54 protein-coding genes and 2 pseudogenes (1 of these 56 only partly in view) are annotated in these 55935 nt (G+C 64.9%); 30 read left to right on the top strand and 26 right to left on the bottom strand.

Annotated features, from left to right (window positions below; genetic code table 11):
* Window positions 1-312 carry the 3' portion of a tetratricopeptide repeat protein gene (locus AC1RNP_RS05970; protein ID WP_493050348.1) on the top strand. The gene continues 708 nt to the left of window position 1, outside the view, so 312 of the gene's 1020 nt are visible here — the last part of the coding sequence; the start codon falls outside the window, past its left edge; its stop codon occupies window positions 310-312.
* A 58-nt stretch (window positions 313-370) separates the two neighbouring features.
* Here AC1RNP_RS05970 and AC1RNP_RS05965 read toward each other — a convergent pair whose 3' ends face one another.
* From AC1RNP_RS05965 to AC1RNP_RS05945, 5 genes are all read right to left on the bottom strand, one after another.
* A complete protein-coding gene (locus AC1RNP_RS05965; RefSeq protein WP_493050347.1) occupies window positions 371-1957 on the bottom strand; it encodes an alkaline phosphatase D family protein in 1587 nt (528 codons plus the stop codon).
* Window positions 1958-2062: 105 nt separating this feature from the next.
* Window positions 2063-2779 (bottom strand): lipoprotein-releasing ABC transporter ATP-binding protein LolD, encoded by a 717-nt coding sequence (gene lolD / locus AC1RNP_RS05960; protein WP_493050346.1) that lies wholly within the window; start codon window positions 2777-2779, stop codon window positions 2063-2065.
* Window positions 2772-4025, bottom strand: coding sequence for a lipoprotein-releasing ABC transporter permease subunit (locus tag AC1RNP_RS05955; protein ID WP_493050345.1), 1254 nt, complete (start codon window positions 4023-4025; stop codon window positions 2772-2774). The genes lolD and AC1RNP_RS05955 overlap by 8 nt, the downstream gene beginning before the upstream one ends.
* Window positions 4026-4049: 24 nt before the next feature.
* The gene (locus AC1RNP_RS05950; RefSeq protein ID WP_493050344.1) at window positions 4050-4457 is read right to left on the bottom strand and encodes a hypothetical protein; all 408 of its coding nucleotides are present in this window, start codon (window positions 4455-4457) and stop codon (window positions 4050-4052) included.
* A gap of 13 nt (window positions 4458-4470) precedes the next feature.
* Window positions 4471-4725 (bottom strand): FAD assembly factor SdhE, encoded by a 255-nt coding sequence (locus AC1RNP_RS05945; protein ID WP_493050343.1) that lies wholly within the window; start codon window positions 4723-4725, stop codon window positions 4471-4473.
* Window positions 4726-4927: 202 nt separating this feature from the next.
* Between AC1RNP_RS05945 and AC1RNP_RS05940 the strand changes: the two genes are divergently transcribed.
* The 3 genes from AC1RNP_RS05940 (at window position 4928) to AC1RNP_RS05930 (ending at window position 9053) form a co-directional block, all read left to right on the top strand.
* Complete coding sequence (locus tag AC1RNP_RS05940) at window positions 4928-5527, top strand: hypothetical protein (protein WP_493050342.1); 600 nt, start codon at window positions 4928-4930, stop codon at window positions 5525-5527.
* 70 nt (window positions 5528-5597) lie between these two features.
* Complete coding sequence (locus tag AC1RNP_RS05935) at window positions 5598-6173, top strand: lysozyme inhibitor LprI family protein (RefSeq protein ID WP_493050341.1); 576 nt, start codon at window positions 5598-5600, stop codon at window positions 6171-6173.
* Window positions 6174-6221: 48 nt separating this feature from the next.
* Window positions 6222-9053: a peptidoglycan-binding protein gene (locus AC1RNP_RS05930; protein ID WP_493050340.1), complete on the top strand. Its 2832-nt coding sequence runs from the start codon at window positions 6222-6224 to the stop codon at window positions 9051-9053.
* A 149-nt stretch (window positions 9054-9202) separates the two neighbouring features.
* Here AC1RNP_RS05930 and AC1RNP_RS05925 read toward each other — a convergent pair whose 3' ends face one another.
* The 5 genes from AC1RNP_RS05925 to AC1RNP_RS05905 form a co-directional block, all read right to left on the bottom strand.
* Window positions 9203-9994: a succinate dehydrogenase iron-sulfur subunit gene (locus AC1RNP_RS05925; RefSeq protein ID WP_493050339.1), complete on the bottom strand. Its 792-nt coding sequence runs from the start codon at window positions 9992-9994 to the stop codon at window positions 9203-9205.
* Between the two features lie 68 nt (window positions 9995-10062).
* On the bottom strand, window positions 10063-11856 hold the full coding sequence (gene sdhA / locus AC1RNP_RS05920; protein ID WP_493050338.1) for a succinate dehydrogenase flavoprotein subunit: 1794 nt from the start codon (window positions 11854-11856) through the stop codon (window positions 10063-10065).
* Window positions 11857-11876: 20 nt separating this feature from the next.
* Window positions 11877-12299: a succinate dehydrogenase, hydrophobic membrane anchor protein gene (gene sdhD, locus AC1RNP_RS05915; RefSeq protein WP_493050337.1), complete on the bottom strand. Its 423-nt coding sequence runs from the start codon at window positions 12297-12299 to the stop codon at window positions 11877-11879.
* Entirely contained in the window at window positions 12296-12736 is a 441-nt protein-coding gene (gene sdhC / locus AC1RNP_RS05910; protein WP_493050336.1) for a succinate dehydrogenase, cytochrome b556 subunit, read from the bottom strand. The genes sdhD and sdhC overlap by 4 nt, the downstream gene beginning before the upstream one ends.
* 41 nt (window positions 12737-12777) lie before the next feature.
* A complete protein-coding gene (locus AC1RNP_RS05905; protein WP_493050335.1) occupies window positions 12778-12885 on the bottom strand; it encodes a DUF1674 domain-containing protein in 108 nt (35 codons plus the stop codon).
* A gap of 88 nt (window positions 12886-12973) precedes the next feature.
* Here AC1RNP_RS05905 and ygfZ point away from each other — a divergent pair, with 88 nt between their 5' ends.
* Together ygfZ and AC1RNP_RS05895 are read left to right on the top strand one after the other, a co-directional pair.
* Complete coding sequence (ygfZ, locus tag AC1RNP_RS05900) at window positions 12974-13849, top strand: CAF17-like 4Fe-4S cluster assembly/insertion protein YgfZ (RefSeq protein WP_493050334.1); 876 nt, start codon at window positions 12974-12976, stop codon at window positions 13847-13849.
* A gap of 207 nt (window positions 13850-14056) precedes the next feature.
* Window positions 14057-14566: an OmpA family protein gene (locus AC1RNP_RS05895; RefSeq protein ID WP_493050333.1), complete on the top strand. Its 510-nt coding sequence runs from the start codon at window positions 14057-14059 to the stop codon at window positions 14564-14566.
* Between the two features lie 118 nt (window positions 14567-14684).
* On the opposite strand, the gene AC1RNP_RS05890 is transcribed toward AC1RNP_RS05895, so the two are convergent.
* Together AC1RNP_RS05890 and AC1RNP_RS05885 are read right to left on the bottom strand one after the other, a co-directional pair.
* A complete protein-coding gene (locus AC1RNP_RS05890) occupies window positions 14685-14882 on the bottom strand; it encodes a hypothetical protein (protein ID WP_493050332.1) in 198 nt (65 codons plus the stop codon).
* Between the two features lie 79 nt (window positions 14883-14961).
* Window positions 14962-16038 carry a substrate-binding domain-containing protein gene (locus AC1RNP_RS05885; RefSeq protein ID WP_493050331.1) on the bottom strand — a complete coding sequence of 359 codons (1077 nt, stop codon included), beginning with the start codon at window positions 16036-16038 and terminating at the stop codon, window positions 14962-14964.
* Window positions 16039-16271: 233 nt separating this feature from the next.
* Between AC1RNP_RS05885 and AC1RNP_RS05880 the strand changes: the two are divergent.
* From AC1RNP_RS05880 to AC1RNP_RS05850, 7 genes and pseudogenes are all read left to right on the top strand, one after another.
* Window positions 16272-17786 (top strand): annotated as a pseudogene (locus tag AC1RNP_RS05880) (OFA family MFS transporter); the annotation flags it as partial.
* A 48-nt stretch (window positions 17787-17834) separates the two neighbouring features.
* A pseudogene (locus tag AC1RNP_RS05875) lies at window positions 17835-17939 on the top strand (MFS transporter small subunit); the annotation flags it as partial.
* A 21-nt stretch (window positions 17940-17960) separates the two neighbouring features.
* Window positions 17961-18491, top strand: a complete 531-nt coding sequence (locus AC1RNP_RS05870) for a formate dehydrogenase subunit gamma (protein ID WP_493050330.1) — start codon at window positions 17961-17963, stop codon at window positions 18489-18491.
* Window positions 18488-20050: a formate dehydrogenase beta subunit gene (locus AC1RNP_RS05865; protein WP_493050329.1), complete on the top strand. Its 1563-nt coding sequence runs from the start codon at window positions 18488-18490 to the stop codon at window positions 20048-20050. Before AC1RNP_RS05870 ends, AC1RNP_RS05865 begins: the two co-directional genes overlap by 4 nt.
* Before the next feature lie 18 nt (window positions 20051-20068).
* On the top strand, window positions 20069-23023 hold the full coding sequence (gene fdhF / locus AC1RNP_RS05860) for a formate dehydrogenase subunit alpha (protein ID WP_493050328.1): 2955 nt from the start codon (window positions 20069-20071) through the stop codon (window positions 23021-23023).
* 18 nt (window positions 23024-23041) lie between these two features.
* The gene (gene fdhD, locus AC1RNP_RS05855) at window positions 23042-23875 is read left to right on the top strand and encodes a formate dehydrogenase accessory sulfurtransferase FdhD (protein WP_493050327.1); all 834 of its coding nucleotides are present in this window, start codon (window positions 23042-23044) and stop codon (window positions 23873-23875) included.
* Between the two features lie 7 nt (window positions 23876-23882).
* Window positions 23883-24119 (top strand): formate dehydrogenase subunit delta, encoded by a 237-nt coding sequence (locus AC1RNP_RS05850; protein WP_493050326.1) that lies wholly within the window; start codon window positions 23883-23885, stop codon window positions 24117-24119.
* A gap of 22 nt (window positions 24120-24141) precedes the next feature.
* On the opposite strand, the gene AC1RNP_RS05845 is transcribed toward AC1RNP_RS05850, so the two are convergent.
* The 7 genes from AC1RNP_RS05845 to AC1RNP_RS05815 all read right to left on the bottom strand — a co-directional run bounded on the left by AC1RNP_RS05845 (window position 24142) and on the right by AC1RNP_RS05815 (window position 31259).
* Entirely contained in the window at window positions 24142-24699 is a 558-nt protein-coding gene (locus tag AC1RNP_RS05845) for an NADPH-dependent FMN reductase (protein ID WP_493050325.1), read from the bottom strand.
* A gap of 107 nt (window positions 24700-24806) precedes the next feature.
* Window positions 24807-27074 carry a thiamine pyrophosphate-dependent enzyme gene (locus AC1RNP_RS05840; RefSeq protein ID WP_493050324.1) on the bottom strand — a complete coding sequence of 756 codons (2268 nt, stop codon included), beginning with the start codon at window positions 27072-27074 and terminating at the stop codon, window positions 24807-24809.
* A gap of 46 nt (window positions 27075-27120) precedes the next feature.
* Window positions 27121-27771 carry a glutathione S-transferase family protein gene (locus tag AC1RNP_RS05835; protein WP_493050323.1) on the bottom strand — a complete coding sequence of 217 codons (651 nt, stop codon included), beginning with the start codon at window positions 27769-27771 and terminating at the stop codon, window positions 27121-27123.
* Window positions 27768-28373: a GNAT family N-acetyltransferase gene (locus AC1RNP_RS05830; protein ID WP_493050322.1), complete on the bottom strand. Its 606-nt coding sequence runs from the start codon at window positions 28371-28373 to the stop codon at window positions 27768-27770. The genes AC1RNP_RS05835 and AC1RNP_RS05830 overlap by 4 nt, the downstream gene beginning before the upstream one ends.
* Before the next feature lie 10 nt (window positions 28374-28383).
* Window positions 28384-28941 (bottom strand): GNAT family N-acetyltransferase, encoded by a 558-nt coding sequence (locus AC1RNP_RS05825; protein WP_493050321.1) that lies wholly within the window; start codon window positions 28939-28941, stop codon window positions 28384-28386.
* A 153-nt stretch (window positions 28942-29094) separates the two neighbouring features.
* Window positions 29095-30258, bottom strand: coding sequence for an acyl-CoA dehydrogenase family protein (locus tag AC1RNP_RS05820; protein WP_493050320.1), 1164 nt, complete (start codon window positions 30256-30258; stop codon window positions 29095-29097).
* A 176-nt stretch (window positions 30259-30434) separates the two neighbouring features.
* The gene (locus AC1RNP_RS05815) at window positions 30435-31259 is read right to left on the bottom strand and encodes a glycine zipper 2TM domain-containing protein (protein WP_493050319.1); all 825 of its coding nucleotides are present in this window, start codon (window positions 31257-31259) and stop codon (window positions 30435-30437) included.
* A 196-nt stretch (window positions 31260-31455) separates the two neighbouring features.
* On the opposite strand from AC1RNP_RS05815, the gene AC1RNP_RS05810 reads away from it, so the two are divergent.
* The 3 genes from AC1RNP_RS05810 (at window position 31456) to AC1RNP_RS05800 (ending at window position 36241) form a co-directional block, all read left to right on the top strand.
* A complete protein-coding gene (locus AC1RNP_RS05810; protein WP_493050318.1) occupies window positions 31456-31686 on the top strand; it encodes a DUF6116 family protein in 231 nt (76 codons plus the stop codon).
* A 13-nt stretch (window positions 31687-31699) separates the two neighbouring features.
* Window positions 31700-32479 (top strand): TatD family hydrolase, encoded by a 780-nt coding sequence (locus AC1RNP_RS05805; RefSeq protein ID WP_493050317.1) that lies wholly within the window; start codon window positions 31700-31702, stop codon window positions 32477-32479.
* 291 nt (window positions 32480-32770) lie between these two features.
* Complete coding sequence (locus AC1RNP_RS05800) at window positions 32771-36241, top strand: beta-propeller fold lactonase family protein (RefSeq protein ID WP_493050316.1); 3471 nt, start codon at window positions 32771-32773, stop codon at window positions 36239-36241.
* 86 nt (window positions 36242-36327) lie between these two features.
* Here AC1RNP_RS05800 and AC1RNP_RS05795 read toward each other — a convergent pair whose 3' ends face one another.
* Entirely contained in the window at window positions 36328-37293 is a 966-nt protein-coding gene (locus tag AC1RNP_RS05795) for a tRNA threonylcarbamoyladenosine dehydratase (RefSeq protein WP_493050315.1), read from the bottom strand.
* Window positions 37294-37350: 57 nt separating this feature from the next.
* Here AC1RNP_RS05795 and AC1RNP_RS05790 point away from each other — a divergent pair, with 57 nt between their 5' ends.
* Together AC1RNP_RS05790 and AC1RNP_RS05785 are read left to right on the top strand one after the other, a co-directional pair.
* Window positions 37351-37794, top strand: coding sequence for a hypothetical protein (locus AC1RNP_RS05790; RefSeq protein WP_493050314.1), 444 nt, complete (start codon window positions 37351-37353; stop codon window positions 37792-37794).
* Window positions 37795-37939: 145 nt separating this feature from the next.
* Window positions 37940-38422: a glycine zipper 2TM domain-containing protein gene (locus tag AC1RNP_RS05785; protein WP_493050313.1), complete on the top strand. Its 483-nt coding sequence runs from the start codon at window positions 37940-37942 to the stop codon at window positions 38420-38422.
* Between the two features lie 116 nt (window positions 38423-38538).
* On the opposite strand, the gene AC1RNP_RS05780 is transcribed toward AC1RNP_RS05785, so the two are convergent.
* Window positions 38539-39312: a sterol desaturase family protein gene (locus AC1RNP_RS05780; RefSeq protein ID WP_493050312.1), complete on the bottom strand. Its 774-nt coding sequence runs from the start codon at window positions 39310-39312 to the stop codon at window positions 38539-38541.
* Window positions 39313-39697: 385 nt separating this feature from the next.
* Between AC1RNP_RS05780 and AC1RNP_RS05775 the strand changes: the two genes are divergently transcribed.
* Window positions 39698-40798: a M35 family metalloendopeptidase gene (locus AC1RNP_RS05775; protein WP_493050311.1), complete on the top strand. Its 1101-nt coding sequence runs from the start codon at window positions 39698-39700 to the stop codon at window positions 40796-40798.
* An 85-nt stretch (window positions 40799-40883) separates the two neighbouring features.
* Here the strand turns inward: AC1RNP_RS05775 and AC1RNP_RS05770 are convergent, their stop codons facing one another.
* Window positions 40884-41099, bottom strand: a complete 216-nt coding sequence (locus tag AC1RNP_RS05770; protein WP_226468500.1) for a cold-shock protein — start codon at window positions 41097-41099, stop codon at window positions 40884-40886.
* Window positions 41100-41455: 356 nt separating this feature from the next.
* Here AC1RNP_RS05770 and AC1RNP_RS05765 point away from each other — a divergent pair, with 356 nt between their 5' ends.
* The 4 genes from AC1RNP_RS05765 to AC1RNP_RS05750 all read left to right on the top strand — a co-directional run bounded on the left by AC1RNP_RS05765 (window position 41456) and on the right by AC1RNP_RS05750 (window position 45786).
* Complete coding sequence (locus AC1RNP_RS05765; protein WP_493050310.1) at window positions 41456-41956, top strand: DUF456 domain-containing protein; 501 nt, start codon at window positions 41456-41458, stop codon at window positions 41954-41956.
* Window positions 41957-42066: 110 nt separating this feature from the next.
* On the top strand, window positions 42067-43374 hold the full coding sequence (locus AC1RNP_RS05760) for a mechanosensitive ion channel domain-containing protein (protein ID WP_493050309.1): 1308 nt from the start codon (window positions 42067-42069) through the stop codon (window positions 43372-43374).
* An 11-nt stretch (window positions 43375-43385) separates the two neighbouring features.
* A complete protein-coding gene (locus AC1RNP_RS05755) occupies window positions 43386-44537 on the top strand; it encodes a phospholipase A (protein WP_493050308.1) in 1152 nt (383 codons plus the stop codon).
* A gap of 127 nt (window positions 44538-44664) precedes the next feature.
* Window positions 44665-45786, top strand: coding sequence for a sterol desaturase family protein (locus AC1RNP_RS05750; protein ID WP_493050307.1), 1122 nt, complete (start codon window positions 44665-44667; stop codon window positions 45784-45786).
* Between the two features lie 16 nt (window positions 45787-45802).
* On the opposite strand, the gene AC1RNP_RS05745 is transcribed toward AC1RNP_RS05750, so the two are convergent.
* Window positions 45803-46141 (bottom strand): winged helix-turn-helix transcriptional regulator, encoded by a 339-nt coding sequence (locus AC1RNP_RS05745; protein WP_493050306.1) that lies wholly within the window; start codon window positions 46139-46141, stop codon window positions 45803-45805.
* A 122-nt stretch (window positions 46142-46263) separates the two neighbouring features.
* Here AC1RNP_RS05745 and AC1RNP_RS05740 point away from each other — a divergent pair, with 122 nt between their 5' ends.
* A complete protein-coding gene (locus tag AC1RNP_RS05740) occupies window positions 46264-47148 on the top strand; it encodes an N-acyl homoserine lactonase family protein (protein WP_493050305.1) in 885 nt (294 codons plus the stop codon).
* Window positions 47149-47190: 42 nt separating this feature from the next.
* Here AC1RNP_RS05740 and AC1RNP_RS05735 read toward each other — a convergent pair whose 3' ends face one another.
* Both AC1RNP_RS05735 and AC1RNP_RS05730 read right to left on the bottom strand, forming a co-directional pair.
* A complete protein-coding gene (locus AC1RNP_RS05735; RefSeq protein ID WP_493050304.1) occupies window positions 47191-47640 on the bottom strand; it encodes a CoA-binding protein in 450 nt (149 codons plus the stop codon).
* A 68-nt stretch (window positions 47641-47708) separates the two neighbouring features.
* Window positions 47709-49220, bottom strand: a complete 1512-nt coding sequence (locus AC1RNP_RS05730) for a fumarate hydratase (protein WP_493050668.1) — start codon at window positions 49218-49220, stop codon at window positions 47709-47711.
* A 164-nt stretch (window positions 49221-49384) separates the two neighbouring features.
* Between AC1RNP_RS05730 and AC1RNP_RS05725 the strand changes: the two genes are divergently transcribed.
* Window positions 49385-51259 carry an ABC transporter ATP-binding protein gene (locus AC1RNP_RS05725; protein ID WP_493050303.1) on the top strand — a complete coding sequence of 625 codons (1875 nt, stop codon included), beginning with the start codon at window positions 49385-49387 and terminating at the stop codon, window positions 51257-51259.
* Window positions 51260-51446: 187 nt separating this feature from the next.
* On the opposite strand, the gene AC1RNP_RS05720 is transcribed toward AC1RNP_RS05725, so the two are convergent.
* Entirely contained in the window at window positions 51447-52004 is a 558-nt protein-coding gene (locus tag AC1RNP_RS05720) for a DUF488 domain-containing protein (RefSeq protein ID WP_493050302.1), read from the bottom strand.
* 139 nt (window positions 52005-52143) lie between these two features.
* Between AC1RNP_RS05720 and AC1RNP_RS05715 the strand changes: the two genes are divergently transcribed.
* The 5 genes from AC1RNP_RS05715 to AC1RNP_RS05695 all read left to right on the top strand — a co-directional run bounded on the left by AC1RNP_RS05715 (window position 52144) and on the right by AC1RNP_RS05695 (window position 55599).
* Window positions 52144-52728, top strand: coding sequence for an RNA polymerase sigma factor (locus tag AC1RNP_RS05715; RefSeq protein ID WP_493050301.1), 585 nt, complete (start codon window positions 52144-52146; stop codon window positions 52726-52728).
* Complete coding sequence (locus tag AC1RNP_RS05710; RefSeq protein ID WP_493050300.1) at window positions 52725-53291, top strand: hypothetical protein; 567 nt, start codon at window positions 52725-52727, stop codon at window positions 53289-53291. The genes AC1RNP_RS05715 and AC1RNP_RS05710 overlap by 4 nt, the downstream gene beginning before the upstream one ends.
* A gap of 48 nt (window positions 53292-53339) precedes the next feature.
* Window positions 53340-54224, top strand: coding sequence for a DUF4097 family beta strand repeat-containing protein (locus AC1RNP_RS05705; RefSeq protein WP_493050299.1), 885 nt, complete (start codon window positions 53340-53342; stop codon window positions 54222-54224).
* Window positions 54225-54358: 134 nt separating this feature from the next.
* Window positions 54359-54751 carry a LamG domain-containing protein gene (locus tag AC1RNP_RS05700; protein WP_493050298.1) on the top strand — a complete coding sequence of 131 codons (393 nt, stop codon included), beginning with the start codon at window positions 54359-54361 and terminating at the stop codon, window positions 54749-54751.
* 38 nt (window positions 54752-54789) lie between these two features.
* Window positions 54790-55599 (top strand): ferredoxin--NADP reductase, encoded by an 810-nt coding sequence (locus AC1RNP_RS05695; RefSeq protein ID WP_493050297.1) that lies wholly within the window; start codon window positions 54790-54792, stop codon window positions 55597-55599.
* Window positions 55600-55935: the final 336 nt, after the last annotated feature.

The following is a 55935-nucleotide window of genomic DNA, read 5'->3' as shown; positions in this document are numbered from 1 at the left end:
CCAAATTTCGCCTCGCGCGTGCGCCTGCGCGGCGACACCAGCGTGTTCGTGATCGCACGCGTTCCTGGCGGGCCGCCGATGCCGGTGGCGGTCGAGAAACATCGTCTGCAGGATCTGCCGCTCACGATCACGCTCGACGACGGCGACAGCCCCATGCCAACGCAGAAGCTATCCGCGTTGAAGGACGTGGAAATCTTCGCGCGCCTGTCCGAGAGCGGCCAGGCGATGCGCCAGGACGGCGATATCGAATCGAAGCCCGTGCAGATCAGCCTGCCGGCGAAAGCACCGGTCGAACTCGTCATCGGGCACTAGATGCTCGTCTTCCCGCGAAGGCGGGAATGACGAACTTAAACACCGTCCGCACTACGCGTCACGCAACTTGCAGGATGCGCTCGAACACGCTTTCGCCGCGGATGTCGCGCAGGTTCACGCGCAGCGCTCGCGTATCCGGATCGATGTCGACCTCGCCGAAGAACTGATAACCGGCCAGCGGCGAAGCATTCGGCGCCGGCGGCGCCTTCTGGAAGACCACCTGCGGTCCGAACGTGCCGTCGAGCGCGTTCGGGCCGAACGCACCGGCATTCAGGGGGCCTGCGACGAATTCCCAGAACGGCGAGAAATCCTGGAACGCCGCGTGGTTCGGATCGTAGTAATGCGCGGCGCAGTAATGCACGTCGGCCGTCAGCCAGACCACGTTGTCCACATGGCGGATGTCGTGCAGCAGCTTGGCGAATTCCAGCTCGCGACCGCGCGGCAATCCGTTCTCGCCGTTGGCGACCGCTTCCCAGCGCGGCCTGCCTTGCGCATCGACGCCATCGGGCACATGCAATCCGAGCGGCATGTCGGCGGCGACGATCTTCCAGACCGCGCGTGAGCGGCGCAGTCCTTCCGCCAGTTCACGCAACTGGCGCCACCCGAGGAATGCAGTCTCCGGCCCGGAAACGGGCTGCAGATTGTCGGTATTCGGGCCTCGATAGCTGCGCATGTCGAGCATGAACACGTCCAGCAACGGGCCGTAGTGGACGACGCGATCGATGCGCGTCGACTGCGGATCGCGGCTGCGGCGTTGCGGCGAGTATTCGAGGAAGGCCTGCCGCGAACGCCGGACCAGGACATCGATGTCCTTGACGGTATAACGCGAATCGGCACTGAGATCCTTGGACGGCGACCAGTTGTTGACGGTCTCGTGATCGTCCCACTGCCACAGCTGCGGCACCTGCGCGGCGAAGCGGCGCACGTTCTCGTCACGCAGGTTGTAGCGATAGCGGCCGCGGAATTCGTCCAGGCTCTCGGCAACCTTGTGCACGCCCTCGGCGACGAGATTGCGCCAGATGCGGCCGCCTTCCGCGGTGACTTGCTCCGCGATCGGTCCATCCGCGTAGATCACATCGCCCGAATGCAGGAAGAAATCCGGATCGCGCTGACGCATGGCCTCGAAGATGCGCATGCCGCCGAATTCGGGGTTGATGCCCCAGCCTTGTCCGGCGACATCGCCACCCCAGACGAAACGCACCGGCCGCAGCCGCGTGGAGGCCGCGGGTGCCGGGCGCAGCAAGCCCTGTGTCCAGTCGCTGAAGACGCCGCTGTGCGCGTCCTCGAATCCCACGCGCACCAGGCGCCGGGACGATGACGGCGGCAACATCACATCCAGGCGCGCGGTGAAGTCGCTGGCTTGCGTCGCCAGCGGGCCGCACAGGCGACGCGCGCGACGGAAGCCGTCTTCGTCGCCGATCTCCACCCACATTCGCGCCGCGCGATCCGCGCGCGCCCAGACAGTGGCAACGCCCGGCTCCACATCGCCGAACTGGATGCCGTAGGGCAACTTCGGTCGCGCCGATTCCGCCGCCAGCACCGCCGGCGCGGCGACGGCCGGCAGTGCGCAGTGCAATGCGCCCAGGCCGAGTGCGGCTCCGGAATGACGCAGGAAACGGCGGCGCGAAAGATCGGATTCGGACATGTCGGCGGCCAGTGTGACGTTCAGCCGAAACTATCCGATCCACATTGCAGGCCGGTTGCATGTCGAGGTATCGCAACACGCGCCAGCAAAACAAGTTGAAAAGCGTCACACGTCCGCGGGCGCCACTTCCCTCAACTTGCCTTCATGCAGCTCCAGCACGCGATCCAGGCGGCGCGCCAGACGGCGGTCGTGCGTCACCATCACCAGGCTGGTGCGCTGGGCACGATTCAATTCCAGCATCAGATCGAACACGGTGGCCGCGGTCTTCTCGTCGAGATTGCCCGTCGGCTCGTCCCCCAGCACACAGGCCGGCTTGTTGACCAGCGCGCGCGCCACGGCGGCACGCTGGCGTTCGCCGCCCGACAGCTCGCCCGGCTTGTGTTCGAGTCGATGGCCGAGGCCCACCGATTCCAGCAACCCGCGCGCGCGCTGCGAAGCCTCGCGGACGTCGGTGCCGTTCAACAGCACCGGCAGCATCACGTTCTCCAGCGCGGTGAATTCCGGAAGCAGATGATGGAACTGGTACACGAAACCCAGCGCCTTGTTGCGCAGCTGGCCGCGCGCGGCATCGGAAAGCGCGCTCATCTTCTGGCCGGCGACGAATACCTCGCCCGCGGTCGGCGTGTCGAGGCCGCCAAGCAGGTGCAGCAACGTGCTTTTGCCGGCGCCTGACGGTCCCAGGATCGCCACGGTCTCGCCCGCGTCGACATGGAAGTCGAGCTGGTCGAACACGTGCGTGCGCAAACTGCCCTCGGCATAGGTCTTGCCGAGTTTCTCGGCCTGCAGCACATGGCCAGCCGCGTCTTTCAGATGATCATTCATAACGCAGCGCCTCCGCCGGCGCCGTGCGCGCCGCGCGCCATGCCGGATAGATGGTGGCGAGGAAGGCCATCACCAGCGCGACCATGGCGATGGTGACGACGTCGCTGGTTTCCAGCTGCGTCGGCAAGCCGGTGATGTAGTACACGTCCTCCGGCATCAGCTGCACACCAATGACTTTTTCGATCGCGCGCAGGATGTGTTCGAGGTTGAGCGTGAGCAGGATGCCGCCGACCACACCGATGACCGTTCCCATCAGGCCGATCAGCGAGCCTTGCACCATGAACACCTGCATCACCCCGCGCGGCGTCAGGCCGAGCGTGCGCAGGATGGCGATATCGGCCTGCTTGTCGGTCACCAGCATCACCTGCGAGGACACCAGATTGAACGCGCCCATGGCGATGATCAGCGACAGCAGGATCGCCATCATCGTCTTCTCCAGCTTGAGCGCGCGGAACATGTTGGCGTTGTCGGTGCTCCAGTCGGTGATGCGGTAAGGCTGCTTCAGTTCATGGAGGAGCTTTTGTGCGAGGTCTTCCGCCACATCCCAGGCCAGATCCATGTCGTGCAGTTTCAGGCGCACACCACTGACGCCGTCGCCCATGCGCAGCACGCGTTGCGCATCGCGCAGGTTGACGACCGCCAAGCCCCGATCGAAATCCTGATAACCCGCCTCGAAGATGCCGCTCACCGTGTAGCGCTTGAGCTGCTGCATCGCGCCCATTGGCGTGGCGCGGATGTCGGTGAGCACCACGACCTTGTCGCCGATGGTCACGCCCATCCAGGTCGCCAGTTCGCGGCCGAGCACGATATTGAAGGAACCGGGCGTGAGGTCGGACAGCTTGCCCTGGATCATCTTGTCGGCGATCACCGAGACCTTGCTTTCCGCCTCGGGATCGACACCACGGATGATGGCCGGCTGCTTGCGGACGCCGGTCAGCAGCGCCTGGGTCTCGATGAACGGTGCGGCGCCGGCCACGCGCGGATCGCGGTAGGCCTCGGCCACGGCACGTTGCCAACCCTTCATCACATCGCCGTCGGCGGTGATGGTGGCGTGCGCGGCCATCTGCAGCATGCGATCGCGAATTTCGCGCTGGAACCCGCTCATCACCGCCAAGGTGGTGATCAGCGCGGCGACGCCCAGGGCGATGCCGAGGATCGAGGCCAGCGAGATGAAGGAGATGAAGCCGTTGCGGCGCTTGGCGCGCAGGTAGCGCAGGCCGATGGCGACGGGGATGGGTTTGAACATGAGATGCGGCTGCCAAAACAGCCGCTATGGTGCCACCGAAGCCCTCGACCGCGTAATTTCCTGGCTGGAGGCGGCCAGCCGCAGTTCACGCCGCGGTCCGGCCGGCAACGTGTCCGGCCAGAAGGCGAGCCGCCGGGTACGGTCGTCCTCATCGCGCCAACGCAGGAAGGCAAGCGGCCCCCGCCAGGTGACGATCAGATCGCGGGCAGCCCGCCCGTCGATCGTGGATGCGGCGTCACCGGCCGCGATCACGATGTCGCATGCCGGTCTTGCCGCTTCCCGATATGCCTTGCACAGCCCGGACACGAAGGCCAACAACGCCAGCGGCCACGCCGCCACGCGTGGCATCTCCGAAGCCAGCACGGCCAGCGGCGCCAGCAACGCGAACGAGACGAGGATCGCGATCAGGAGGCGCGAAGGCCGCCACGCCACCCTGCCCCCTGGCTTAGCCCGCGGGCGGGAGGGCGCGAATCGCTTGGACGAGCGCGTCGAGTTCGGCATCTGCGGGACGTTCATGACCGAGGAACCACTTCCACAGCCTATCGTCTTCGCAGTCCAGCAACAGTCGGAAAACCCCGCGCTCGGCCTCGGACGCCTGCGCATAGCGCTGGTCGAGCCAGCGATTGAACAGCTGATCGAGTTCACGCATGCCGCGGCGACTGCGCCAGCGCAGGCGCCGGAGCTCCGCTTCCTGATCCACGTTCGTCTCCTCTTTACATTGCGCTGCGACCCCGGATGATCCGGACCCGCCAGTCAGGGGTCCGGCCTGCCCGACAGGCGGGCACTGTTGCAACACGGACATGGAACCTGGATATTATCGCGACGAGGCAGATGCCATGGACAGGCATTAGGCTACCGATGCAACCTACATCGGCGACCTCATCTCTCAAATGGACTCTTGCATGACCGCCTTTCGTTCTGGCCCGCGCGCTGCCTCGACCCGCTACCTGTTCGGTCTCGCCGCCACGGCGCTGTTCGTGCTTTCTGCCTGCGATTCCTCCAAGCCGGCGCCCGCATCGGCACCGGTGCCCGTGTCGGCTCCGGCATCTGCATCGCCTCCGGAAACCGAACCGACTCCGACGGCCGCCACGACCGATCAACAATCTCCCACCAGCATCGCCTGCCCCTCGCAGGAACTGAAAGCCTTCATCGTCGCCTTCGCCGAGGACCCTGCCCTGCAAAAGGCATTCACGGCCGATGTCGTCGACACTGCTTTCATCGACTGGAATGCACAACCCGAGCCAGCCGAATCCAGCGAACCGCTGCCTCGCGAAAAGCTCCACTTCCCCGTGATGCCCAATCGCGCGCAACAGTCCAAGGAAGGATTGCAGTACCGGGAGATCCCGGCGGACGACAAATCCGCCATCGTCGTGCTGGAAGTGCCGGACACCGATGCGCAGCTTCGCTATACCTTCCGCCACGACCAGTGCTGGACCCTCGTCAAGATCGTCGATCCGGCGTTCGGGAAGGCGTTTCCGGGCGAGGCGCCGCCTCCTGGATAGACGAAGCATCCTGCTATCGTGCAATAGGAATCCAACGCCAATCGGTCGTCTGTAGGGAGCATACGAAAGAATGAATCACCGAAATCTTCTACTGCCAACGCTGCTTCTGGGCTTTTGCGTCGCAGCCTGCGCGAAGGCCGGCGGCGAAGCCGCCGCTGACGGCAACAAAGTCCCGGCCACAGCTTCGACGCTGGTGGCCGCGAGCACGCCGGCCGCCAATGCCGCTGGCGATTCGACGGCATCCGCGACTGAAAAGAAACCCTCCTCCGACGACGAGGATCCGGGTGCGCTGCCAAAAACGAAGGGCATCACGCAAACCTTCACCGCCTGCATGGAACGCGCGGATACGGATTCGATCGCCCAAGCGGACTGCCTCACCGACGAACGTGATCGCCAGGACAAGAGACTGAATCAGGTCTACAAGGCGCTCCTCGCCGAGCTCAAGGGCAGCCAGCGCGAGCAGATGGTGGAAGCACAGCGCGCCTGGGTGCAGCTTCAGCAGAAGGACGGCGCGTTCGAGGCCTCGATCTTCGACAATCTGGGTCAGCTGGGGAACCTCCAGGGCGTCGAGAATCAGATGCTGCGCCTGGCCGAACGCGCCAATCGTCTCGAAAACTACACGGAGTTGGCGAAGAGCCAGCCATAGCCCGACTTCAAAAACGGAATTCCAGGAACTCATACAAGGGAGTGATGCATGACGAACATCGATACCAGAAATCTCGATGCCACGGCCGGAGCGGTGTATTTCACCGTCGGCCGCGGCACGGAGGGCGGCAGCGCGTCGTACCGGCTGTCGGTCGCCGGCGTGAGAAACAGCGAATGGGGACAGGTCGGCGCCGTGGCCGACAACAGCGGCTACAGCATCGGCACGATCCAGGTTGACCTGGGGCAGCGCGGTACCTGGCCGCTCGGCGCGATCCGCGAACGCCCGCTCAGTGCCGGCGAGACCACCTATGTGGATGCCATCATCGGACAGGCCTCGACCTATGCCCGGCAACACGGCTTGCCATTCACCAACAACACGGCTCAGCTGCGCACCGATCTGCTCAGCCACGGCGACGGCGGGCTGAGGTCGAACGGCACGCGCCGCGATTCGATCACCTTCATCGACGCCAACACGCGCGACAGCATCAATGCCTGGGCCTCTTCCGACGAAGGCAGGCGCTGGATCCACGCCAACATCGACTACCCGCAGGTCAGGAACGCGACGCAGACCGCGATGTCGATCCTCGACCGGCATGGACAGAACATTCCGGAAGACCGCCGCTTCGAAGCCATCAACGTCCTCGCCAAGACGGCCAACCAGCTTCCCGGCACGCTGGGCAGGCTGGAAAACGTGCTCAGGAACGGCGGGGATTACGACGCGCTGATGGAGGAAGCCAGGAACATCCAACGCACGGTTTCGCGCCATTACGCCGGACCGCGTGCGGGCAATCTGGCGGAAGGCTACGAGGCCAACTACGCCGACCCGGCCCGGCGGCCCGCGATGGACCGCGCCCACGCGCAGGTCAGTCGGCCGGATTACGATCCCGCCAACGAGCGCAACAATCCGGACGTGCGGCAGGCGCTGTCCGCGCTGCCCGGCCGGACGCCGGGCAGGTCGGCCGCCAACACCGTGCTCGAACAGGGCGAAAGCGGCCGCGAAGTCCGCAAGCTCGAGTCCAATCTGGCAGGTCTGGGCATCACAGACGCCCAGGGCCGGGCGTTGCAGGTGGACGGCCAGTTCACCGCCGAGACCAAGCAAGCCGTGGAAGCCTATCAGCGCGGTGCGCGCCTGGAGCCGGTCGACGGCAAGGCCGGCCCGGCCACCCTCGGCGCAATCGACCGGGAAGTCCGTGGATTGCAGAACAACCTGAGGACGCTCGGCGCCACCGAGCGCAACGGCCAGCCGCTCACCGCCGACGGCTACTACGGCGACGGCACCCGTGACGCGGTGCGGACCTTCCAGCAGACCCACGGAATCAATCCCACCGGTGCCGCCGATCCGGCCACGCTCCGCGCGATCGAGACCGCCGCACGCGAACGCACGCAAGCCGCGCCGCAGCCGGGCACACAGACGCCCGCGCCTGCTCCGGTCCAGCCGGGTGCGCAGACGCCTGCTCCGGCCCCTGCTCAACCGGCTGCGCAGACGCCAACTCCCGCGCCGGCCCAGCCAGGCACGCAGACGCCACCGGCAAATCCCGCATCTGCCGCACAAGGCCCGCAGTCGTTCAACGACGTGATGCGGATCATGCTGCCGCCGCAGAACGGCGTCGCTCCGCACATCACCAGCGACTTCGGCGACCGCATCATCAACGGCCGGCACGATGATCACGGTGGCGTCGACTTCAACTACGTCGGCGGACAATCCGGCGCCAACCTGCGCCATCCGACCGTGCGTTCGCCGGTCAGCGGCGAAGTCGTGTTCTCGGGCGGCAGCTACGGCACCGTGAAGATCCGCGACGACCAGGGCAACATGCACGAAATCCTGCACATGGATTCGCGCTCGGTGCAGGTGACCAATCCGCCGACCCGCGTCCAGGCGGGCGATCCGATCGGCACGATGGGTGGCCGCGGCCCAGGCGGCCCGGGCGACTACGCGCAGCACGTGCATTACCAGATGCGCGATCCGAACGGCCGGCTGCTCGACCCCGAGGCGTACTGGAACAATCCCCAGCGCGCCCAGGCACACGACCCGCTGGCCGATGGCCGCCTGCAGCGCAGCGAGCGCGGCGACTCCGTGCGTGAGTTGCAGCAGAACCTGATCACGCTCGGCGCGCAGTTCCGCGACGGCCAGGGACGATCGATCGGCGCGACCGGTTTCTACGGCACACAGACCGAAACCGCGGTCCGCGACTTCCAGCGCGGTCACAACCTGCCGCAGACCGGCATCGCCGACGAAGCCACCCGCAGTGCGATCGAAACCGCCGCGCGCGAACGCACGCAGGGCCAGACGACGCAGCCCGCTCCTGCAACACCGACGCAGACCGCACCAGCTACTCCGGCTCAACCGGGCGCACAGACCCCGCCCACCACTCCGGCTCAAACAGGCACGCAGACGGCCCCCGCCACTCCGGCTCAACCGGGTGCGCAACCCGCGCCGGCCAATCCGCAACAGCCCCAGCAGACAGGTTCACCCGATCTGCTTACGCATCCGCAGAATCCGAACAACCCACTGTTCAATCAGGTTCTGCATGCGGTCCAGGCCGCCGAAAGGGAGCGTGGCGTCGTCCCAGGCGAACACAGCGAACGACTTGCCGCGGCGCTGACTGTTGAAGCGATCCGTGAACGCATCTCCCGCGTGGATCGCGTGGAATTGAGCCGCGATGGCTCACTCGCGCGCGTGGTGCAAAACAGCCCGCAGGGCAATCTGTCGGAGCTCAACATCCGCACCGATGCGATCAGCACCCAGCAAGCCGTACAGCAGCCGATCCGTGAAAGCAGCGAGCAGGCCACGCAGGTCTCGAACAACGTCCGCATGCAGGATCAGCATCGCAACCAACAGGAACAAGAACGTCGCCAGCAATCGGCGATGAGTTACGCCTGACGCCTTGACGACGCCATGTCAACGATGCGCTGCCGCCTTCAAGCGTCAGCGCATCTGCGTGGCTGTCTTCTGCTCGACTTGTTCCGGCCGCGGAATGCGCGGCTCAACCATGACGGAAACGATTCAGGCGCGCACCGCGCGCCTGCCGGTCACACCTGCCGCGCCAGCATCAGCTGCTTGATCTCGCCGATCGCCTTGGCCGGATTGAGACCCTTCGGACAGGTCCGCGCGCAGTTCATGATCGTGTGGCAGCGATAGAGCTTGAACGGATCCTCGAGATCGTCCAGGCGCGCGCCAGTATCCTCGTCACGGCTGTCGATGATCCAGCGATAAGCCTGCAACAGGATCGCGGGGCCGAGATAACGATCGCCGTTCCACCAGTAGCTCGGGCATGAAGTGCTGCAGCAGGCGCACAGGATGCACTCGTACAGACCATCGAGCTTGGCGCGGTCATCCTTCGACTGCAGGCGCTCGCGATCCGGCGGCGGCGCGCTCTGCGTGCGGATCCACGGCTTGATCGAGGCGTACTGCGCGTAGAAGTGGGTCAGGTCCGGGACCAGATCCTTCACCACTTCCATGTGCGGCAATGGGTAGATCGGCACTTCGCCCTTGCCCTTGCCGCAGTCGTCGATCGCCTTCGTGCACGCCAGCGTGTTGGTGCCGTCGATGTTCATCGCGCAGCTGCCGCAGATGCCCTCGCGGCAGGAGCGGCGGAAGGTCAGCGTCGGATCGATCTCGTTCTTGATCTTGATCAGCGCGTCCAGAACCATCGGCCCGCACTTGTCGAGATCGACCTCGTAAGTGTCGGTGCGCGGGTTCTCGCCGTCGTCCGGGTTCCAGCGGTACACCTTGAACTCGCGGATGCGCTTGGCACCGGCCGGCGCGGAGAAACGCCTGCCCTTGTGGACTTTCGAGTTCTTGGGAAGAGTGAATTCGGCCACGGTTTCGTTTCCCGGTAAACGCGGATCCCTCCGCAAAATCCCGCACATCCATGTGCGGACTTCTCAATTCAATACACGCGCGCTTTCGGCGGTACAACTTCGACTTCGTCGTCGAGGGTATACATGTGCACCGGGCGGTAATCGATGTTGGTTTCGCCGTTGTCGGCAACCGAGCACAGCGTGTGCTTCTGCCAGTCGACGTCGTTGCGGTCCGGGAAGTCCTCGCGCGCATGCGCGCCACGCGACTCGGTGCGGTTCTCGGCGGAAACGATCGTCGCCAGCGCCTGGCCGAGCAGGTTCTGCAGTTCGAAGGTCTCGATCAGGTCGGAGTTCCAGACCAGCGAGCGGTCGCTGACCTTGACGTCGGCGAACGATGCATGGATCTCGCGGATCTTCTTCACGCCCTCGGCCAGCGTTTCGCCGGTGCGGAACACGGCGGCGTCGGCCTGCATCGTGCGCTGCATCTTGTCGCGGATCACCGCCGTCGGCGTGCCGCCGTTGGCGTTGCGCAGCTTGTCGAGGTTGGCGAGCGACTTGTCGCAGGCGTCCTTCGGCAGGGGCTTGTGCGGCTGGTTCGGCTTGATCGTCTCGCCGCAGCGATTCGCGACGGCGCGGCCGAACACAACGAGGTCGAGCAGCGAGTTGGAGCCAAGACGGTTGGCGCCATGCACCGATACGCAGGCGGCTTCGCCGATGGCGTACAGACCCGGCACCACCGCATCCGGATCGTCGCCGCGCTTCTGCACGACTTCGCCGTGGTAATTGGTCGGGATGCCGCCCATGTTGTAGTGCACGGTCGGGATCACCGGGATCGGCTGCTTGGTGACGTCCACGCCAGCGAAGATGCGCGCACTCTCGGCGATGCCCGGAAGCTTCTCGTGGATGTCCTTCGGATCGAGGTGCGTCAGGTCGAGATGGATGTGGTCCTTGTGCTCGCCGACGCCGCGGCCTTCGCGGATTTCCAGCGTCATCGAGCGGCTGACCACGTCGCGCGATGCAAGATCCTTCGCGTTCGGCGCGTAGCGCTCCATGAAGCGCTCGCCCTGGCTGTTGCGCAGGATGCCGCCCTCACCTCGCACGCCCTCGGTGATCAGGCAGCCGGCGCCGTAGATGCCGGTCGGATGGAATTGCACGAATTCCATGTCCTGCAGGCCGAGGCCGGCGCGCAGCGCCATGCCGCCACCGTCGCCGGTGCAGGTATGCGCCGATGTCGCCGAGAAGAAGGCCCGGCCATAGCCGCCAGTGGCCAGCACCACGCCGTGGGCGCGGAACAGGTGCAGCGTGCCTTCGGCCATGTCGAGCGCGAGCACGCCGCGGCAGGCGCCGTCGGCGTCCATGATCAGGTCGAGCGCGAAGTATTCGATGAAGAAGCGCGCGTCGTGCTTGAGCGACTGCTGGTACAGCGTATGCAGCATGGCGTGCCCGGTGCGGTCGGCGGCAGCGCAGGTGCGTTGCGCGGCGGGGCCTTCACCATACTTCGTGGTCATGCCGCCGAACGGGCGCTGGTAGATCTTGCCTTCCTCGGTCCGAGAGAACGGCACGCCCTGGTGTTCGAGCTCGATCACAGCCGGAATCGCTTCGCGGCACATGTACTCGATCGCATCCTGATCGCCCAGCCAGTCCGAGCCCTTGATGGTGTCGTAGAAGTGATAGCGCCAGTCGTCCTCGCTCATGTTCCCGAGCGCGGCGGAGATGCCGCCCTGCGCCGCCACCGTGTGCGAGCGCGTCGGGAACACCTTGGTGATGCAGGCGGTCTGCAGGCCCTTGTGCGCGAGGCCGAAGGTGGCGCGCAGACCGGCGCCACCGGCGCCGACCACGACCATGTCGTATTTGTGTTCGGTGATCTTGTAGGCGTTGCTCATCGTCGGCTTTGTATGAGGGCTCAGGCCAGCAGCGCGATGCGGCCGATCGCGTACAACGACGCGAGCGCTCCGAAGACGCAGAGGAAGGTGACAAGAAGCTGCAGGGCGATCTCGTAGGCGCGCGTGTGCACGTAGTCCTCGATCACCACCTGGATGCCGAGCTTCGCGTGCCAGAACAGCGCCAGCACGAAGATCGCGAACAGGATCGCGTTGTAGGGCTTGGCCAGCGTCGCATGCACGGTGGCGAGATCGGCGCCGACGAACGACACCAGGATGCCGACCAGCCAGGGCACCAACACCGCCAGCACGATCGCGGTGACGCGCTGCCACCAGAAGTGGCCGACGCCGGACTTGGCCGATCCCAAACCGCGCGCGCGGGCGATTGGCGTCCGGTAATCCTTCTTCGCGGAAGCGGGCTTCGCGCTGGACGTCGACTCGCTCATGCTCCACCCCGCAGCGCGAAGAACCAGATCAGGACCGTGAACACCACGGAGAGAACCGCAACCGTGTAGCCGGAGCGGTAGACCTCGGGAATCTCGAAGCCCAGGCCGATATCCCACAGCAGGTGCCGGATGCCGTTGAGCAGGTGATAGACCAGCGAGAACGAGAAGCCGAACAGCACGAACTTGCCGAACGGCGAAGCCAGGCAGGCCGCCGCGTGTGCGTAGGCGTCACCACCCGCCGCCACCGCCAGCAGCCACCAGGCCAGGCCGAACGCGCCCACCCACAGGGCGATGCCGGTCATCCGGTGCAGGAACGACATGACCGACGTGATCTGGAACCGGTAATGGCTCCCGAGCATGAAAGGCGAGATGGGGCGTTTATTGGACATCGCGGCGCGGTTCTCTTCGCTGGGCGGCAGCGTGCCGCGTTGGCTCATTGTGCGGCGGCTGCCGGATGGAAATGAAATATCGCGATCGGTCAGAAATCGATGCAGCGACCGTTCTTTTCCCAGTCGCCGTAGCGGGTGGGATCAGGGCCGTCGCGGCCCCCGATCTCCTTCTGCGGCACCGGTACCGGAACGGGCATTTCCGTCTGTACCGGCTCCGGCTGGGGAACGCTTTCGCCTATGATGGCTGGGTCTCGCACGAACGAAAGTTTAATTCCCAGTCCCGTTATGGACAAGCAGGCCGCTCCGGACACTGCGTTCTTCGCACTTCCCGACCATCGCATCATGGCACTGACCGGCCGGGATGCGGTCGCCTATGCACAGGCTCAGTTCATGAACGACGTGGCCGCGCTCGCCGACGGCCACTGGCAATGGAACGGCTGGCTGACGCCGAAAGGACGCGTGATCGCGTTGTTCGCGCTCTTGCGTCTGGATGCCGAAACCCTGTGGCTGGTGTTGCCCGATGCGGATGCCGAAGCCGTCGCGACCAAGCTGCGGGCCTTCGTCTTCCGGCGCAAGGCGTCATTCGCCGTGCGCGATGATCTGCACGTCGGCGGCGCGTTCCTGGCCCCGGCCACTGCCGCGCGCGATCGGTTTGCGAGCAAGGCCGATGGCACGCTCGAACTGGATGTCGGCACCACGGATCAACCACGCACGCTTCGCATCGGTTCCGCATCCACCACCGAGGACACGAATGCTCTCGCCCGCTGGCGCGCATTCGATCTGGCGCACGGCCTGCCACGCCTGCCCGCCTCGCAAAGTGAGCATTGGACGCCGCAGCAGCTTTCGCTTGATCGCCTGCATGCATACAGCGTGAAGAAAGGCTGCTATCCCGGCCAGGAAATCGTCGCCCGCACCCATTTCCTCGGGCAGGCGAAGCGGCATCTGACCCTGCTGCAAGCCGCAACTCCGATCGAAGTCGGGGATGAGGTCGCCGAGGACAACCGCGCCGCCGGCACCGTCCTGTCCACCGCGTTCCAGTCTGGGGAGACGCCGCGCCATCTCGCCCTGGCCGTGCTGCCACTGGAGCGCGGCGGGGCGCCGCTGCGGATCGCCGGCGTGCCGGCCGAGACCGCGCCCCTGCGGGAAGGGCTCGCCCGCTAAAGGCCTGCTCGCCAAGGGCCGTTACCAAGGGCCGGCTCGCTGGCGCTTTTCACGCGCCGCCTGCGCGCGAACCGCAAATCCCATCGATATATTCGGCAACAGGGACTTGCTAAGCTGCCCGCGGACGCCACGCAGGCCCGCGGTTTTCGCGCCCGCTCGAGGAAAGCGTCCTCACGGTTTCGCTCATCCGCTCCAGGGGAACACATCATGAATCGCTCCATCTTCGCATCTGCCGCGGCATGCGTGCTCGTGCTCGCGCTGTCCGCCTGCTCCAGCCAGCAGAAGAACACCCGCAACAACAAAGACTCCGGGACAGCGCAGGACAACGCGTCGCTGTCCTACGTGCAGAAACTCTCCGCCGACAGCCTGTTCGCCTTCGGCAAGGCTGATCTTTCCAATCTGAGCGAGACCGGTCGCGGCGAACTCGACGCGCTCGCCACCAAGGCGCTCGCGAACGACAGCCTCAGCACGATCCACGTCATCGGCTACAGCGACCGGATCGGCAGCGACAAGTCCAACATCGCGCTGTCCACGCGCCGCGCCAACGCCGTGCGCGACTATCTGATCCAGCGCGGCGTTCCGGCCGGACAGATCACCGCCGTCGGCCGCGGCAGCGTCGAACCGGTCGTGGAGTGCAAGACGGAAAAGGGACAGGCCCTGATCGACTGCCTGGCGCCGAACCGCCGCGTCGAGATCCGCGTGGAACCGCGCAACTGACCTCCGATCAACGCATCGCCAAACACGGCAAGGCAAAAACCCCTCCACGCGGAGGGGTTTTTTTATTGGCGCAGGATTGCGCCGTCACCAATCCGCGAACGGTCGAGAGCAAGCCCCACTAAGGCGCACGCTCCATGCACTCGGCGGAAATCTTGGCCCCGCCTACTCCCGCGGGAATCCCCATCTGCCTGTCGCGATTGTATTCGTCGAATTCCTGCTTGCACTGATCCTGGCTGATGGGCGGTTTGTCGTAGTCGTAAGTCGCGCAACCCGCCAACGACAAGAGCAACGCAACGATGAGAGCGGTTTTTTTCATGGCGATATGAATCCGCTGTGGAATTTTCACCTTACCACGCTAACCAGCCAAAAACCGGCCATTTTTCGCGAATCACGCCTCAAGCCGAGAGGCTGACGAAAGCTTCGCGCAAGGTCTGCACGCTGCCGCAATACGATGGATCGTAACCAGGCAACATGCCGAGTTCGTGGCGGAAGATCGGATCGCGCAGCAGCGCGAGCAATTCGGTCAGGCGCGCGGATTGCAACGCTTGCTCGCGGCAGAGGAAGAAATAATGCTCGGTGAGGATCGGCACATAATCCAGGCCGTAACGACGCGCCGGCGGCTCCAGGCCAAGGCCGGCATCGGCGAGCCCGCTGGCCACATAGGCCGCCACGGCGGCGTGGGTAAATTCCTCGACGTCGCAGCCATGGATGGCGGACAGTTCCAATCCCTGCCGCGCCAGCATGCATTCCAGCAGCAACCGCGTGCCGGAACCGGGTTGGCGATGGATGAAACGCACATCGTCGCGCAACAGATCACTGAGCACGCGCAGATGCTTGGGATTGCCGGGCGCGACGACCAATCCCTGCCGGCGCATCGCCAGATGCACGACACGATCGTTTTCGAGATCGAGGCGATCCAGATAGTGCTGCAACAACTCGCCTTCCAGTTCGCCGATCGGCAGATGCAGGCCGGCAAGATCGCAGCTGCCCGCGCGCAACGCGCTCAGCGCGTCGTCCGGGCTGCGGTACTTGAGATCGAGTGGCAGACCGGCGGCGGCCATGGCCCTGCGCAGCGTCTCCACGCCAAAACCATGCGAGGCATGCAGGCGCAGTGGCGCGGCATCCGCCGTCATGCTGCGTTCGAGCTCTGCTTCCAGCTCGGTCGCGAGGCTGTCGAGCGTGGGCGACAGGCGCGCGGCGATGCGGTTGTCCGCCCAGATCAGGCGCTCGCCCAGCGCCGTCAGGCGCGCCCCGCGGCCGCGCGTGGAACGCAGCAGCGGCAGGCCGAACAGCTGGCGTGCCTCGCGCAGCAGGCCCCATGCGTAGCGATAGGACACCCCGGCTTCGCGACTGGCCGCTGCCAGCGAACCGGTGGCGTGCACGGCCAGCAGCAGCTCGATCAGCCGCGGCGGCATCTCCCGGCCGTCGGCGGTGCGCAGCTCCCATTGCGGGCGGATGGTGACCTTGTACATGCGTTCGCACCCTTCCGGTCGGCGCTGGTGCTGCGCGGCAACACTGGCGATGCGCCTATTTAATAGGCTATTGGAATCCTATTATTAGACCATCGCACTCAAGCAAATTCCTGTCAAATGGGGATAATTCCTCCCGATCCTCGAACCTATTGTGTTTTTAAAAGCATATTTATCGACTGACAGTCTCCGCCAGCCGCCACACCTCGGGAGGGTTCATGGCCAGCACAGACGTAGTGGAGTCGCCAACTCGGGAATTCCCCGGGGAGGGACACGGCTTCCAACAGCACGGCTTCCTGTCGCGCGAACGGATCGTCGCCAAACCCGGCTTCAATCGCTGGCTGGTACCGCCGGCGGCGCTCGCCATCCACTTGTGCATCGGCATGGCCTACGGCTTCAGCGTGTTCTGGCTGCCGCTGTCGAAGGCGATCGGCATCACCCAGCCGGTCGCCTGCCCCGCCGACATGGGCACGCTGGCGCAGCTGTTCACCACCACCTGCGACTGGCAGGTAAAGATGCTGGGTTGGATGTACACGCTGTTCTTCGTGCTGCTGGGCTGCTCCGCGGCGTTGTGGGGCGGCTGGCTGGAGCGCGTGGGCCCGCGCAAGGCCGGCGTGGTCGCCGCGGTGTGCTGGGGTGGTGGTCTGCTGATTTCCGCGCTCGGCGTGTACCTGCACCAGTTGTGGCTGATGTGGCTCGGCTCGGGCGTGATCGGTGGCATCGGGTTGGGCCTGGGCTACATCTCGCCGGTGTCGACGCTGATCAAGTGGTTCCCCGATCGTCGCGGCATGGCCACCGGCATGGCGATCATGGGCTTCGGCGGCGGCGCCATGATCGGCTCGCCGCTGGCCGACATCCTGATGCGGCACTTCGCCACCGGCAGTTCGGTCGGCGTGTGGCAATCGTTCGTGGTGATGGGCCTGCTCTACTTCACCTCGATGATGTGCGGCGCACTCGGCTATCGCGTGCCGCCGCCCGGCTGGAAACCCGCGCACTGGACGCCGCCCGTGACCAACGGCAACGCCATGATCACCAGCGCGCAGGTGCATCTCGACCAGGCCTGGCGCACACCGCAGTTCTGGCTGATCTGGGCAGTGCTGTGTCTGAACGTCACCGCCGGCATCGGCGTGATCGGCATGGCTTCGCCAATGTTGCAGGAAGTGTTCGGCGGCCGGCTGATCGGCGTCGACGCCGGCTTCAAATCGCTGGACGAAGCGCAACTGAAGGAACTGGCGACGATCGCCGCCGCCTTCACCGGCCTGCTCAGCCTGTTCAACATCGCCGGCCGCTTCTTCTGGGCCTCGCTGTCGGACAAGATCGGGCGCAAGGCCACCTACGCCGTGTTCTTCCTGTTTGGCATGGTGCTTTACGCCTCGGCACCGCATCTGGGCGCCACCGGCAGCGTCGCGCTGTTCGTGCTCGGCTTCGGCATCATCCTGTCGATGTACGGCGGCGGCTTCGCCACGGTGCCGGCGTATCTGGCCGACATGTTCGGCACGCGCATGGTCGGCGCGATCCACGGGCGCCTGCTCACGGCCTGGGCCGCGGCCGGCATCTTCGGTCCGCTGATCGTCAACTACCTGCGCGACTGGCAGCTCGGGCGCGGCCTGCCGCCCGCGCGCGTGTACGACCAGACGATGTACATCCTCGCCGGATTGCTCTTGCTCGGCCTGATCTGCAATCTGCTGATCAAGCCGGTGGATCCGAAATATCACATGAGCGAACAGCAACTGCGCGAGACCGAGCCACCCAAGCCGATCGCCGCCTCCCCCGATGCGCCCGTCCATGCGCCGTCTGTCGGCGGCCCGGGCGCTCTGGTGGCGATCTGCTGGCTCGCGGTCGGCATCCCGCTGGCGTGGGGTGTATGGATCACACTGCAGAAAGCATTCGTGTTGTTCAATTAAGCTCCAGGATGGAAAACACCGATGGGCAAACGCTCTAGGCAAATCGAATCGGTTACGCAGGTCGTTCCGCAGCTTGCCGCTTCGCAGCAGCAGGCGGTGTCTGTGGCGATCGAGCGGCATCGCGACCGGCCCGGCGCACTGCTGCCGATCCTGCACGACGTGCAGGACGCGCTCGGCTTCGTGCCGGAAGGCGCCGTCGCGCCGATTGCTTCCGCCCTCAACCTCAGCCGCGCCGATGTACATGGCGTGATCAGCTTCTATCACGAGTTCCGCACCGTGCCGGCGGGCCGGCACGTGGTGAAGCTGTGTCGCGCCGAGGCCTGCCAGTCGATGGGGGCGCGCGCGCTGGAAGCACACGCACGACGCAGGCTCGGATTGAAAACAGGCGAGCACGACACGCCTGATCGCGTCTTCACGCTGGAGCCGATTTATTGCCTCGGCAACTGCGCGCTGTCGCCTGCGATGCTGCTCGACGGCGAATTGCACGGCCGCGTGACGCCCGAGCGCTTCGATGCGCTGATCGAAGCCAGCCTGACGGAAGAGCACGCTTGAACGCCGTCACCGTCTACGTGCCTGATGATGCCGCCGCCGTTTCGGTCGGCGCGAACAAGGTCGCCGATGCGATCGCGTACGAAGCGACTGCACGCGGCGTGGAAGTGCGCATCGTCCGCAACGGTTCCCGCGGGTTGCTGTGGATCGAACCGCTGGTGGAGATCGCGACACAGGCCGGCCGAATCGCCTACGCACCGGTCGCGCCGGAAGATGTCCCGTCCCTCTTCGACGCAGGCTGGTTGCAGGGTGGCGAACACCGTCTCCGCCTGGGCAATGTCGAAACGCATCCGTATTTCGCCAAGCAGGAACGCCTGACCTTCGCCCGCGTCGGCCTGATCGATCCGCTCGATCCCGACGACTACGCCGCGCATGGCGGCTGGAAAGGACTGCAGCGCGCCCTGGAAATGCCGCAAGCCGACATCGTGCAAGCCGTCACCGACTCCGGCCTGCGCGGACGCGGCGGCGCGGCATTCCCGGCGGGCATCAAATGGCGCACCGTGCTGGACACGCCCGCCGCGCAGAAATACATCGTCTGCAATGCCGACGAAGGCGACTCCGGCACCTTCTCCGATCGCATGCTGATGGAAGGCGATCCGTTCTGCCTGATCGAAGGCATGATCATCGCCGGCATCGCCACCGGTGCCACGCAGGGCTACATCTACCTGCGCAGTGAATACCCGCATGCGTGGCGCAAGCTCAATGCCGCCATCGCTCGCGCTTACCAGGCCGGCTGGCTCGGTGAGAAGGTCGGTGGATCGCAACATCGTTTCAACCTGGAAGCGCGCCTCGGCGCCGGTGCCTACATCTGCGGCGAGGAAACCTCGCTGCTGGAAAGCCTGGAAGGCAAGCGCGGCATGGTGCGCTTCAAGCCGCCGCTGCCGGCGATCGCTGGCCTGTTCGGCAAACCCACCGTGATCAACAACGTGATCACGCTGGCATCCGTGCCCTTCGTATTGAGCGAAGGCGCGGCGACCTATCGCGATTACGGCATGGGCCGTTCGCGCGGCACCTTGCCTCTGCAACTCGCCGGCAACATCAAGCATGGCGGCCTGGTCGAGAAGGCTTTCGGCCTGACCTTGCGCGAACTGTTGTACGACTATGGCGGCGGCAGTGCCAGCGGACGACCGATCCGCGCGGTACAGGTCGGCGGACCGCTCGGCGCCTATCTGCCCGAATCCCAGTTCGACACGCCGCTCGATTACGAAGCCTTCGTCGCCATCGGCGCGATGCTTGGTCACGGCGGCATCGTCGCGTTCGACGACAGCATCGACATGCGCGAACAGGCGCGCTACGCCATGGAATTCTGTGCCATCGAATCCTGCGGCAAGTGCACGTCGTGCCGCATCGGCTCGACGCGCGGTGTCGAGGTGATCGATCGCATCAAGACCACAAGCGGGGACGGCGTGCAGGCAGCCCTGCTGCGCGATCTGTGCGAAACGATGCTGCACGGCTCACTGTGCGCGCTCGGCGGCATGACGCCCTACCCCGTGCTCAGCGCGCTGAATCATTTTCCGGAAGATTTCGGCAACCGGCCCCACGAAGCCGCTGTTGCATCCTAGTCAGAAGCTGGAGGCCCCATGCGATCCATCGCCGAACGAGATCTTGGCACCCCCGCCCCGCAATTCGTGGAGCTGGAGCCTTTGCAGACGGTCTGGCTGGAGATCGACGGAGAACGCGTCGAAGTACCGGCGGGCACCTCGATCATGCGTGCCGCTGCCATCGCCGGCACCCAGATCCCGAAACTCTGCGCCACCGATTCGCTGGAGGCTTTCGGATCCTGCCGGCTGTGCCTGGTCGAGATCGAGGGCCGCAAGGGCTACCCGGCTTCCTGCACCACGCCGGTCGCCGAAGGCATGATCGTGCGCACGCAGTCGCCGAAGCTCGCACAGCTGCGACGCGGCGTGATGGAACTGTACATCTCCGACCATCCGCTCGACTGCCTCACCTGCCCCGCCAATGGTCACTGCGAACTGCAGGACATGGCCGGCGTGGTCGGCCTGCGCGAAGTGCGCTATGGCTACGACGGCGAAAATCACGTCAAACCGCAGCGTGCCGATGGCAGCAGCAATCCCTTGTTCATCGGCAAGGACGAATCCAATCCTTATTTCGCCTTCGATCCGTCGAAGTGCATCGTGTGCTCGCGCTGCGTGCGCGCCTGCGACGAAGTGCAAGGCACGTTCGCATTGACGATCCAGGGCCGCGGTTTCGAATCCAAGGTGTCGGCGAGCCAGGACCAATCCTTCCTCGAATCCGAATGCGTGAGCTGCGGCGCCTGCGTGCAGGCCTGCCCCACTGCCACGCTGTCGGAGAAATCTCTGATCACGATGGGCCAGGCCGAGCACAGCGTGGTTACCACCTGTGCCTACTGCGGCGTCGGCTGCTCCTTCCGCGCCGAGATGCAGGGCGAGGAACTCGTGCGCATGGTGCCCAACGCGGACGGTCACGCCAATCACGGCCACTCCTGCGTGAAGGGTCGTTTCGCGCTCGGCTACGCCACGCATCCGGACCGCATCACCACACCGATGATCCGCGCCAGGATCACCGATCCCTGGCGCGTGGTGAGCTGGGAAGAGGCGATCGCCCATGCCGCCAGCGAATTCAAGCGCATCCAGGCCGAGCACGGCCGCTTCGCCATCGGCGGCATCACGTCCTCGCGCTGCACCAACGAGGAAACCTATCTGGTACAGAAATTGGTGCGCGCCGGCTTCGGCAACAACAACGTCGATACCTGCGCGCGCGTCTGCCACTCGCCGACCGGTTACGGCCTGAAGCAGACGCTCGGCGAATCCGCCGGCACGCAGGATTTCGATTCCGTTCGCGATTCCGACGTCATCCTGGTGATCGGCGCCAATCCCACCGACGGCCATCCGGTGTTCGCTTCGCAGATGAAGCAACGCCTGCGCCGCGACCATGCTTCTCAAGAGCCCGGAAAGAACAACGCCAAACTGATCGTCATCGATCCGCGCCGCATCGATCTGGTCGAAACGCCGCACATCAAGGCCGACTACCACCTCAAACTGCGCCCCGGCACCAACGTGGCGATCCTCAATGCCCTCGCCCACGTGATCGTCACCGAGGGCCTGGTGAACGAGGAATTCGTCGCCGCGCGCTGCGAACCGGATGCGTTCGCCAAATGGCGCGCCTACGTCGCGGACCCGTCGCGTTCGCCCGAAGCGATGGAGGCCGAACTCGGCGTCCCGGCCACGCTCGTGCGCGGCGCCGCGCGGCTCTATGCCACCGGCGGCAATGGCGCGATCTACTACGGCCTCGGCGTCACCGAACATTCCCAGGGTTCCACCGCAGTGATGGGCATCGCCAACCTCGCCATGGCCACCGGCAACATCGGGCGGCGCGGCGTCGGCGTGAATCCGCTGCGCGGGCAGAACAACGTGCAGGGTTCCTGCGACATGGGATCGTTCCCGCATGAACTTCCGGGCTACCGGCACGTCTCCGACGGCACGGTGCGCAGCCTGTTCGAGCAGGAATGGAACGTCACGCTGCACGACGAACCCGGCCTGCGCATTCCCAACATGTTCGAAGCCGCGCTCGACGGCACCTTCCGCGGCCTGTACATCCAGGGCGAGGACATCGGCCAATCCGACCCCAACACCCAGCACGTCACCGCCGCGCTGTCGGCGATGGAGTGCGTGGTGGTGCAGGACCTGTTCCTCAACGAAACCGCCAAGTTCGCGCACGTGTTCCTGCCCGGCAGCTCCTTCATGGAGAAGGACGGCACCTTCACCAATGCCGAGCGCCGCATCTCGCGGGTACGCAGGATCATGGCGCCGAAGGCTGTCTACGCCGATTGGGAGGTCACCCAGCTGCTGTCGAACGCGATGGGCTACCCGATGCATTACGCGCATCCGTCCGAGATCATGGACGAGATCGCCCGGCTCACGCCAACCTTCACCGGCGTCAGCTTCGAGAAACTCGATCGCCTGGGCAGCATTCAGTGGCCCTGCAACGCCGAGCATCCGCAAGGCACGCCGACCATGCACATCGGCGAGTTCGTGCGCGGCAAGGGCAAGTTCATGCTCACGCCATATGTCGCGACCAGCGAGAAGGTCACGATGCGCTATCCGCTGCTGCTCACCACCGGCCGCATCCTCAGCCAGTACAACGTTGGCGCACAGACGCGGCGCACCGCCAACACGGTCTGGCACGACGAGGACCGGCTGGAACTGCATCCGCACGATGCCGAGGAGCGTGGCGTCAACGATGGCGACTGGGTCGGCGTGGAAAGCCGCGCCGGCGAGACCGTGCTGCGCGCTCGCATCACCGATCGCGTGCAGCCGGGCGTGGTCTACACCACCTTCCACTTTCCAGGTTCGGGCGCGAACGTGATCACCACCGACAATTCGGACTGGGCCACGAACTGTCCCGAGTACAAGGTCACCGCCGTGCAGGTGACCCGCGTCACGCAGCCGTCGGAATGGCAGCGGCGACACAAGGTCTTCGACGAATTCCAGTCGTCGCTGCTGCCGGAAACCAGGTTGTCAGAAACAGGGCTGCCGGAAGTGGCGGCGCCCTGAGCCGTGAGCACAGACACCATGACCGCCGAACCGTCCGCACAATCGCCGCAAGGCAGCGTGCTGCGCCCTGTCGAGCGCCATCGCGCCGATGCGGAGCGTCGTTTCGACGATCACATCGCCGAGGAAGTGCCGGTCGCTTTCGTCTACAACGATCAACCGTTCGCGGTGATGATGGCCACACCGGCCGACCTTGAAGATTTCGCGCTCGGATTCGCCATGAGCGAGGGCATCGTCGGCGATGCGGCGGAAATCGGAATCGAGAGCATCGACCATCTGCTGGAAGGCGTCGAAATCCGAATCCGCATCCCGGAAAACCGGCAGGACGCGCTGGAGCGCCGCCGGCGCTCCCTAAGCGGGCGCAGCGGCTGCGGTATCTGCGGAAGCGAACTCCTCGAAGCGGCGCTGCGAAGGCCGGAGCCGGTCGGCGAAGGCATCCGCACGACCCCGGAAGCCCTGCACCGCGCCTTGCGCGAGTTGCGCGACCGTCAACGCCTCAATGCGCACACCGGCGCCACTCATGCCGCCGGCTTCGCCGATGCTCAAGGTGAGGTGCTGCTGGTACGCGAGGACGTCGGCCGCCACAATGCGCTCGACAAGCTGATCGGCGCCATGCATCGCGCCAACTTAGATCCGCAATCCGGCTTCGCCGTCGTCACCAGCCGCGCCAGCTACGAGATGGCGATGAAGGCCGCGAGCGCCAATCTGCCCATGCTCGCGGCTGTCTCGGCGCCGACGGCGCTGGCGATCTCGCTCGCCGAACACAGCAACCTCACCCTGATCGGCTTCGCGCGCGAGGATGGTTACGCGCTCTACACGCATCCGCGACGCCTGCAGCACGACGCCACGCCATGACGACCCCATGAATGTGACCCGCCTGGCCGAAATGGCCAACGACATCGCCCATTATTTCGACGCGGAACCCGACCGCGTCGCCGCCATCGACAGCATGGTGTCGCACCTGCAACGTTTCTGGGAGCCGCGCATGCGCCAGCAGATCATGCTGTATCTGCAGGAAGAGGACGGCGCGGGGCTCTCCTCCTTCGCTCGCGAATCCATCGCCGAACTGGCGCGGCGGTCGCACACGCCGCCGCGCTGACGATATCCATCGGGCCGGAGCTTCAGCTTCGGTCGTGCAGCTTCACCCAGTCGGCGTACTTGTCCACCCAGCCTTGCAGAAACTTGCGGGTGTCGTCATTGCCGATGTTGCCATCCGCGTCGATCAACCCGTCCTTGTATTGCAGGAACACCTCCACCTGCCCCATCGTCGGCACGTCCAGGTAGGCCAGGACATTGCGCAGATGCTGCTGCGCCAACGCGGTTCCGATCGCGCCCACCGAAATGCCGAGCACGCCCGCCGGCTTGCCCGCGAACGAATTCGTTCCCCATGGGCGTGATCCGATATCGATGGCGTTCTTGAGCACGCCGGGAATGGAGCGGTTGTATTCCGGCGTCACGAACAACAGCGCATCGGCTTCGCTCACCTGCTGTTTCAGGCGCTTGCCGGTCTCGGGATAGTCCCCATCGAAATCCTGCGTGTACAGCGGCAGATCGTCGATGCGGACGTGTGCAAACTCGAAATCGGCCGGGGCCAGCTTCTCGATGGCCCTGGCGAGCTTCTTGTTGTGCGAATCCTTGCGCAGACTGCCAATCAATACGGCGACCTTGGTCTTGCTCATGACGGCTCTCCCAAGAATGGAATCTTCAGACTACCCCTCCGCACGTTTCGAAAAAGTGTCGAAGACGGAAGAAACCGTTCCGCAGGCACCGGCAATCAGGGCTGCGGCTAAACCAGCGTCTCCGCCGCCGCAACGATCTCTTCTTCCGAAGGAATCACCAGGAACGCGGCCCCCGCCAGTGGCGTGAACGTATCCGCGCCGACCACGCGACGGAACGGCCGCGCCCCGAAGCCGCCCTCGACCACCGCCGTGATGATGCCCTCGCCCACGCCGGCACTGCGACGGCCTTCGTCGACGATCAGGATGCGTTTGGCGGTCTTGGCCTGCTCGCGAATGAACGTTTCGTTGAGAGGCACCAGCCAGCGCAGATCGACCACGCGCGTCTTCCAGCCGTATTTCTTCTCCAACGTGCGCGCGGCACGCAGGCTCATCGGTACGCCGTTGCCGAAAGTGAAGACCACCAGGTCATCGCCTTTTCCGTAGACACGTCCCTCGCCAAGCGGCATCGCCTGATCCGGCGATGGGTACTCGGTCATCCACGCGCCGTCGCCGGCCTCGTAGAGATCCTTGGTCATGTAGAGCGCAATGGGTTCGAGGAAGGCGCAGACGCGTCCATCCACTTTCGCCAGCGCCGCCAGCGTGCGCAGCATCGTTGCCGCGTCGTCACCGCGGCTCGGGCAGCCGACGACCAATCCAGGGATGTCGCGCAGCGCGGTGATCGAATTGTCGTTGTGGAAATGCCCGCCGAAACCGCGCTGATACCCCAGCGAGGCGATGCGCATCACCATCGGGTTCTGGTACTGGCCGTTGCTGAAGAACTGCAGGCTCGATGCTTCGCCGCGAATCTGGTCGCAGGCATTGTGGAAATACGCCAGATACTGAATTTCCGGCAGCGGCAACATGCCCATGTTGGCATAGCCCTGGGCCAGGCCGAGGATGATCGTCTCGTCCAGCAGCGTGTTGAACACGCGCTTGTTGCCGAAGGCCTTGTGCAGCCCTTTGGTAACCGTGTACACGCCGCCCTTCTGCGCCACGTCCTCGCCGAACAACAATGCCTCAGGATATTTGCAGAACAGGTCGTGCAGCGCATTGTTGATGTGGATGGCGAGGTGCTTCGGCGCCTGTTTCTCGGGAAGTTTCGCTTCGCCGCCGAAGACCGCCGGACGCTTGTCCGCGAAATCGAAGCGCTCGGCTTCCGCTTTCACTTTCTTCGGCGTGTACGGCGCCAATGGCGCCATGACTTCCTGCAACGTCGACAGACGCGGACGCCGGTCGGCATCCTCGGCTGCGGCGAAACATTTCTTGCGCGTGTCCTCGTACAGGGCGAGGACTTCGTCCTTCGACATCAATCCGGATTCGAGCGCGATCGCGGCGGAGCGCAACAGCGGATCGCTTGCCTCCACTGCGACCAGTTCTTCGATGCTGCGCCATTCGATCTCGAAGTCGGTGCCGGCGTGGCCCATGATCCGCGTCGTGCGCAGATGCAGGAACGTCGGGCGGCGCGTGCGCCGGCAATGCTCGACGGCACGCTGGACATCGCCGTATCCGGCTGCGAGATCGAGGCCATCAGCATAGAAATAGTCGAGATCGGGACGATTGCGGAAATTGCGGGACACCCAGCCGTCCGGCGTCTTCACCGAGATGCCGATGCCGTTGTCCTCGCACACGAACAACACCGGTGCCGGTAGTTTCTGGTACGCGGTCCACGCGGCGGCATTGAACGCGGTCTGCGCCGTGGCGTGATTGCTGGACGCGTCACCGAACGAGCAGATCGCGATGCTGTCATGCGGTATCGGCAGCTTGTGCCCGATGCGCCGCGCCTGCTCGATCGCGACCGCCGTGCCGAAGGCCTTGGGCAGATGCGACGCGATCGTCGAGGTTTGCGGCAACACCCACAACGGCTTGCTGCCCCAGACTTTGTGGCGGCCACCGCTGGCGGGATCTTCCTTGCTGGCGGCGAACGACAGCGCCGAATCCATCACCGGGTCCATGCCCGGCAGCTTGCGGAAGCGCTCGGCCATGAAGCCGCCGCTGCGGTAATGCAGGAACGCCGGATCGGTATGGCGCGTGAGACGCGCCACCATCGCGTTGCCTTCATGACCGGAGCTGCCGATGGTGTAGAAGACCTTGTTCTGCACGCGCAGCACGCGCGCCATCAGATCGAGATGGCGCGAGATCAGCTGCGATTCGAACAGTTCCCGGAATCCGCGCGCGTCGAGCGCACTACCATCGAGGATCGCATCATGCGAATCCCTCGCATCGGTATCGGAACGACCATTCCAGTCGCGCACGAATTCCTGGAAATTGACGTCGCAGATCTCGGCGCGATTGACGCCCTTCATGCGGGCGGGGATGGGATTTTTCGGTGCGTTCATATGTTTCTCTGCCATCTCATGATGCAAGATGGCACGTCGATGGAATTCAGGATGAGGGAGATGCCGCCAGCAATGCGGCGTTTTCCGTGGCGGGTTCGGGCATCGCCACGAAATCCGGCGTCTCGCGCACGCGCGCAAGCCAGGCGCCGATCGCCGGATAGGCGGCCAGATCGAAGCCGCCGTGATGAGCGACCTCGGTGTAAGCGAACAAGGCGATGTCCGCGATGCCGTAGCTGGCGCCGGTGAACCAGTCGTGCTCGCGCAGATGGTCCTCCATCACCGCCAGCGCCTGATGCCCGCGCTCGATGCAACGCGGCAATTCGGCTGCGCGGCGCGGCGAATCAAGTGGCGTCCAGCCGCGAATGAAACGTGCCACGGCGATGTAAGGCTCGTGGCTGTACTGTTCGAAGAACAGCCAGCCCATGGCCTGCGCGCGTTGCCAGGCGTCTTCAGGCAAATATGACGTACCTTCGGCCAGCCAAAACAGGATCGCGTTCGATTCTGCAAGCACCCGTCCATCATCGAGTTCGATGATCGGCACGCGGCCGTTGCGGTTCCTGGCGAGAAATTCCGGCGTGCGCGTTTCGCCTTTGCTGCTGTCGATCTCGACCCAGCGATAGGCGCGGCCGAGCTGCTCCAGCAACAATCGCACCTTGTGGCAGTTTCCCGAGACCGAATAGCCGTATGCGGTGATCATATCGAAGCCTGTTCTGGCGAGTCGTGCTCTGACGAGGCGTGTTTTGACGATGTGTGTTTCGCGGAGCGCCGCGCGAACCATTCTTCGCGCGTCTGGCCCCAGATCTCGACTTCCTTGTCGTCGAATGGCTCAGGCAGGCGTCCATAACGCAACAAACGCGCGCCGACCCCGGCCGCGACCTTCTTCGACGGCACATTGGCAAGATCGATCGTATGGATCACCTCGGTCCAGCCGAGCGCCTCGAATGCCCAGTCCATGGTGGCCTCGGCGCTCTCGACCGCGTATCCCTTGCCGCAGGCATCGGCCACGATGCCCCAGCCGACCTCGGTGCCGGGCCAGCCTTCCGGCCGCCACGGGCCGACACGGCCGATCCAGCGCCCGCTGCCCTTCTCGATCACCGAGAAGAATGCGAATCCATAGGCCGTCCAGCTGCCGATGACCGACATCATGTTGCGCCAGGCGACGGGCCGCGATTGCCGGCCACCGACATAACGGACATGCTCACCGTCGTCCATGAAGGCCGCCCAGGCGTCGAAATCCTCCAGGCGCGGTGGGCGCAGGATCAGGCGCTCGGTCTCGAGGGTGGGTCCGAGATCGATCACGGCCTCACCCTCACGATGCAATCTGCGAGGCGCGACGCTCGCGCCATTCATCGCGCGACTGGCCCCAGATTTCGACCGGATGGTCTTCGTAGGGCGCGGGCAGTTGACCCGGTCCGCGATTGCGGGAACCCAGGCGTTCGGCGAGCTTCTGCGAAGCGATGTTGCCGGGATCGATGGAGTGGATGACTTCCTTCCAGCCGAGCTGTTCGAAAGCGAACCCCATCGCCGCCTCGCCCGCCTCGGTGGCGTAACCCTTGCCCCAGGTAGCGCGACGGAACGACCAGCCGACTTCCGGCCCCGGCCAGCCTTCCGGTCGCCATGGGCCGATCTGACCGAGCCACTCGCCGCTCTTGCGATCGATCACCGAGAACATGCCGAAGCCCTGCACCAGCCAGGCGCCGGGCATCTGCAGGAATTTTCGCCACGCCTCGGCGCGCTTGAGCGGGCCGCCGACGAAACGGGCGGCTTCCTCGTCGCCGAAAAGCTCGGCGAATCCGTCGAAATCCTGCTGCTGCGGTACGCGCAGGATCAAGCGGCGCGTTTTCAGCTGTAGATGCATGATGTCCATGTTGCCTCCCTCCTTCTCCCTTCGGGAGAAGGTGCCCCGAAGGGGCGGATGAGGGCGGGGAAATTACTAGCCTGGGAATTGTCCCGCGGGCCGGAATTCTCCCGCCCTCATCCGGCGCTTCGCGCCACCTTCTCCCGGAGGGAGAAGGAAAAACTAGAACGCGTTGATGCCGGTCAGCTCGCGTCCCACCACCAGCTGATGCACGGTCTCGGTGCCCTCGTAGGTGATCACCGATTCCAGATTCAGGCCGTGGCGGATCGGGCAATGCTCGGTGGTGATGCCGGCGCCGCCGAGCAGGTCGCGCGCCTCGCGCGCGATATCGATCGCCATGCGGCAATTGTTCCACTTTGCCAGCGAGACCTGCGTGGGCTGCATGTTACCGGCGTCCTTCAGGCGGCCGAGCTGCAGCGAGAGCAACTGCGCGGTGGTGATGCGGCGCGCCCAGTCGGCCATCTTGATCTGCGCGCTCTGCGTCGCCGCCACCGGGCGGTTGAACAGCATGCGTTCCTTGGAATAGTTGAGTGCTTCGTCCAGACAGGCGATCGCGGCACCGATCGGACCCCAGGTGATGCCGTAGCGTGCCTGCGTCAGGCAACCGAGCGGTCCCTTGAGGCCCTTCACGTTCGGCAGGCGGTTCGCTTCGGGCACGCGCACGTTGTCGAAGAACAATGCGCTGGTCACCGAGGCGCGCAAGCTCATCTTGTGCTTGACCTCCTGGGCGGCAAAGCCGGGGAAGCCCTTTTCGACGAGGAAGCCCTGGATGCCCTCCTCGGTCTGCGCCCAAACGATGGCGATGTCGGCGAGGTTGCCGTTGGTGATCCACATCTTGGAACCGTTGAGCACCCAGTCGCCGCCGTCCTTGCGGGCGTTGGTCTTCATGTTGCCCGGGTCGGAGCCGCCATGCGGCTCGGTCAGGCCGAAACAACCGATCACCTTGCCGGCGGCCATGTCAGGCAGCCAGCGGCGGCGCTGTTCCTCGCTGCCGTAGGCGTAGATCGGGTACATGCACAGCGAGGACTGCACGCTGGCGAAGCTGCGGATGCCGGAATCGCCGCGCTCCAGTTCCTGACAGATCAGGCCGTAGCTGACGGCATTGAGGCCGGCGCAGCCGTATTCCTCGGGCAGCGACGAGCCAAGCAGGCCGAGCTCGGCCATCTCGGGGATCAGCTCCTTCGGAAAGCGGCCCTGGTCGAAGCAATCGCCGATGATCGGCAGCACGCGCTCGTCGGTGAACCGCGCCACCGTGTCCTGCACCGCGCGCTCCTCTTCGCTGAGCAGGGAGCGGACGTCGTACAGGTCATAGGGATGCAGGGCCATGGGAGCGATCTTGAAGAAGGGAAACGGGGATTTTAACCGGTCCTCGCGAGCGAAGCCCGATTGCCTGTGCGCAAAACGAAACGGGGCCGGATCGCTCCGGCCCCGTTTCGGGGAACATTGCTCAGCAAAACACGTTCGGGAAAAACACGCGTTTGAGAAAACGCTTACCGCATCGATCAGTAGCGGTTGCTGCCGCCGTCCGCCGACGCCGTCTGCGTCACCACCTGCCCGTCGATCACCGGCAGGCGCTGGCCCGGCTCGTTGTCCATGCGGACGGTGCGCTCCTGGCCGTTGTAGCGATAGGTCACGTCGTAGCCGACGGTGCGGTCCTCGTTGCCCAGGGCAATGCGGCTGCCCGGCTTGCTGCCGGTGCGCATGGTGCCGGTGGTGCCGTCCGGGTTGCGGTAGGTCACGTTGTAGGCCACCACGTGCGAGGACTGCGATGTATCGGAGACAGTGTGGCACTGGCGCTCGGTGCGGTTGACGACCTGGCCGCCGACGTGGCGACGGTCGATCTCGCGGCCGGCGAAGCCGCCGCCCACCGCGCCGGCGACGGTCGCCAGCTTGCGGCCGTTGCCGCTGCCCACCTGGTTGCCGATCAGGCCGCCGATGACGGCGCCGGCCACCGTGCCGCCGACGTTGCCGTCGCGCTCGGGCGCACGTTCCTGCACCACGACATCGTTGCAGACTTCGCGCGGGGTCGACTGGGTGGTGGTCTCGCGGACCGGCTCGGTGCCGATCACGGTGGCATAGAGCTTTTCGCTGTTGGTGATCGGCTTGACGTTCACTACGTCGGCGTAGTCGACGCGACCGCTGCCGGGGATGTTGTTGCCCTGGGCGGTGTCGCCCTGGAGAGCCGCATCCTGCTGCTGGGCGGGGTCGCCGGAGAGCTGCCCGGCGGTGGCCGGCGCGTCGGGCTTGCGGGCGCTCTGGAAGGCGGCGACGGAGACGCCCCCGACGAGCAGTGCTGCAATAGCGATGGCAATCGTGTTCTTGTTCATGGTGAGCCTCTCGTTGGGTGGCGGATGATCCGCTCTGATCGTGTCGGGTGAATTGCAGCATTCGCCAGCTGAACGCGTCCCGGTTGCCGACGCGCGAAGCTGACGCGGGGCTAAACTCGATATTAGGACAATTGGCGTTCCGTCGCCGTCAAAGCCCCATCTTTGCCCCCATCATCCGTCCGACGAGGTCACCTTCATGCCCAACCCCCTGCTCGCCCCCGTGCTGCGCTGGTTCGGTCGCCTGAGCTATCCCAAGCTCTTCCTGACGGCGGTGGTGCTGTTCCTCGTCGATGCCGTCGTGCCGGACTTCATTCCTTTCGCCGACGAGCTGCTGCTCGGCCTCGGGACGTTGCTGCTGGCGAACTGGAAGAAGCCCAAGCCAGCCGACGCGGACAAGACCATCGAAGGCGAAGCGACCCGCCGATGATCGCCCCCACCGCATGATGCTGATCGACAGCCACTGTCATCTCGACGCGCCGGAGTTCGATCCCGATCGCGACGCGGTGGTGCGCCGCGCGCGCGACGCCGGCGTGACGCGACAGATCGTGCCCGCGATCCACGCCGCCAGTTGGCCCGCGTTGCGCGATGTCTGCGCGACGGGCGACGGCTTGCATCCGGCTTACGGCCTGCATCCGATGTATCTCTCGGAACATCGTCCGGAACATGTGGATGCGCTGCGTCAATGGATCGAGCGCGAGCGGCCGGTCGCGGTCGGCGAATGCGGCCTGGATTATTTCGCCGAAGGATTGGATCACGACACCCAGCAGCATTATTTCGACGCGCAGCTGCGCCTCGCGCGCGAGTTCGACCTGCCGGTGATCGTGCATGCGCGGCGCGCCGTCGATGCGGTCATCGCCTCGATCCGACGCATCGGCCATCTGCGCGGCGTGGTTCACAGCTACTCCGGCAGTCCGGAGCAGGCGCGACAACTGTGGGATCTCGGTTTCCTGCTCGGTCTCGGCGGACCGGTCACCTACGATCGCGCCAACCGTCTGCGCCGACTCGCCGCCACGATGCCGCTGGAATTTCTGCTGCTGGAAACCGATGCTCCGGATCAGCCCGACGCCGGCATTCGCGGCGAACGCAACGAACCTTCGCGACTGATCGCCGTGCGCGACACCATTGCCGCATTGCGCGGCATCGACGCCGATGAGTTGAATGCTGCGACGACACGCAACGCGGAACGATTGTTCAAGCTTGCGCCCATCGACACGCACTAGCGCGGAATATCGTGCACTCATCGCGCATGCGTTCATCACGCGCCCCATGACCAATGCGCGACATCAAAATCGCACTCACACAAATCATCGCCATGCTGTGAACCATATCTCATCACGGCACATTGACGACGCATTGATTGCAATAAGCTCGTAGGGAAACCCATTCCAATCTGAATGCGACGACTTGATCCTCAAGTCGTAAGGGGAAGTTTTGCGTTCAACCCAACGGTTTCTCTGGCGCGCGCCGCGCCGGAGCGGGCAACCGTGTCCAAAATCTCAGGAGCTCTCTCCATGGCAAAGAAAAAACTCTTAGGTGCATTGGCGCTTGCCGCCATCGGCACCGCGGGAGCGACGGCGACTTATCTGCAGACGCAGGAAGCCACCACGCAAACCGCCGACACCGCCCCGGCCAGCCAGGGCATGCCCGCGCCTCAGCCACTGCCCTTGTCGACGACGACGACGGTGGGCAGTCAGGCGCCCTCACAGGAATCCCAGGAGGCCGCGGCAAGAGCGGTCATCTTCGGCAACACTTCCGACTCGGCGACTTCACTGGTTCCGGGCGAGGACCCCGGAACGACCATCCTCGGCTTCATCATCAGCAATATCGTCTCCGGCCTGCTGAGCATCCCGGTCATTCCCGACGTCATCATCGAGGCGTTCGAGCTGCGCGAAACCGCGATTCCCGAACCGCGCGACATGTCGTCGCTGACGCAGCGCAACACGCCGGTGCCGATCCGCCTGCGCTCGGACACCGTGGGCGGCGACATCATCGCCGATGAAATCGATCCGCTGCTGATCTACGAGATCGCCGAGCAGCCGAAGCACGGCACGCTCAGCGGCACGCCGCCCTACGTGACCTACACGCCGAATCCCGGCTACACCGGCTTCGACCGCTTCAAGTTCTCGGTGCGTTCGGTCATCCAGGCGATTCCGCTCACCGTCCCCGCCCAGGTCGACGTCAAGGTGCAGGGGTCGTACAACGCGTTCGAAAGCGGCCAGGTACGCCCGCTCGCCTTGAATTCCGACAAGACGCGGCTGTACGCGGTCAACACGCCCGACAATCGTCTGGAAATCTTCGACGTCACCCAGGCGGCTCCGCGTCTGCTCAAGAGCGTGCCGGTCGGCATGGAGCCGGTCGCGGTGTCCTTGCGCAACGACGGCGAGGCGTGGGTGGTGAACACGTTGTCCGACAGCGTCAGCGTGGTCGACATCGCGGCGCCCGTGCCATACGTGAAGCGCACCCTGCTGGTTGGCGACGAACCGCAGGACATCGTCTTCGCCGGTCCCGACAAGCGCCGCGCCTTCGTGACCACGGCGCATCGCGGCCAGAACTCGCCGTCCGACATGGCCGCGCTCACGCCCGGCATCGGCCGCGCGGATGTCTGGGTCTACGACGCGCCCAGCGTCGATCAGCAGCAGAACGACGCCGCGCCGCTGAAAATCCTCACGCTGTTCGGCATGCCCGCGCGCGGCCTGGCGGTGAGCCCGGATGGCGGCACGGTGTACGCCGCGATCTACAAGTCCGGCAACCAGAGCACGGTCATCGGCCCCAACACGCTGCTGCTTGGTCCGAACAGCACCAAGTTCGGCAAGCCCGGCCTGAAGACCGACGCCAGCGGCCTGCTCGGCAACCTCGACGGCAAATGGGCACCAAACACCGGCGTGATCGTGCAGTTCAACGGCACCGACTGGGTCGACAGCTACGGCACCAAGTGGAACGACTACGTCAACTTCAAGCTGCCCGACAAGGATGTGTTCGCGATCGACGCGAATGCGGCCGATCCGGTGGTGAAGACTGACTTCGCCCACGTCGGCACCTCGCTGTTCAACATCGCGGTCAACCCGGTCTCGGGCGCGCTGTACGTGTCCAACCTGGAAGCTAAGAATCTCAACCGCTTCGAGGGTGACGACCGCACCGACGGCAAGCTCTCGGTCAACGGCCGCTTCATCCAGAACCGCATCACCGTGATCAAGAACGGACAGGTGCTGCCACGCAATCTCAACAAGCATCTGGTCGATGCCGCCACCTACGGCAATCCCGGCGACAGCGAGCGTAGCCTGGCGATGCCGTTGCAGATGCAGGTCGACAGCCAGGGCCGCACGCTGTACCTGGCCGCGTATGGTTCCTCGAAGATCGGCGTGTTCAACACCGACCAGCTGGAAGCGAATTCCTTCACCCCGTCGGCGCTGTCGCAGATCACGGTCAGTGGCGGCGGCCCCGCCGGCATGGTGCTGGACGAGGCACGCAGCCGCATGTACGTGCTCACGCGCTTCAACAACAGCATCGCGGTGGTGAACACCGCCTTGCGTGCCGAAACCGCGTCGGTGCCGATGTACAACCCGGAACCGGACTTCGTGGTGAAAGGCCGTCCGCTCCTGTACGACGCGCGCTTCAGTTCCGCCAAGGGCGATTCGTCCTGCAGCAGCTGCCACCTGTTCGGCGACAACGATGGCCTGGCCTGGGACCTCGGCAATCCAAAGGACAGGTGGGCGCCGAATCCGCGCAAGTACGTGACCTCGATCGCCTCGACGCTGGCACAGCGCGCCAACCATCCGTTGAAGGGGCCGATGACCACGCAGAGCTTCCGCGGCCTGGAGTTCAACGGACCGCAACACTGGCGCGGCGACCGCACCGGCGCCTCACGCGTGAACGGCGAATCGCGCGAAAGGGCCGCGTTCAAGCAGTTCGCCCCGGCCTTCGTGAGCCTGGTGGGACGTCCCAGCGAACCGACCCAGGAACAGATGGGAACGCTCGCCGACTTCCTCCTGCAACTGCGTTATCCGCCGAACCCGATCCGCAACCTGGACGATACCCTGACCCCGGAAGAGGTCGTGGGCAAGAACGTGTTCTACAACAAGCTGACCACGGGATTCCGCGCGCTGCGTGACGAGTTCGGCATCAGCAACGCCACGATGACCACCTGCAACGAGTGCCACGAACTGCATCCGGAGCAGCAGCGCTTCGGCTCGGCGACGAAGATGAGCTTCGAAGGCCTGCCGCAGGACATGAAGGTCGCGCACTTCCGCAACCTGTACCAGAAGGTCGGCATGTTCGGCATGTCCTCGATGCTCGGCACTTACGGCGACAAGAACGCGCCGCAGGTCTCCGGCTTCGGCTTCATGCACGACGGCGCCATGGACACCACCGAGCACTTCATCGGCGCGGCCCGTACCGGCCAGCAAGGCTTCGTCGTGCCGCCCGAGGAACTGCCCGGCCTGCTGAAGTTCATCATGGCCGAGGACAACGGGCTCGCTCCGGCGGTGGGACAGCAGTTCACGCTCAATCAGCTGAGCGCGGGCGCGGTATCCCGTGTCGACCTGCTGGTGGATCGCGCGCTGGCGCATACCCGTCCGGGTGCGGAGAAGATCAAGCGCTGCGAACTGATCGCCAACGGCCTGATCTACGGCAAGTCGTACAGCTTCCTGCTGCAGGACAACGGCGAATTCGCGACATCGGACAGCGCCATTCCCACGTTCTCGGAAAGCGGCTTGCGCTCGCTGGCGGTCGAACCGGGCAACAGCGTGACCTACACCTGCGTCCCGCCGGGTGCCGGCACGCGCATGGCCCTGGATCGCGACGAGGATGGCATTCCCGATGGCGTCGATGCGGTGACGTCCGGCATCGCCCAGACCAGCATCCAGCCGTCGAACCCCAACGCGCCGGTGGAAACCGACCGCATGGAGACGGCGCTCGAGCACAACTATCTGCTCGAAGCGGTGCAGGCGGTCCTGTTGCAGTGGCCCACCTTCACCACGTTCTAAGCAAGCAGATTCTCAAGCAGCACAATACCGCGCGGCGCCAGGAGGCGCCGTGCGGAGCGGAAAGGGGGAAAGCCGCGACCGTATGCCTACGGTTCGCGGCTTTTTTTCAGCAGCATTTCCAGCGCCTTCCCGGCGGCGGCGAATGCGAACGAGCCGGTGATGTGCGTGGCCGCGCCCAGCCCTGCCCCGCAATCCAGCTTGAGTGCGGCATCGGCGCCCAGTTGCGGACGCAAGCCGCAGACACTGCCGTCAGCCTGCGGATAGCGCACGTTCTCCAGCGAATAGATCGCCGGTACGCCGAAGTAGCGTTTCGGCCCCTTCGGGAAATTGAACTCCCCGCGCAGCTTCTTGCGCACCAGCGCCAGCATCGCGTCGTGCTCGGTGCGGGAAAGGTCGCGCACGCGCACCAGGGTCGGATCGATCCTGCCACCCGCCGAGCCCACGGTGATGATCGGCTGCTTGCGGCGCCGGCACCAGGCGATCATCTCGACCTTGCTGCGGAAGCTGTCGCAGGCGTCGACCGCCAGATCGAAACCCGCGCCGAGCAACGATTCCATGTTCGTCGGCGTCAGGAAGCTGGCGACCGGCCGCACATCGATCGCCGGATTGATGGCGCGGCAACGCTCGGCCATCGCCTCGGCCTTGCCACGGCCGTACTGGCCTTCCAGCGCCGGCAACTGGCGATTGGTGTTGGACACGCACAGGTCGTCGGCATCGATCAGCGTCAGCGCGCCGATGCCGCTGCGCGCCAGCGACTCCACCAGCCACGAACCGACCCCGCCCAGACCGACCACCACGACATGGCAGGCGGCGAATCGTTTCAGCGCACCGCGTCCGTACAACCGGTCGATGCCGGCGAAGCGTTCCTGCCAGAGCGAATCGCCCCGTGGCGACGGCGTCTTGTCGGCATCGTCGAAGGACGCGAAGCCCCGATCGGGAGCGATCGAATCCGTCGAATCCGCCGAATCCGCTGATCCATGATCGGACCGCGCTCCGTTGGAGCGTGCCTCACTGGAAACGGCGATGGCGGCCCGATGGCGTGTCGTCTGCATTTGCATAGTCTACTGCCACGCATGCTATGTTCGGCCGGAGCCAGCCAGGAGCCCGCCATGTCGACAACGCCCAGTCCCGCCCCGAAATCGTCGGCCTTCGGCCGCTACTTTTTCCTGTTCCTGCTCGGCCTGGTGGTGGGCGCGGTGGCGACGGTCATGGCGATGCGCGCGATCGATGCCCGCCGCGACCATTACCCCGACGCGGTGATGACCGTGATGCAGGCGCACGCCAGCCAGCTGAAAACCAGCCTGGACGCGAACCGTTGCGGCGCGACCGATATTCTTCCGCACCTGCAGAGCCTGCGCACGATGGCCAACGACATCGAGCCGGCCTTCGGCGACCTGCGCGAGGACGAACGCTTCGCCAAGCACGCCAGCCAGCTGCGCGCCACGCTCGACGGCGCCCTCACCTCGCCTCCGCTCAACTGCGCCGGTGTCGGCGCGACGGCGGGCAAGATCGGCGAAGCCTGCAAGGCCTGCCATCAGGATTTCCGCAACTGACCCGTGCTTCTCCGCACACGCGAATGAATCGCCGCTGAGGCCGGTTTCCGGACGATCGCGCGATTGGTGACCGGTTCACCGTCAGGCTCCTAAGGTCAGTGCAACCGCGGCCCCCTTTCCGCGAATGATGACTGAGGAGATTGGCATGAAGATTCGTCTGCTCGGCGCCGGCGCCCTGATCACCGTACTCGCGGCCGCGGGTTGTGCCACCACTTCGCCCGGGTACGGCGGCGGTGGCTATGGCAACAATTACGGCGGCGGTTCCTACGGCAGCCGTTGCGACGCCTGCGGCACGGTGACGCGCATCGAAACCGTCGCCCGAGGCCAGAATGTGCCGAACGCCACCGGCGCGGTACTCGGCGGCATCGTCGGCGCCGCTGCGGCGCGCGAGATCGCCGACCACAACACCGACAGCAAGGGACGCAAGAACACCGCGACGGTCGCCGGTGCGGTCGGCGGTGCCCTGGCGGGCAACGCGATCCAGAATCGCGTGCAGGAATCGAGCACCTATCGCCTGTACGTCCGCTTCGACGACGGCCGCACGACCACGTTCACGCAAAGCGACCTCGGCGGTATCCGCGAAGGCTCCTACGTCGAAGTGCGCGGTGGGCACGCCTATGTGCGCTGATCCCGTCTGAAGGATCGCCCCCCGTTGCCGCGACCGGATTCGTCGCGCCGGACACGGCAATGGCAACAAACAGAATGGCCCCGTGAACCGGGGCCATTCTTTATTTCAAGAATCTTCTATTTCAAGAACCGCATCTGCAGCCCCGGAATCCTTTCGCTCAGTCCGGTCGGCGGTTTCACGCCCTTTTCGGCCGCGCAGTAGGTTCCAAACACCAGATCCCAAATGGGGAAATGGGCGGCGAAATTCTTGTTGTGATGCTTGGCGTCCAGCGCGTGATGGATCCGGTGCTGCTGCGGCGTCGTCAGGATGCGGGACCAGAATCCGGTACCGATCTTCACGTCGGCGTGGACGAAGAAATTCCACACGGTGAAGAACAGCACGGCGATCACCGGCGGTGTCGTGTCTCCGAACAGGAAGAGCACCGGCAGGCTCACGACGAAGGCCTGGATCACGATCTCGCTCCAATGCTGACGCACATAGGTGGTCGCATTGAAATTCGTGTCGCTGTGATGCACGCCATGCCAGAGCCAGAGCGGCCGGAAACGATGCTGCGCCCTGTGCCACCAGTAGTAGAAGAAGTCGACGATCACGTAGTAGGCGGCCACCTGCAGGATCACGACCAGCGAATTGTGCGAGGGAAAATCAAAAGGCAGGATGCCGCTTTGACCCGGCGGAATGATGCGTTCACGCGCCATGTGAACCAGCGGAACCAGGAGTGCATAGATGGCGCACACCAGCATGCCGTTCGCCATGTTCCGCAGCTTCGCCCCGATCTGTTCGCCGAACCGGCGATTGATGATGAGGTCGAAGAACGTACCGGCGATGAGAATCGCCGCCCAGAGGATGGCGGGTGTCTGGAACAGATAGAGTTTGAAGTAATCGCCGAGCATGTTCAGGCGACCGCCTCACCGGTCGCGGCTTCGAGCCGCTGCTTGATTTCGCCAACTTCCATTTGGACACCCCGCGCCGCACCTTGAACGGTGCCGCATCCTTCTCTCGTCATCGTGCACCTGATTCCCTATTCATCACTATAGGGCTCCGACAGAACTCAGGCAACGAGCCGACCGTGCCCCCGCGACTCCCGCATGCCGCCGCCGGAATCCGGACACTGGCTGAAACGCAGTCGCGGCCAGGCTCCCTGAACAGGATTTCTCATCTCATGCACATGCTGCGTGCGCAACATGCTTCGCCGCCGCCGCAAGGCTAACTTGTGGGGACAGGGGCCATCCACATCCACCGCACATCCACTTTCACAACTCCCGAGGAGAAGACTCGATGAGAAGCACCATCCTTAGCGTGGCGATGGGAACCGTATTGCTCGGCGCCGGCATCGCCAGCGACGCCGCCCAGCCTTTCGCGAAATCCAATCCGCTGCGCGTCGAGATGGCGGCGGCCAACGCGAAAGCGGGTTCGTTCCTCGGCGTCGTGGATATCGTCGTCACCAACGTCAGCAACCACACCGTCCGCGTTCCGAAGCAGAAGCTGCCCTCGGACGATCTCGAAGCCAGTCTGTTCCAGGTCAGCCGCGACGGCAAGCCGGTTCGCTATGAAGGCAAGCTGGTCAAGCGCGGCCTGCCGCAGGCCGAGGATTTCGTCATCCTCAAGGCTGGCGAGCAGTATCGCGTCCAGGTCGATCTGTCGGCCGCCTACGATCTGGCCCAGAGCGGCTACTACTCGGTCACGTTGAGATCGCCCCTGCAATACGCTTCGAGCAGCGATGGCAGCATGCTGAAATCGCCCAACGGCCTGCCGATGCTGCTGCAGAGCCAGTCGGTGCGACTGTGGGTGGACGGCAGCGACCAGCTCGGCGCGATGAAAACCGCATCGAAGGGCAAGCCCGGTGGCGGCGGTACCCTTGTCAACGGCATCACCTACAAGGGATGCACGACCACGCGCATGAACGACATCGACCAGGCGATCTCCGCCGCGCGCAACTACACCGAGAACAGCAAGGGCTATCTCAACGCCGGCAATACCGGCCCGCGCTACACCACCTGGTTCGGCACCTACACCTCTTCCCGCTACAGCACGGCCAAGTCGCACTTCACCTCCATCGACAGCGCGATGGACCAGAGCGGCGGCCAGATCACCGTGAACTGCGGCTGCAACCAGAACTACTACGCCTACGTGTATCCGAACCAGCCGTATGAGATCTATGTCTGCAAGGCCTTCTGGACCGCACCGCTCACCGGCACCGACTCCAAGGCCGGCACCCTGATCCACGAGATGAGCCATTTCAACGTCGTGGCGGGAACGGACGACGTGGTGTACGGCCAGAGCGGCGCCAAGAGCCTCGCCATCAGCGATCCCGACAGCGCGCTCAACAATGCCGACAGCCACGAGTACTTCGCAGAAAACACCCCGTCCCAGAACTGACGGTCACTTCGTTGCAAACAAAAACCCCCGGCATCGCTGCCGGGGGTTTTTTTCGGATCGAAGCCAGTCGATCGAAGCCAGTCGATTACAGAGGCTGCACCGCATCCGCCTGCAGGCCCTTCTGGCCCTGCACGACGGTGAAGCTGACCTTCTGGCCTTCCTTGAGGCTCTTGAAGCCCTGGGTCTGGATCGCACGAAAATGCACGAACACATCCTCGCCGTTCTCGCGGCTGATGAAGCCGAAGCCCTTGGCGTCGTTGAACCACTTCACGGTTCCGTTTTCGCGAGCACCTTCTGACATCTGTATCACTCCCCGTAGCAGTCTCGTATGGAACACCGCCATCTTGCGGGATGGGTCGGCGGCTGGTCGCAAGCAGGAAGCGAAATGGAACGGTGTCGCGGATCGATGGAGCCGGCAGCACGGATCGAACGCATCCAGGCCACGGTACGATGTGGCCTTGACAAACACAGCGCCAGCAAATTAACCCGGCATTTGTGAAAATGCAATCAGCCTCCGGGAGCACTTGAAAGGCCGGATTTCGGGGGCTTTTGGCCCCTTTCTCCTTATAAGATCGATATTATTCATAACGCACGTCACATATCCGGCCCCGCCCTCGTGATGACGTGCCCTCTCTCATCCACAGGAACAGGATCAAGATGGACCCGCATGCCGCCTGGTACGTGATCGCCGCCGCAATGGTGTTGTTGGGTCTGATCGGCATCGTGCTGCCGGCTCTGCCCGGCGTTCCCCTGATCTTCGCCGGCATGTTGCTGGCCGCCGCCGCGGATGGATTCGAGCGCGTGCAGTGGTGGTGGATCGCGATTCTCGGCGTATTGACGCTGCTCTCGGTCGGCATCGATTTCTGGGCCACGGCGATCGGCGCGAAACGCGTCGGCGCCAGTCGCAAGGCATTGCTGGGCGCCGTGCTGGGCACGTTCGCGGGCTTGTTCTTCGGACCGATCGGTCTGTTCGTCGGACCATTCGCCGGCGCGGCATTGGGCGAACTCTGGCATGGGCGCAGCATCGATTCCCAGCGCGTCGGACAGGCGGCGAAGGTCGGCTTCGGCACGTGGCTGGGCATCGCGCTCGGCATCGCGCTGAAAATCGCGCTGGCCTGCACGATGCTGGGGCTGTTCGCATGGGCCTGGTTTCTCTGAAGCACACGTTACGCCCGCATAGGCGCGCGCAAGCGCGTCGCTGCGGCATCGGTACATGTCGGACGGGTAGACTGGCGCCTCCTTTTGCTCCGTCCCATCCGCATCACCCGATGAGCTTGCTCCGCAAACATCTGCTCCCCGCCCTGCTGGTCTCCCTCATGTCGCTGGCGGCAGCATTGCCCGCCATGGCCGCCAATCCCGCGACCGTCAACCCCGCTGTCGCCACCGATACGAAGATCGGCAAGAGCGTGAAAGCCAAGCTGGCCTCGGTGGAAGGCCTGAAAAATGTCACCGCGAGCGTGGAAGGCGGCGTGGTGCAACTCGGCGGCACCGTGCTCGAATTCGAGCAGCGGAAACAGGCCGCCGACATCGCCACCGCGGTGCCCGGCGTGACGTCGGTCAACAACGCGATCGCGCTCGACAGCAATCTCCGCAACCGCTTCAACATCGCCTACGAGCAGGTGACGGGCAAGCTGTTCAAGCTGCTTGCGCTGCTCCCGCTGCTGTTCTTCGCCGTGCTGATCGTCCTGTTGGCGGTCTGGCTGGGCGGCTTCCTTGCGCGTCACCTGCACTGGTTGCGGCTGCGCAGCAAGAATCCCTACATGGACAACTTGGTGCGCCGCACTGTGCAGACGCTGATCGTGCTGATCGGCGTGCTGCTCGCGCTCGATCTGCTGGGCGCGACCTCGCTCGTCGGCGCGGTGCTGGGATCGGCGGGCGTCGTCGGCCTGGCGCTTGGTTTCGCCTTCAAGGACATCGCCGAGAACTACATCGCCGGCGTGCTGCTGAGCGTGCGGCGGCCGTTCTCGCCGGGCGAGCACGTCAAGATCGACAACTACGAAGGCAAGGTCGTGGCGCTGACCTCGCGCACGACGCTGCTGATGACGCTGGATGGCAACGAACTGCGCCTGCCGAACGCGCTGGTGTTCAAATCGGTGCTGCTGAACTACTCCCAGAATCCCAACCGCCGCTTCGAGTTCGTGATCACCATCGATGGCGCCCAATCGATCCGCGACGCGCAGGTGCTGGGCATCGAAGCGCTGGCGAAGGTCGAGGGCGTGCTCACCGATCCCGCGCCGTCCTGGGTGGTGGTCGACTACACGCCCGGCGGCATCGGCCTGCGCTATTACGGCTGGGTCGATCAGCGTGCGAGCGATCTCGGCAAGGTGCGCAGTGAAGCGATCCGCGCGGTGAAGGCGGCCTACGCGCATGCCGGCATCGAATCTCCGCGCACGGTCTATCACGTCGTCACCTCGCGTGATCGCGGACAGGAAGATCAGGCCCCCACGCCCCTGGAACCGATGCACGACAAGAACATCGACACCTCGGTCAACACCGATATCGACAGCCAGCTGGCCGCCGCGCAACGCGCCGACCAGGGCCGCAACATGCTCGAAACCGGAGATCCCCCCGCATGAACCGCGCCAGGATGACCACCCCTCTCCTTCTGACCAGTCTGTCCCTGTCCGGCACCTGCGCGTTCGCGCAGACGGCACCGGCCGCCGGTGACGTGAACGCATGCACGGCGATCGAGAACGACGCCACACGCCTGGCCTGCTACGACGCCGCGACCGGACGCAAGACACTGAGCCCGGCCCAGGCCGATGCCGCCGCCGAAGCCGCGAAGCAGCAACGCGAAGCGGCCAGTGATGCGGAGCGCACCGCCTTGTCGAAAGGCGAACGCGCCAAGCGTGCCTTCAGCGACCTGTACACCTCGGAGCCGCAAGAGAATGCCTCCGAAGAGCAGGCCCTCGCCAACGCGGGCAAGGGCTCGCTGCTCGACAGCCGCTGGGAACTGGCGAAGGACTCGAAGCTCGGCACCTTCAACTTCCGCGCCTACAAGCCGGTGTATCTGTTCCCTGTGTTCTGGAGCAGCAACCAGAACGAGAGGCCGCATTCGCCCAATCCGCTGAACACCGTCACCACGACGCAGAACCTCGACGCCTACGAGACGAAATTCCAGCTCAGCTTCAAGACCAAGGCGCTGGAGAATCTGTTCGGCGACAACGGCGATCTGTGGATGGGCTATACACAGAGCTCGCGCTGGCAGGTCTACAACGCCGAGGAATCGCGCCCGTTCCGCGAGACCAACTACGAGCCGGAAGTGCTGCTGGTGTTCCGCAACAACTACAGCATCGGCGGCTGGAAGGGGCGCATGAGCGCGATCGGCCTGAACCATCAGTCCAACGGCCGCGCCGATCCGCTTTCGCGCAGCTGGAACCGGATCATGTTCAACTTCGGCTTCGATCGCGAGAACTGGGCGATCATGGCGCGGCCCTGGATCCGTGTTTCGGAGGAGCGCAAGGACGACGACAACCCGGACATCTCCGATTACATGGGCCGCGGCGACATCACCATCGTCCACACCATCGGACAGCACCAGCTGTCGCTGATGGGGCGGCACTCGTTCCGTGGCGGCGACCGCTCGCATGGCGCGCTGCAGTTCGACTGGGGATTCCCGATCCACAACCAGCTGCGCGGCCATCTGCAGATCTTCGACGGCTACGGCGAGAGCCTGATCGACTACAACCACCGGGCCACCTACATCGGCCTGGGCGTGTCGCTGATGGAGTGGTACTGACGGCGGGCAGGCTCTCGACGGCCTGGCTCTCCACGGGCTCGCTCTCCACGGAACAATGCCGCGTGAAACGCCGCCGTTCGGCTATGCTGTCGCCGCCGCCGTTCCGGCGGTCCGACACCCGCAGACAATGACGTCAGCCACGCCTCGCAAGCACCGCTCCTTCTTCGCCTACGCCTCCGCCCTGCTCGGCCTGTTGAGCCTGTTGGCGGTGCTGTGTTTCCACTTCCCCGAACTACTGACGAGCAAGGAATTCCGCGCCGTCTACAACGAGACCTTCGCGCGCCATCTGCTGCTGGTGGGTCTGGTCGCGGCTTTCATCCTCGGCACATTGGCGATCCTGCGTGACCGCAACAAGCGCATCGCCCTGATCGGCGTCGGCGGCGCGACGCTGGCCGTATTGCTGGGCGGCACGAACGTGCAGTTCGACGCCATCGGCGAGACGCCCTATTCGCTCGGGCTGGACTGGTTCGTGATCTCGCTGTTCTTCTCGGCGCTGGTGTTCGTGCCGCTGGAACGTTTTTTGGGCCAGCGCGCGATCTCGCCGCTGCGGCCGGGCTGGCGTACCGACGTGGCCTACTTCTTCATGAGCCATGTGCTGGTGCAGTTCATCCTCATCCTGGTGACCGCGTCCACTTCCACCATCGCCGGACTGGCCGCTTTCCCCGGCCTGAAAGCGGCGATCCAGTCACTGCCGGTCTGGGCACAATTCCTGATCGCCGTCTTCGTCGCCGACATGGCGCAGGCGCTGCTGCACCGCGCCTACCACAACATTCCCTGGCTCTGGCGCTTCCATGCCGTACATCATTCCAGCCGGGAAATGGACTGGCTGGCCGGCTCGCGCATCCACTTCGTCGAGATCGTGCTCACGCGCAGCGCCGTGCTGTTGCCGTTGCTGATCCTCGGCTTCTCGGCCTCTGCGGTGAACGCCTACGTGATCCTGGTCGGACTGCAGGCGGTGCTCGCGCATGCCAATCTCGGCATCCGCTTTGGCTGGCTGGAATATCTGATCGTGCTGCCGCGCTATCACCACTGGCACCACGCGCGGCAGTACGAATACATCGACGTGAACTACGCCATCCATCTGCCGCTGGTGGACATGCTGATGGGCACGTTCAAGCTGCCACGCGACCAGAGCGCCTGGCCGCAGGAATACGGCGTGATGAAGCTGGAAACCGTGCCTCATGGCATCGTGAAGCAGCATCTGATGCCATTCCTGAAGCGGAAGACCTACGACGACTACGTGGCCTGACGGCACGCAGAGCCCCTCAACCGCCGTCCAATCCCCGGCGGATGCCCCACTCGCGCAACGCCTCGATCGCCGGACGCAGTTCCTCGCCGTCCGGCGTGAGCCTGTATTCCACGCGTGGCGGCACTTCGGCGTAGACCGTGCGGGTGATCAAACCTTCCTCTTCCAGTTCGCGCAGTTGCTTGGTCAGCATCCGCTGCGTCACGCCGGGCAGGCGTCGCTTGAGTCCGTTGAAGCGCTGCATCCCGGTGAGCATGAGGTGGTAGAGGATCATCACCTTCCATTTGCCGTTGATGATGTCCATCGCCGCTTCGACGGCGCAGTGCTTTCTTCCATCAGGAGCGCTGGGTGGGAGCATGAGGCGGAATCCGGGCAGGTATACTTTTTGATACTACATACAAAAAAAGTGCGTACTTGCGCACATCGGGGGCAAGCCTAACATCCCCCCCTCGACGAATACCGTCGTTATTCGGGATTTCCATGCTCCGCTCTTCCGCTTCCCCCTGGCGCCGCCTTGCGGCGTCCCTGCTGTTCCTTGCCGGCTCGGTGGCGACAACCGCCTTCGGTGCCGAATCAGGATCGCCGCCCGTCCCTTCCGTGCGCCTCTACGCGATCGACTGCGGCCATCTGTCCTTCCGGGACATGGCAATGTTCTCCGACACCGGCGAGTTCGACGGCCAGCCCGGCGAGATGGCCGTTCCCTGCTTCCTGATCCGGCATCCGAAAGGCGATCTGATCTGGGACACCGGCCTTGGCGATGATCTGGCCGGCCCAAAACTCGATGCCCTCTATGCCCCGCTCGGCATCAAGGCCACGGTCAAGACCACGCTGACCTCCCAGCTGAGCGAACTGAAGCTGACGCCGGACGACATCGAGTTCCTCGGCATCTCACACCTGCATCTCGACCACGTCGGCAACTCGCACCTGTTCAAGCATTCGACCTGGCTCTTGAATCGCGCGGAAGTGGCCTGGGCCACCGCCGATCCCACGCCAGGTGGCGTCGTTCCCGCAGCGTTCTCCGGCTACCGCGACGCCAAGGTGGAGTGGCTGAATGACAGCGACCACGACGTCTTCGGCGATGGCAGCGTGCGCATCCTGCGCGCTCCGGGGCACACGGCCGGCCATGCCGCGCTGATGCTGCAACTGGCGAACGCGGGCACCGTGATCCTGTCCGGCGACCTGTACCACACCCATCTCAATCATGCGAAGCATCTGGTGCCGCCGTACAACTACAGCCGCGCCGAGACGCTGGCGTCGTTCGATCGCATCGAGAAGCTGCTGACCGATCGTCATGCACGACTAGTCATCCAGCACTCGCCGGAAGATTTCGCGGCGTTGCCGAAATTCCCTGCTTATCTCGACTGAGATGTGTCATCCGTCATTCCCGCGGACGCGGGAATGACGACATCAGCGCGAACTGCGCCAGCGCCGATCCTCGACCATGAGGCACTGATCCTGCACCACGTCGATCCCGGCGGCGATCAGCTTCTCGGCGAAGGCATCATTGCGGATGCCGGTCTGCATCCACACGACGCGCGGCCGTGCCTTGACCAGATCATCCAGGTGCGCCGACAGATCCTCTGGCTTGCGGAACACGTTCACCAGATCGACGCGGCCGGGAATGGCCGCCACGCTGCGGTACACCGGCCTGTCGAAGATGCGCTCGACGTCCGGGTAGTACACCGGCACCGGCAGGATCTCGTAGCCGACGCGGCGCAGATAAGAAGGCACGATATGCGCGGGCCGGTCGGCACGCTCCTCGGGCTTGATGCCCAGCACCGCAATGCGGCGCAGCGCACCGATGACGCGATCGAAATCGCGATGATCGGTCAACAACTTGCCGCACTTGAAGATCACGCCGCCTCCATCAAGCAATTTTCACCAGGCCGCTTTCATCGATCAGGCTTTCATCAAACCGGCTTTCATCAGGCAATCTCCACCACGGGAATCTTGCCGATCCGTGCCTGCCACTCGCGCGGACCGGTGCGATGCACCGATTCGCCGCTCGAATCCACGGCGACGGTCACCGGCATGTCCTGCACGGTGAATTCGTAGATCGCCTCCATGCCGAGATCCTCGAAAGCGAGCACGCGCGCGGCCTTGATCGCCTTCGACACCAGATAGGCGGCGCCGCCCACGGCCATCAGGTACACCGATTGGTGTTTGCGGATCGCCTCGATCGCCGTCGGCCCGCGTTCGGCCTTGCCGACCATGCCGAGCAGGCCGGTCTGGCTGAGCACCTGCTCGGTGAACTTGTCCATGCGCGTGGCCGTGGTCGGGCCGGCCGGACCGACCGCCTCGTCACGCACCGGATCAACCGGGCCGACGTAGTAGATGAAGCGGCCTTTGAAATCGACCGGCAGCGCCTCGCCCTTGTTGAGCATGTCGACCATGCGCTTGTGCGCGGCGTCGCGACCGGTGAGCAGCTTGCCGTTGAGCAGCAGCACCTCGCCCGGCTTCCACGAGGCGACTTCCTCACGCGTCACCGTGTCCAGATTCACACGGCGGCCCTTCGAGGCGTCGTAGGTCAGCTTCGGCCAGTCCTCGAGCGAAGGCGGATCGAGCATCACCGGTCCGCTGCCGTCGAGCACGAAGTGCGCGTGGCGTGTGGCGGCGCAGTTGGGAATCATCGCCACCGGCAGATTGGCGGCGTGGGTCGGATAATCCTTGATCTTGATGTCGAGCACGGTGGTCAGGCCGCCCAGGCCCTGCGCGCCGATACCGAGCGCATTGACCTTCTCGTACAACTCCAGGCGCAGTTCCTCCAGCCGGTTCGACGGCCCGCGCGACTGCAGGTCGACGATGTCGATCGGCTCCATCAGCGCTTCCTTCGCCAGCAGCATCGCCTTTTCGGCGGTACCGCCGATGCCGATGCCGAGCATGCCGGGCGGACACCAGCCAGCGCCCATGGTCGGCACGGTTTTCAGCACCCAATCGACGACGGAGTCCGACGGATTGAGCATCGCGAACTTCGACTTCGCCTCGGAACCGCCGCCCTTGGCCGCGACGATCACATCGACCGTGTTGCCGGGCACCACTGAAATATTGACCACCGCCGGCGTATTGTCGCCAGTGTTCTTGCGGCCGCCGACCGGATCGCGCAGCACGCTGGCGCGCAGCTTGTTGTCCGGATGCAGATAGGCGCGGCGCACGCCCTCGTTGACCATCTCTTCAACGCCCATCGTCGCGCCGTCCCAGCGCACGTCCATGCCGATCTTCAGGAACACGGTGACGATGCCGGTGTCCTGGCAGATCGGGCGATGGCCTTCGGCGCACATGCGCGAATTGATCAGGATCTGCGCCATCGCGTCCTTGGCCGCGGGTGACTGCTCGCGCTCGTAGGCGGCGGCGAGGTTCTTGATGTAGTCGACCGGGTGGTAGTAGCTGATGTACTGCAGGGCGTCGGCGACGCTCTGGATCAGATCGTCTTGTTTGATGACGGCTGGCTTGAAGACGGCTGGGCGGATCGTGGTCAAGGCTGGCTCGGAAGCTTGCGGGGGGACCCACATTTTACCGCGCGAAGCGCCGGCGCAGCGGCACGGAACGCCACCTCCCGCCGCTGCGTGGCATGCTTCCGGCCCCGCCTGCCCGAAAGTCGCGAATGTCGAGCCCCTACTGGCGCATGCGCAGCCATGAGCCGCCGAAGTTGAATCTCCGCCAGCGCTTCAAGGCCTTGCGCAACCTGCCGCCGTTCCTGCGCAGCATCTGGGAGACCAGCCGCACGCTCACGCTCTCCAGCATCAGCCTGCGCCTGGTGCGCGCCCTGCTCCCGGTGGCGACGCTGTACGTCGGCAAGCTGATCGTGGACGAGGCCGTGCGCCTGGTGGCGCTGGGCCCGGCCAAGGCATCGCTGGCGGAGATGTGGCACGCCGGCACGCTCGACCACCTGCTCGGGCTGCTGGCGCTGGAATTCGCCCTGGCGATCGGCTCCGACCTGCTCGGCCGCGTGGTCGGCCTGGTCGATTCGCTGCTGTCGGAGCTGTACTCCAACAGCACCAGCGTGCGGCTGATGGAACATGCGGCCTCGCTCGACCTGGAGGATTTCGAGGACGCCGACCTGCAGGACAAGCTCGACCGCGCGCGCCGCCAGATCGCCGGGCGCAGCCCGCTGCTGTCGCAATTACTGGGCCAGGCGCAGGACATCGTCACCATCCTGAGTTTCGTCGTCGGCCTGTTGGTGTACGCGCCCTGGCTGATCGTGCTGCTGCTGATCGCGCTGCTGCCGGCCTTCATCGGCGAGATGCACTTCAACGCGCAGAGCTACGCGGTGAACTTCCATTCCACACCGGAACGCCGCGAGCTGGATTACGTGCGCATGCTCGGCGCCAGCGCCACCTCCGCCAAGGAGGTGAAGAGTTTCGGGTTGAACCGCTTCCTGATCGAGCGCTTCCACACGCTGTCATGGTTGATCTATCGCGCGAATCGCAGCGTCGCGCTGCGCCGTGCCGGCTGGGGCGGCCTGTTCACCACCATCGGCACGCTCGGTTACTACGCCGCCTACGGCTTCATCGCCTGGCGCACGGTGCGCGGGGAATTCAGCATCGGCGACCTGACCTTCCTGTCGGCCTCGTTCCGCCGCCTGCGCGGCCTACTGGAAAACCTGCTGACCGGATTCTCGCAAGTGGCCGGGCAAGCGTTGTATCTCGACGACCTGTTCTCGTTCTTCCGCATCCGGCCGGAAATTTTCTCGCCGGCACAGCCGCGGCCATTCCCGAAACCGATCCGGGAAGGTCTCCGTTTCGAGAACGTGGGTTTCCGCTACCCCGGCGCGCAGCGCTGGGCGGTGCGCCATCTCGATTTCACCCTGCACGCCGGCGAGGTGCTGGCCCTGGTCGGCGAGAACGGCGCCGGCAAGACCACGCTGGTGAAACTGCTGGCACGCCTGTACGACCCGGACGAAGGCCGCATCCTGCTCGACGGCCATCCGCTCGACGAATACGACCTGGACGAACTGCGCGCCAACATCGGCGTGATCTTCCAGGATTTCGTGCGCTACTTCCTCACCGCCTCCGACAACATCGCCGTCGGCAGTATCGACGCGCGCGAGGACGAGCCGCGCATTCGCGAGGCGGCACGGCGCAGCGTCGCCGACGAGGTGATCGAACGCCTGCCCGGCGGCTACGACCAGATGCTCGGCAAGCTGTTCAAGGACGGTGTGGACCTGTCCGGCGGCGAATGGCAGAAGATCGCCATCGCCCGCGCCTACATGCGCGATGCGCAACTGCTGATCCTCGACGAACCCACCGCCGCGCTCGACGCGCGCAGCGAATTCGAAGTGTTCCAGCGCTTCAAGGAACTCTCGGACGACAAGACCGCCGTGCTGATCTCGCACCGGTTTTCCAGTGTGCGCATGGCCGATCGCATCCTGGTGCTGGAACAGGGGCGCATCGAGGCCAGCGGCACGCATGCCGAGCTGATCGCCCAGGGCGGGCGCTATGCCGAGTTGTTCGAGTTGCAGGCCGCGGGTTATCGCTGATCGATTTTTCTGTCTGCATGGCTGGAGCAGAGCAGCTTCGATTCAAATGCTTACAACGCTCGTCATCCCGGCGAAAGCCGGGATCCAGCTTTATCCCGCAAAAGACTGCGCGCGGATCGAAAGGCTGGATCCCGGCTTTCGCCGGGATGACGAGCATGTGGTCGTGTGGACTTGAATCAAAAATGCCCTAGTCGAACAATCCTTTCTGCGCCGCCGCTGCGCCCGGATAACGCAGCACGCCGTCGATCAGGCGCGCATTTTCATGCAAGGCATGTGGTTGAGTGTCCCCAGGCGCCAGCAGGTGCACGACTTCCCAGCCGCGCACGGTGAAATCATCCGCGATCAGCCGTCGATGACAGCGCCACCACAACGCTTCGGCGCACATCACCGCGCAGCGGGAACGCGTGGCAATCTTCATCAAGCGTTCGCGCGCGCTGGCAAACTCGGGCGTCGCCATGTAGTCGGCGTAACCGCGAAAAGCGGCGACACGCCAGGCGTCATTGGCGGAATCCGCCGCCGGCTCGCGCCGTCCGCCCAGTTCCGGCATCGCCACGTACTCGATCCCGGCCTCGCGCAGGGCCTGCGCCATGGCCGCCCCCGCGTATTGCGGATTGCGGCGCGAGCCCGCGAAACGGCGCACGTCGGCCAGCGTCGCGATGCCGGCATCCCGCAGCATGTCGACGAAAACGGGCCAGTCGCGGGTGGAGTGGCCGATGGTCCAGAGCGTTCCCGTGGGCATGGCCATAGCCTAATCCCGGAGGCTCTCGCGGGATGAGAACGTGATTTTCGGCCGTCACGATACGTGTCGCCTGCGCGCGGTCTTCGGCCCGTTCGGCACTGTTTTAAACCTTTCCCCGCCCCGTAGCATCCGATTGATCATGTTGATGGCCGCGATGACCGAACCCATGCCCGCGATTTCGCTGGACGCGCCTGCCGAGGATGCCGACGCCGCCCTGGTCCGCGTGGCGCGCGGCGGGGACATGGGGGCCTTCGAAGCCCTGTACCGGCGGCATGCCAGCCGGGTGCACGGCGTGATCCTGCGGCTGGTCGGCGGCCAGCACGGCCGCGCCGAGGACCTGACCCAGGATGCCTTCGTGCGGGCCTGGCAAGCGCTGCCGTCATACCGTTTCGAAAGCGCCTTCGGCACCTGGCTGTACCGGCTGGCCGTGAACACGGCGCTGATGGAACTGCGCTCACGGCGCGGCCAGCCGCTGATGGATGCGGATGACGACTACGACAGCGTCGGCAGCATCGATTCGGCCGGCCACACCACGGCGCTGTCGACCGACCTGGAGCGCGTGGTCGCCACGCTGCCGCCACGAGCACGCGCCGTGCTGGTGCTGCACGATGTGGAAGGATGGAAGCACGAGGAAATCGCCGTCGAACTGAGCATGGCCGTCGGCAGTTCGAAGGCACAGTTGCACCGCGCGCGCTCATTGCTGCGTGCGCGGCTTGGAGGTGAAGCATGACCCCGAACGATGTGATTCCCAATGATCAAGAGCGCTCGAACGACAACGTCGACGAGATGCCCGATGCCCTGCGCTGGCAATTGCGCGGCCTGCGCGAAGACGTCACGCCGCAGCGCGACCTGTGGGCCGGCATCGCCGAGCGCATCGCCACCGGGCCGGAGATCGCGCAGCCCGCGCCGACGCACGCCCTGCCCCGGCCTTCGCGCCGCCTGCGCTGGATGGCGATGGCCGCTTCGATCGGGCTCGCCTTCGCGCTGGCCTGGCAGTTGCGCCCGACTCCGGTCACCGCACCGGTACCTGCCGGTTCCAACGATGTCGCCGCGAACACGATTTCCCGCGAAGCCGCCGCGATGACCCGGCAATACCAGACAGCGCTGCGCGAGATCGACGCCCACGGGCGTCCCGTCACCGCGCACGCCGACGCCTTGCGCGTACTGGACATGGGCGTCGAGCAAGTGCGCGACGCGCTGACGCGCGATCCCGATTCCCGCTTCCTTCTCAGGCAACTGCAGAAGCTTTACACGCAACGGCTCGCGCTCACCCAGCGCTTCGCCATGAGCTGAACGCATTGGCTGCCCCCATTGGCTGATCAGGACCCTCCGGAGTACTTCATGAAACTGCAAATCCTCGCGCTGTCCCTGCTGATCGGCCTCGCATTTCCCGCCTCGGCCGCGAAACCCATCGACGAAACCCGCCCGCTCGATGCGCGCGGCACGGTCAACGTCAAGAACATCAGTGGCCGCATCGAAGTGCGTGTGTGGGACAAGCCGCAGGTCCACATCGGCGGCAGCCTCGGCAACGGCGTGGAACGGTTCGAGATCGAAGGCGACAGCCGCCAGCTAGACGTCAGGGTCAAATATCCGCGCAACAGCAGCAATACCGAATCCACGACCCTGATCCTGCAGGTGCCGACCCTGGCCAGCCTGTCCATCGAGGGCGTCTCGGCCGACATCGACGTCACCGGCACCGCCGGCGCGAAGCTCGATATCGACAGCGTGAGCGGCGATATCGCCGTCGTCGGGGCACCGGGCCGCGCCGACATCCAGAGCGTCAGCGGCGATGTGGTGGCGACGCTCAACAGCACCGATGTCTGCGTGCAGTCGGTGAGCGGAGACCTCTCGTTGCGCGGCCGTCTCGATGGCTCCATCAAGGGGGAAGTCGTCTCTGGCGAACTCAGCATCGACACGCGCGACAAACGCGTGCGCGAGCTGACCGCCAACAGCATCTCCGGCAACATCATGGTCCGTGGCAATCTGGCCGAAGGCGGCAGGATCAATGCCGAGACGACCAGCGGCGACATCAAGATCGTGATGCCAAAATCGTTGTCGGCCCGCGTCAACGGCAAGAGTTTCAGCGGCGACCTCAGCGCGCCGGGCGCGCGCATCAGCCGCCCGCAATACGGCCCGGGTTCGGATTTCGATCAGCGCTACGGCGACGGCGGTGGCGAGATCCGCATCCAGACCTTCTCCGGCAACGGCAAGCTGGAGCTGTACTGACGGCACGCTTGATCAAACGGCAGACCGTTTGATCCCCGCGAGCGGCGGACGCCGCTCGCTCCCCGCAACACTTCCATCCGCGCGGCGCAGGCCGCCGCGTCGGGCCCGCTCGTCCGCACATCCTGGAGGATGTCATGCGTTCGATCCTGATCTGCCTGCTGCTCGTCGGCTCCACCGCCGCCCCGGCGACGACGCGCTACCTCACCCTGGTCAACGACGGTCGCGACCGCATCCGCGCCGTTCACAGCGCCACGCCCGGCAGCGACGCCTGGCGGGCGGCGCCGCTCGCGGTAGGCGGGCTGCCAGGTGGCGGCAACGCCGAAACGCTGCGGGTGGACTCCGGCGCCGGCTGCCTGTCCGATCTGCGCATCGATTTCGCCGGCGGCCGCCAGCTGGTGGTCCGCGATTTCAACGCCTGCCGCTACCGCAGCCTGCGTGCCGGAATGGCCTGGCGGCTCGGCCAGGCCCGCCAGCGGACGCACGGAGCCATTGTCGCCGGGAAAGATGAGAGCGGTTCTCATCCCTAAGGTACAATAGGGGCAGTTTCTTCGTTACAGCTCCCCACATGTCCTCTGCGTTTGGCACCGAGACGGTGCTGGACGTCCGTCACTGGACGGACGACTACTTCAGCTTCACCACCACCCGCGATGACGGTTTCCGTTTCGAGAACGGCCAGTTCGTGATGATCGGCCTCGAAATCCCGCAACCGGACGGCACGCGCCGCCCGCTGCTGCGCGCGTACTCGATCGCCAGCGCCAACTGGGAAGAGCAGCTGGAGTTCTTCAGCATCAAGGTGCCGAACGGACCACTGACCTCGCGCCTGCGCGACATCCGCCCCGGCGACGGCGTGCTGATCGGACGCAAGCCGACCGGCACCCTGCTCATCCACGACCTGCATCCCGGCCGCAACCTGTACCTGCTCGGCACGGGCACCGGCCTCGCGCCGTGGCTGTCGGTGATCAAGGACCCGGAGACCTACGAACGCTTCGAGCGCATCGTGCTCTGCCATGGCGTGCGCAGCGCCGCCGACCTCGCCTACCGCGACTACATCGTCAACGAACTGCCGCGGCACGAACTGCTCGGCGAGCAGATCGCGCAGAAACTGCTCTACTACCCGGCGGTGACGCGCGAGGATTTCATCTTCGCGGGCCGCGACCATCGCGGCCGCCTCACCGATCTCATGGACAGCGGCCGCATGATGGAAGACCTCGGCCTGCAGCCGCTCGACGCCGCACACGACCGCGCCATGATCTGCGGCGGCCCGCAGATGCTGGCCGATTTCCGCGCCCTGCTCGACGCCCGTGGCTTCACCGCCGCGCCGCGCATCGGGACGCCGGGGCAGTACGTGTTCGAGCGGGCGTTCGTCGAGAAATAACTCGTCTTTTGGGGCTCCGGCGTCATCCCATCGTAAGCTGGGACCCATTTAGTGTTGCTTCTACTCGTCATTCCCGCGAAGGCCGGGTTTTCAACAGCCGGATGGCTGGTCATCCAGTGTCTTTGCTCTTGGCTGCGGCTGTCGAAAAGCAAAAGCGTTTCGCCCCTGAAGGGGCGAGTTCATTTCTTTTGGTAAGCGCCAAAAGAAACGAACCAAAGAAAAACGCTTTTCTCGACAAAGCAATCCCATGACGGGAAGCGCCCCAGGATTTTCCGACTCGCCATCCATGGCTCGGTCGGAAAACGGCGGGCGTCCTGCCCGCCGCCCTTCGGGTCT

Source organism: Luteimonas sp. GW821-FHT14E02 (genome assembly GCF_058803905.1).
The sequence above is the reverse complement of the archived record's forward strand: the minus strand, read 5'-3'. Positions and strand labels throughout refer to the sequence as shown.

Bases quoted from the DNA above. Each gene is read 5' to 3' on its own strand.
- AC1RNP_RS05885 (WP_493050331.1), bottom strand. From the start codon at position 16,038: ATGTACAAGGTCACCATCCGCCCGCAATGGGAGCTGCGCACCGCCGAC.
- AC1RNP_RS05895 (WP_493050333.1), top strand. From the start codon at position 14,057: ATGAATCGCTCCATCTTCGCATCTGCCGCGGCATGCGTGCTCGTGCTC.
- fdhF (WP_493050328.1), top strand. From the start codon at position 20,069: ATGCGATCCATCGCCGAACGAGATCTTGGCACCCCCGCCCCGCAATTC.
- AC1RNP_RS05780 (WP_493050312.1), bottom strand. From the start codon at position 39,312: ATGCTCGGCGATTACTTCAAACTCTATCTGTTCCAGACACCCGCCATC.
- AC1RNP_RS05770 (WP_226468500.1), bottom strand. From the start codon at position 41,099: ATGTCAGAAGGTGCTCGCGAAAACGGAACCGTGAAGTGGTTCAACGAC.
- AC1RNP_RS05695 (WP_493050297.1), top strand. From the start codon at position 54,790: ATGTCCTCTGCGTTTGGCACCGAGACGGTGCTGGACGTCCGTCACTGG.
- AC1RNP_RS05710 (WP_493050300.1), top strand. From the start codon at position 52,725: ATGACCCCGAACGATGTGATTCCCAATGATCAAGAGCGCTCGAACGAC.
- AC1RNP_RS05765 (WP_493050310.1), top strand. From the start codon at position 41,456: ATGGACCCGCATGCCGCCTGGTACGTGATCGCCGCCGCAATGGTGTTG.
- AC1RNP_RS05870 (WP_493050330.1), top strand. From the start codon at position 17,961: ATGGGCAAACGCTCTAGGCAAATCGAATCGGTTACGCAGGTCGTTCCG.
- ygfZ (WP_493050334.1), top strand. From the start codon at position 12,974: ATGGACAAGCAGGCCGCTCCGGACACTGCGTTCTTCGCACTTCCCGAC.
- AC1RNP_RS05815 (WP_493050319.1), bottom strand. From the start codon at position 31,259: ATGAACAAGAACACGATTGCCATCGCTATTGCAGCACTGCTCGTCGGG.
- AC1RNP_RS05940 (WP_493050342.1), top strand. From the start codon at position 4,928: ATGACCGCCTTTCGTTCTGGCCCGCGCGCTGCCTCGACCCGCTACCTG.
- AC1RNP_RS05750 (WP_493050307.1), top strand. From the start codon at position 44,665: ATGACGTCAGCCACGCCTCGCAAGCACCGCTCCTTCTTCGCCTACGCC.
- AC1RNP_RS05935 (WP_493050341.1), top strand. From the start codon at position 5,598: ATGAATCACCGAAATCTTCTACTGCCAACGCTGCTTCTGGGCTTTTGC.
- AC1RNP_RS05835 (WP_493050323.1), bottom strand. From the start codon at position 27,771: ATGATCACCGCATACGGCTATTCGGTCTCGGGAAACTGCCACAAGGTG.
- AC1RNP_RS05965 (WP_493050347.1), bottom strand. From the start codon at position 1,957: ATGTCCGAATCCGATCTTTCGCGCCGCCGTTTCCTGCGTCATTCCGGA.
- sdhA (WP_493050338.1), bottom strand. From the start codon at position 11,856: ATGAGCAACGCCTACAAGATCACCGAACACAAATACGACATGGTCGTG.
- AC1RNP_RS05845 (WP_493050325.1), bottom strand. From the start codon at position 24,699: ATGAGCAAGACCAAGGTCGCCGTATTGATTGGCAGTCTGCGCAAGGAT.
- AC1RNP_RS05790 (WP_493050314.1), top strand. From the start codon at position 37,351: ATGTCGACAACGCCCAGTCCCGCCCCGAAATCGTCGGCCTTCGGCCGC.
- AC1RNP_RS05805 (WP_493050317.1), top strand. From the start codon at position 31,700: ATGATGCTGATCGACAGCCACTGTCATCTCGACGCGCCGGAGTTCGAT.
- AC1RNP_RS05775 (WP_493050311.1), top strand. From the start codon at position 39,698: ATGAGAAGCACCATCCTTAGCGTGGCGATGGGAACCGTATTGCTCGGC.
- AC1RNP_RS05725 (WP_493050303.1), top strand. From the start codon at position 49,385: ATGTCGAGCCCCTACTGGCGCATGCGCAGCCATGAGCCGCCGAAGTTG.
- AC1RNP_RS05810 (WP_493050318.1), top strand. From the start codon at position 31,456: ATGCCCAACCCCCTGCTCGCCCCCGTGCTGCGCTGGTTCGGTCGCCTG.
- AC1RNP_RS05850 (WP_493050326.1), top strand. From the start codon at position 23,883: ATGAATGTGACCCGCCTGGCCGAAATGGCCAACGACATCGCCCATTAT.
- sdhC (WP_493050336.1), bottom strand. From the start codon at position 12,736: ATGAGCCAACGCGGCACGCTGCCGCCCAGCGAAGAGAACCGCGCCGCG.
- AC1RNP_RS05705 (WP_493050299.1), top strand. From the start codon at position 53,340: ATGAAACTGCAAATCCTCGCGCTGTCCCTGCTGATCGGCCTCGCATTT.
- AC1RNP_RS05755 (WP_493050308.1), top strand. From the start codon at position 43,386: ATGACCACCCCTCTCCTTCTGACCAGTCTGTCCCTGTCCGGCACCTGC.
- AC1RNP_RS05745 (WP_493050306.1), bottom strand. From the start codon at position 46,141: ATGCTCCCACCCAGCGCTCCTGATGGAAGAAAGCACTGCGCCGTCGAA.
- AC1RNP_RS05720 (WP_493050302.1), bottom strand. From the start codon at position 52,004: ATGGCCATGCCCACGGGAACGCTCTGGACCATCGGCCACTCCACCCGC.
- AC1RNP_RS05840 (WP_493050324.1), bottom strand. From the start codon at position 27,074: ATGAACGCACCGAAAAATCCCATCCCCGCCCGCATGAAGGGCGTCAAT.
- AC1RNP_RS05760 (WP_493050309.1), top strand. From the start codon at position 42,067: ATGAGCTTGCTCCGCAAACATCTGCTCCCCGCCCTGCTGGTCTCCCTC.
- AC1RNP_RS05800 (WP_493050316.1), top strand. From the start codon at position 32,771: ATGGCAAAGAAAAAACTCTTAGGTGCATTGGCGCTTGCCGCCATCGGC.
- sdhD (WP_493050337.1), bottom strand. From the start codon at position 12,299: ATGAGCGAGTCGACGTCCAGCGCGAAGCCCGCTTCCGCGAAGAAGGAT.
- AC1RNP_RS05930 (WP_493050340.1), top strand. From the start codon at position 6,222: ATGACGAACATCGATACCAGAAATCTCGATGCCACGGCCGGAGCGGTG.
- AC1RNP_RS05795 (WP_493050315.1), bottom strand. From the start codon at position 37,293: ATGCAGACGACACGCCATCGGGCCGCCATCGCCGTTTCCAGTGAGGCA.
- AC1RNP_RS05905 (WP_493050335.1), bottom strand. From the start codon at position 12,885: ATGCCCGTTCCGGTACCGGTGCCGCAGAAGGAGATCGGGGGCCGCGAC.
- AC1RNP_RS05700 (WP_493050298.1), top strand. From the start codon at position 54,359: ATGCGTTCGATCCTGATCTGCCTGCTGCTCGTCGGCTCCACCGCCGCC.
- AC1RNP_RS05785 (WP_493050313.1), top strand. From the start codon at position 37,940: ATGAAGATTCGTCTGCTCGGCGCCGGCGCCCTGATCACCGTACTCGCG.
- AC1RNP_RS05955 (WP_493050345.1), bottom strand. From the start codon at position 4,025: ATGTTCAAACCCATCCCCGTCGCCATCGGCCTGCGCTACCTGCGCGCC.
- AC1RNP_RS05715 (WP_493050301.1), top strand. From the start codon at position 52,144: ATGGCCGCGATGACCGAACCCATGCCCGCGATTTCGCTGGACGCGCCT.
- AC1RNP_RS05740 (WP_493050305.1), top strand. From the start codon at position 46,264: ATGCTCCGCTCTTCCGCTTCCCCCTGGCGCCGCCTTGCGGCGTCCCTG.
- AC1RNP_RS05825 (WP_493050321.1), bottom strand. From the start codon at position 28,941: ATGGACATCATGCATCTACAGCTGAAAACGCGCCGCTTGATCCTGCGC.
- AC1RNP_RS05890 (WP_493050332.1), bottom strand. From the start codon at position 14,882: ATGAAAAAAACCGCTCTCATCGTTGCGTTGCTCTTGTCGTTGGCGGGT.
- fdhD (WP_493050327.1), top strand. From the start codon at position 23,042: ATGACCGCCGAACCGTCCGCACAATCGCCGCAAGGCAGCGTGCTGCGC.
- AC1RNP_RS05820 (WP_493050320.1), bottom strand. From the start codon at position 30,258: ATGGCCCTGCATCCCTATGACCTGTACGACGTCCGCTCCCTGCTCAGC.
- lolD (WP_493050346.1), bottom strand. From the start codon at position 2,779: ATGAATGATCATCTGAAAGACGCGGCTGGCCATGTGCTGCAGGCCGAG.